Genomic DNA, 57,671 nt, shown 5'->3' with positions numbered 1-57,671 from the left:
GGCTTGGTCATCTTGTCGACGGCGGTGAAGGCATCCGAACGCTGGCGCACAGCGTGAATGAGCGCGAACACCGTCGCGCCGAAGGCGCCGATCCACAGGATCAGCAGAATCAGCGAGGTCATCCCATTCACCATGTTCACACCCCCATCATACGAACAGCGGCCCCGCACACACCTGGTGTAGGGGGCCGCTGTCAGCGGTGATGCGCGAAGGCGAATCAGATCTTCTTCGGCGCGGCCTTCTTGGCCGGAGCGGCCTTCTTGGCGGCCGGAGCCTTCTTCGGAGCCGGAGCCGGAGCCGCGGCGGGCTTGGCCGGAGCGGGCTCGGTGGTGACGGCGACGACCTCGGCATCGACGACGGCCTCGACCTTGTCGGCCACGGCCTCGGCCTCGGCCTTGGTGCGGCCCAGCAGGTCGTTGACCTTGGTCAGGGCGTCCTCGGCGCGAGCGGAGGCATCCTTGTAGAGGGTCTCGACGCGACCGATCTGCTCGTCGACGGCCTGGTTGGCACGCAGCCGGTCGACGGTCTCCTCGCCGCGAACGGCGAGATCGGCGTAGATGTCGAGCGCCTGGCGGTAGTACTGCTCGGCCAGCTTGCGCAGCTCTTCTGGGGTGAACTTCTCGCGCAGCTCGGCGAGATCCTCCGGCAGCTCCGACGGCAGGCCGGAGATGCGGTCGCGCAGGGTGTCGAACTGGGCCTGCACGTCGGCGGGCACGTTCGCGATGCGCTCGCGGGCCTCTTCGACGCGGGCCTTGGCATCGGTGGCGACAACGCGGCCACGAACGTCGGCGACAACGTCGTTCACGGCGGCGTAGATGGCGTCACCGGCGCCGACGGTGGCGAACAGCGGCTTGGTGACAGTGGCGGTCTTTTCGGTCATCAGTCTTCATTCTCCTGGTGTGGCGGAGTGTCAGTTGTCGTGAACGAAACGTCACTGTCTCGTTCGTTCCCCCCTGAGCCGGTTTCTTCCCCGTTTTCCCGGCGAAACGACTCATAGATTTCCAGCAACACCTGCTTCTGCCGCTCGGACACCGAAGTGTCGGCCAGCAGGGCGTCACGGACCGGGCTGTGCGGGCGCTGTTCCAGAAATCCTGCCCGCACATACAACACCTCCGAGGAAACTCGCAGCGCCTTGGCGATCTGCCCGAGTACTTCGGCGGAGGGATTACGTAATCCGCGTTCGATTTGGCTCAGGTACGGATTACTTACCCCCGCCAGAGCGGCGAGCTGACGCAGGGACACCTGCGCACCTTCGCGCTGTGCCCTGATGAAACCTCCGATATCTTGAGCCGCGTGCGCTACACGACTCTCGGGTTGGTCTGTCATCGCTCACCTTCTGGCGTTGTAAGGCCAATAGTAGAACAGGGTGCTAGCTATTGCAAGCACTACAGTTAGCACCCGGTCGGCTGACACGTACGCAGCTCCGGCTACCAGGTCGTTCAGTGGAACAGCAGCTGCGAGACGGTGTAGATCGCCAGGCCGGCGAGTGAGCCGACCACCGTGCCGTTGATTCTGATGAATTGCAGATCCCGACCGACCTGCAATTCGATCTTCCTACTCGCCTCGTCGGCGTCCCAGCGCGCGACCGTATCGGTCACCAGTGTCGTGATCTCCGCGGAGTAGTTGCCCACCAGATAGCGAGCACCGCGATCGATCCACCCGTCCACTTTGCCACGCATCTCCGGGTCGTCACGGAGGCGCTCGCCGAGCTGTTGCACATTTTCGGCCACCTTGCGCCGAAGTGTGGAATCAGGATCTTCGGCCGACTCCAAGATCAACCGCTTCGCCGCTCGCCAAGTAGCCTCGGCCATTCCGGTGATCTGCTCGCGGCCCATGATCTCGGCCTTGACCTTCTCCGCCTTGGCGATCATCGCGTCGTCGTGTTGCAGGTCCTCGGCGAAATCCTGGAGAAAGCGATCGGCGGCCTTGCGCAATTCATGATCGGGATCGGAGCGCACCTTCCAGGTGAATTCGACGAGTTCCCGATAAATTCGCTCCGACAACAATGTGTTGACAAATTTCGGCGCCCACTGCGGCGCATCGCGCACCACGATCCGATCGATCGTGTCCTGTGAGCCCAGCGCCCACTGGTGCGCGCGCTCGGCCAGCAGATCGATCAGCGGCCGCTGCCGGTTGTCGGCGATCATCTCCGAGAGCACCCGACCCAGCGGCGGCCCCCACAGCGGTTCGGCGATCCGCTTGACGATGGTGTTGTCGATGATCTGCTCGACATCCTCGTCGCGCAGGGTGTTGACCACCGCGGTCAGGATCGTCGCGCTCTCCTTCGCCACCCTGACCGCGTGCGCCGGATCGGCCATCCACCGCCCGACGCGCAGCGAGATCTGCGCCGAGTCCAGGCGGGCGGAGACCACATCGGGAGCGAGGAAGTTGGTGCCGACGAAGGCGCCGAGGCTCTCGCCGAGCTGGTCTTTCTTCTTGCGGATGATCGCGGTGTGCGGGATCGGCAGACCCAGTGGGTGTTTGAACAGCGCGGTGACAGCGAACCAGTCGGCCAGTGCGCCGACCATGCCCGCCTCCGAGGCCGCGCGGACATAGCCCACCCACTCGCCACCGCCGCCACGCGATTCGAGCCAGCGGCACAACAGGTAGATCACGCTGGCCACGACCAGGAAACTGGTCGCCAGCGCCTTCATCTTGAACAGGTCACGTTTTTTGCCCGCCTCGTCGGTCATCACCGCGAAGCCGGCGGGCTGTGCGGCGGGCTCGGTGCGCGGCGTGAGAACCGCCGTGTTGCCGGGAGATTTCTCCATAGCCCCCATTCTGCTGTGCGCGCGGCGAGTGCGCCGCCGCCAACCCCGCGTGGCGGCTCCCACGACACGGCGAACCGCCTGGTTTTCGTACGCGCGCGTAAGCACCGGAGTGTGGTAAATGCCCCAACGTGGCCCAAAGGAGCGCCACCCCACACCGGCGCGCCTAAGCTGTTGACTAAAGACGCCAACATCGATCACGAGGGGGCTGTTCTGTCCACCGAAGACCTTGTCGAGATCGGCGAGCAGTCGAGCCGAGCCAGTGTGCGCGGCGGCGGCCAAGCCGACGGCCGCAAACGTCGGTGGCGGCAGCACAAGATCGACCGCCGCGAGGAGCTGGTCGACGGCACCCTCAACGCCATTCGCGCGCGGGGCAGCCAGGCGGGCATGGACGAGATCGCCACCGAGATCGGCGTGTCCAAGACCGTGCTGTACCGCTACTTCGCGGACAAGAACGACCTGGTCCACGCCACCATGCAGCGCTTCATCGAAACCACCCTGCTGCCCCGGGTGTACGGCGCGATCAGCCTCGACGCCGACGAGTACCAGCTGGTGCGCGCCGCGATGACCGAATACGTCGGCACCGTCGACGACGACCCCGAGGTCTACCGGTTCATCATGAGCAATGCCGCGGGCGACAAGTCCTCGCTGGCGGAGTTCGAGCGGCTGTTCGCCGAGGTGGTCACCACCGTGCTCGTCGATCGGGCGGGCGCCAAGGGCATCCGCACCGAGGGCGCGATGCTGTGGTCGTACGTGCTGGTCGGCGGCATCCAGTTGGCCACCCACTGGTGGACCACCACCGACAAGGCCATGCCTCGCCAGGACGTGATCGACTACCTCACGATGATGGCCTGGAGCGCGATCGAGGGCATGGCCCGCGCGGGCGGCTCACCCGAGATCTTCACCGCGCAGCCGCATCCGCTCCCCGAGATGCCGCCGCAGACACCCTGACCAGGCTTTCCCTCCCTTCGAGGGAGCCGGGCTCGACAACGCCGCGCGGTTGGCTACGCTGAACCGAGCGGGGCGCTGTGGCTTGCGTCACCGCGGGTGGTCGTGTGACGCTGCGCGTCGACACCGCCGCGCACGTCGGCACCAACGGAGGTACCTCGATGGCGAAGAACGTGCCGACTTCCCGGCTTGCCCGCGGGACGAAGCTGGGGGCGGTCGCGGCGGGTTCGGTCATCCGCTCGAAGAAGACCAGGCTCTCGATGCGCGGCCGCTCGGAGGCGGTGCGCGCACGGATGGCCGAGGAGTCGATGATCCGCACCACCGAACAGGTGGTCATGGTGCTCGGCACCATGAAGGGCGTGGCCATGAAACTCGGCCAGATGATGTCGGTGCTGGATCTGGATCTGGTGCCCGAGAACCATCGCGAGCGGTTCCAGCAGCGCCTCGCCGTGCTGCGCAACGCGGCGCCGACCGTCTCGTTCGAGTCCATGCGCGCGGTGATCGAGCAGGATTTCGGTGCTCCGCTGGCGGAGATCTTCGCCGAATTCGATCCGGAGCCGATCGCCGCCGCCTCGATCGGCCAGGTGTATCGGGCCACCCTGCACGACGGCCGCGCCGTCGCGGTGAAGGTCCAGTACCCCGGGGTCGACGCCGCCGTGCGCGCGGACCTGAAGAACCTCACCATGTTCCGCCGGGTGCTGGCCTCGGCGATGCCGTGGATCACCCCCGCGGTGCTCGACGAGCTGAAACTGAACATGGAGAGCGAACTCGACTACCAGGCCGAGGCCGCCACCCAGGCCGAGATCGCGCACCTGTACCGCGACCACCCGTTCATCGTGGTGCCCTCCTCGGTGCCCGAGCTGTCGACCACCCGTGTGCTGGTCAGCGAGTTCATCGACGGCGACGGGTTCGACGAGATCCGGAAAATGCCGGCAGCGCAACGCGATCGGGTCGGCGAGATCATCTACCGCTTCTATGTCGGCTCGCTGTTCAGCTTCAACGAGTTCTGTGGCGACCCGCATCCGGGCAATGTGCTGCTCGCCCGTGACGGCCGGGTCGCGTTCCTCGACTTCGGGCTGTTCAACCGGATGGATCCCAAGCTGGTCGGCTTCGAAATCCAGTGCCTGCGCGCGGCCGCCGAGGATCGCGCCGAAGACCTGCGGCAGTTGATGATCGACCGCGGCGTGATCGATTCGCCCGAGGAGATCGGCGCCGAGGAATGCCTCGAATACGTGCTCGCCGCCTCGGAATGGTGTCTGGTCGACGAGGAGCTCACCATCACCCCTGAACTGGCCAGCGGCGCGTTCCTGCTCGCCGTCGATCCGAGGGCCAGCGAGTTCACCGGCATGAAGCAGCAGAACCTGCCGCCGGAGCACCTGTTCTCCCGCCGCGCCGACTTCCTCACCTTCGGCATGCTCGGCCAGCTCGACAGCACCAACAACTGGCATCTGATCGCCAGGGAATGGCTCTACGGCGATCCGCCGATCACCGAACTCGGCCTGGCCCACCGCGATTGGCTCACTACCCACCCACCGAAGCCGGTGAAGAAGACCCGCGCCCGCAAGGCGAGCGCGCCAGCCACCAAGCCCTGATCACCTTTTCGAAAGGCGCGCAATGCCGCAGCACCGCGAGTTCGACCTGATCCTGTTCGGCGCAACGGGTTTCGTCGGCAAACTCACCGCCGAATACCTGCTCACCGCCGCCCCGGCCGACGCCAAGATCGCCCTGGCGGGTCGCTCGGCGGACAAGCTCGCCGCCACCCGCGACGAGCTCGGCCCGGCCGCCGCGACGTGGGAACTCGTCGTCGCCGATTCCAGCGATCCGGCCTCGCTGGCGGCGATGGCCGAGCGCACCAAGGTCGTGGTCACCACTGTCGGCCCGTACCTGCGCTACGGCCTGCCGCTGCTCGGCGCGTGCGCCGCGGCGGGCACCCACTACGCCGACCTCACCGGCGAGCCGCTGTTCATCCACGACGCCATCGAGAAGTTCGAACAGACCGCGGTCGACTCGGGGGCGAAGATCGTGAATTCCTGTGGTTACGACTCGATTCCGTCGGACCTGAGCGTGTACGAGATCTACCGCGCCACCATCGCCGACGACACCGGTGAGCTGGAGGACACCACCCTGGTCGCCTATCTCAAGGGCGGTGCGAGCGGGGGCACCATCGACTCCGGACGCGCGATGATGGAAGACATCGCGGCCGATTCCTCGCGCGGCAAGATCCTGGCCCACCCGTATTCGCTGAGCCCGGACCGCAGCATGGAACCCGATGTGGGTCGCCAGTCCGATCAGGCGCTGGCCCGCGCCGACAGCATCGACGCGAGCCTCGACGGCTGGGTTACCACGTTCGTGATGGCCTCGCACAACACCAAGGTCGTGCGCCGCACAAACGGCTTGCTCGGCTGGGCCTACGGCAAGCAGTTCCGCTACCGCGAGGTGATGAACGCTGGTACCTCGGCCGCCGCGCCGCTGGTCGCCGCCGGAATCGCGGGCGGCATCGTGGCCGGAATGGCTTCGGGCGCAGTCCTCTCACGCGTCTCGCTCGGTCGCAAGCTCCTCGACCGGATCCTGCCCAAGCCCGGCACCGGCCCCAACGAAAAGGTCCGCCGCAGTGGCTGGTTCACCATGAAGACCTTCGCTCGCACCAGCTCGGGCGCCAAGTACCAGGCCACCTTCTCCGGCACCGGCGATCCCGGCTACCAGGCCACCGCCGTGCTGCTCGGCCAGAGCGGCCTGAGCCTGGCCTTCGACACCCTGCCCGAGCGCGCGGGCGTGCTCACCCCGGCCTCCGCGATGGGCGAGGCGCTCACCGCGCGACTGCGCGAGGCGGGCATGACCATCGAGGTCGCACGACAGTGAATCTCGCTCGCAGGACGATGAACGCCCCGGCGCTGGCGGCGGTGTACGAGCACGCGTGGCGACCCACGCTGTTCTACCTCGCCAGCGGCCGGACCACCGGCACCGACCGCCGCGACGCGGTCGACCGGCTGCGCCTGAGCGGTCCCATGAAGGTGCTCGACCTTGCCTGCGGCCCAGGCAATTTCACGCGATACCTGAGCGAATATCTCACCCGCGACGGTTTCGTCACCGGTCTCGACTACTCCGCCCCGATGCTGGCCAAGGCCGCCGTCGACAACGCGAGCCCCCGCGTCGGCTACGTCCGCGGCGACGCGCGCACGCTGCCGTTCGCCGACGGAACCTTCGACGCCGTCTGCTGTTTCGGCGCCCTGTACCTGATCCCCGACCCGCTGGTCGCTACCCGCGAGATGATCCGCGTCCTCGCCCCCGGCGGCCGCATCGCGATCAGCACCAGCTACGCCGAGGACAACCTCTTCGGGTCGGCGAGCAGTCTGGCCGCGAGCCTGAGCGGCCTTCGCCTGTTCGACCGAGACATCTTCCCGAAGCTGTTCGCCAGGGCGGGCCTGACCGAAATCGACCAGCGCGTCCACCGTTTCATGCAGTACGTGGACGCCACCAAGCCGTTGTCAGACCAGGCTTAGCCAGTAGTCCTGGAACTTCAGGAACACCAGCAGCAGCACCACCGCGTAGAACACCACCACCAGGGTCCAGCGCCATTCGGCGAGGATCCCCATCGCCCCACGCGAGCGACCCCACAGCTCCTGCGTGGTCACCGCGAACAACACCGGCACGGCCACCCACACCACCATGCAGTACGGGCACAGCGCGTTGATCCGGTACAGGCTCTGGAAGATCAGCCAGCACAGTCCGGCGATGCCGAGGACGGTCCCGATCCACAGCCCGCCCCAGATCCAGCGCGGGAATCCGATACCGACCACCGACAGCACCGCGAGGGTCACCACCACCGAGAACCCGACGACGCCGATCAGCGGGTTGGGGAAACCGAAGACCGCGGCCTGGTCGGTCTTCATGATCGACCCGCACGACAGCACCGAGTTGATGCTGCACGAGGTGACGTAGTTCGGGTCGACGAACAGCTTGAACCGTTCGACGGTGAGCGTGAACGACGCCAGCCAGCCCGCCAGCCCGGCGATCAGCAGCAGCCAGGCCGAGCGGGCGGGGGCGGTGATCACTTCGCCGCGTCAGCGATCACGGGGGCCAGGCCGTTCTCGGTGAAGATCGCGTCGGACTGGTTCAGCTGGCCGTTGATGTACACCGACGGCGTCGACTTCACGCCGCTCTGCAGCGTGGTCTGGGTGACCTGCTGGATGTAGTCGTTGTACGGCTTGTCATCGATGCAGGTCGCCACGGCCGGATCGGTGTACCCGGCATCGGTGGCGATCTGGATGAGCTCGTCGTTGCTCAGGCCCGCGCCGCCCTCGGCGGGCTGCTTCTCGAACATGGTCTGCAACCAGGACTGGTACTTGGTGGTATCGGACTTCGCCACGCAGAACGACGCGTTGGCCGCCCGCGAGGAGTACTGGTCGGTCGAGGCCTTGTCGAGGAAGGAGATGATCTGGTACTCCACGGACGCGGTGCCGTCGGCGGCGGCCTTGGCGAGTGTCTCCCCGTTGGCCGCCTCGAACTGCTTGCAAGCCGGGCACTGCAGGTCGGCGACCACGCGCACCTTGACCTTGGCATCGGGATTGCCGATCACGACCGTGCCGGTCTCGGTGACCGCCCCGCCCGTCGCGGGCAACTGCGCCGCCGAAGTAGTCGACGATTCCTTGTCGGAATCGGACTTGTTCACGGCAATTCCGATGCCGATGGCCGCGACCAGCGCCACCAGAACCGCGGCGACGCCGACCTGGATCGCGATCTTGCGCTTCTTGTCGGCCGCCTCGGCCGCCGCCAGCGGATTCCTGCCGGAGGGACTCTTGCCCGTGCTCACCGTCGTCACACGCCTTTCGCTCGTTGGCTCCCCACCGGGAACATCATGCGGGCCGAACCTGAGAGTTTCCGCAAAGCTTGTTTTCAGGACTCGTCGAGTCGGCGCAACTGCTCGGCGATATCGAAGTCGGCGGGCGGCCAATCGAGTTCCAACTGCGACAGTGCGGCGATCAGCAACTCGGTGACCGCCAGGCGCGCGTACCACTTGTTGTCGGAGGGCAGTACATACCAGGGCGCGTAATCGGTGTTGGTGCGATCGAGAACAGCCTGGTAGGCCTTCTGGTATTCGGGCCAGTGGGCGCGTTCGGTGATGTCGGAGGGGTTGAATTTCCAGTACTTGTCCGGGCGCTCGAGCCGTTCGCGCAGCCGACGCTTCTGTTCGTCGAGGGAGACGAACATGGCGACCTTCACGATGGTGGTGCCCGCGTCGACGACGTCTTTCTCGAAGGCGTTGATCTGGTCGTAGCGCTGCTCCCACTCCGCCTGCGGCACGAGCTCGTGTACCCGCACCACCAGTACGTCCTCGTACTGGGAGCGGTCGAAGACGCCGATCTGACCGTGCGCGGGCAGCCTGTTGCGGATGCGCCACAGGAAGTCGTGCTGGGACTCCTCCTCGGTCGGCACGCCGAAGGACGCGTGATCGACGCCCTGCGGGTCGACCGAACCGATGACGTGGCGCACGATGCCGCCCTTACCCGCGGTATCCATACCCTGCAGAACCAGCAGCACGCTGTGTTGTCCACCGGTGCGACCGTGCGCGAACAGCTTCTCCTGCAAGACCGACAGCACCGTCGCCCGTTCGGCCAGCAGTTCCTTGCCGAGGCGCTTGCCGCCGGTGAAGCCCGGCGTGCTCGCGGTGTCGAGATCAGCGATGCGCTGACCGTCGGCGCGCAGCGCGATCTCAGCCGGTTCGGTCCAGGTTTTCGCCATTTCCCATGCCTACCACTACTGGGTGGGTTTACCGGGCAAGCTCGACGCAATCGTTGCCTGCCAGCACTGCACGCCCGCCGGGTCGGCGATATCGGCGCTGTGCACGTACTCGGGGTCTTCGCCGGCGCCACGCTGGGCGCGGTAGTCGGCGAGCAAACGGAAAGCGACGGCGCCGAGCGGAATGATCGCGGCCAGGTTCACCAGCGCCATCACGCCCATGAACACATCAGCGAGATTCCAGATCAGGCTCACCGAGCCGAGCGCGCCACCGAAGACGGCCACCAGCACCAGGATTCGGAACGCGGTGAGCACCTGTGGACGCGTGGTGATGAATTCGATATTGGCGCGGCCGTAGTAGAAGTTGCCGATCATCGAGCTGAACGCGAGCAAGAACACCACCGCGGTGAGCACGTGCCCGGCCCAATCGCCCAGCGACGCCTGCAGCGCGCTCTGGGTGAGGTCGGCGCTGCGCCGCTCGGACAGGTCGGGGTCGGTGGTGAGAATGATGAAGGCGGTGATCGAGCAGATCAGCAGGGTGTCGAAGTAGACCCCGAGCGATTGGACGAGACCCTGCTTCACCGGATGCGAAACATTCGCTGCCGCAGCCGCGTTGGGCGAGGAACCAAGCCCAGCCTCATTGGAGAACATCCCGCGCCGAATACCCTGCGCGAGCGCGGTACCGATCCCGCCGCCGACCACCTCACGCACCCCGAACGCCCCGCCGACGATATCGGCCAGCACCCGCGGCAGGTCGGTGATGTTGAGTGCCACCACCGCGATGCCGAGCAGCAGGTACACGATCGCCATCACCGGCACCAGCACCTCGGTGATGTGGCTGATCCGGCGCACGCCACCGAAGATCACCAGCCCGAGCAGGGTGATCAGACACAGCCCCACCACCAGGGCGAACCAGTCACCGTCCAGCGCCGACAGCGACGCCCGCGCGGTCGCCACGATGGTGTTGGCCTGCACCGCGTTGAACACGAAGCCGAAGGTCACCGTGATGATCACCGCGAACGCCAACCCCTGCCAACGACGCCGCAGCCCGTATTCCATGTAGTACGCGGGGCCGCCGCGAAAGGTCCCCGGCTCGTTCTCGCGGCGCTTGTAGAGCTGGGCGAGCGTGGATTCCACGAACGCCGACGCGGCGCCGACCGTGGCCATCGCCCACATCCAGAACACCGCCCCCGGCCCGCCGACACTGATCGCGGTCGCGACCCCCGCGATATTGCCGGTCCCCACCCGCGCCGCCGCGGAGATACTGAAAGCTCCGAACGCCGACACCGATTTCTTCCCGTCGGCGGCCGTCGGCCCCTTCTCCGTGACCACCCGGAACATCTCGGGCAGCATCCGCACCTGCACCACGCCGGTGCGCACCGTGAAGTACACCCCGGCCACGACGACCAGCGGAATCAGCAGCCAGTTCCAGAACACATCGTTGACATCGACGATCACCGAGTTCAGGGTGTCCATCCGGCGAACGCTACCGCCGTCGCGCGCCGTGACCGGTCAGGCCGCGCCTCATGTTGCTCAGTGGCTGAGGGCGGAGACTATGAACATGGCGGCCACGCCGAAGAGGGTGCACAACAGGGTCAGTCGGGAGGGGTGGCCCGCGTGGGCTTCGGGGAGGATGTCGGCGGTGGCGAGGTAGAGGAGGAACCCGGCGAAGTAGCCCATGTAGAGGCCGATCCAGTGCTCCGGGACATGGATCACGGTGCCGAGTACGGCGCCTACTACGGGCGCGACGGCGTCGAGGGCCAACAGGGTGAGGGCGCGTTTGCGGGCACTGCCGTAGACGGTGGGAATGGTGAAAGTGTTGAAGCCATCGGCGAAGTCGTGGCAGATCACCGCGATCGCGACGGACATGCCCACCGCCGCGCCCGCCTGGTACCCGAGGCCGATACCGAAACCGTCCAGGGTGCTGTGAAAGATCAGGCCGCCCGCGGCCAGGAGACCGACGGACTCGAAACCGTGCTTGTGCGTACCGAATTCCTGCTCGTGGCCACGATGGATGGCGACCGCCCGCTCGATCACGTGCAGGCTGAGAAAGCCGAGGACCGCGGCGATCAACACATACGGGATACCGCGGAACATGCCGTCGGTCTGTTCGAGCGCCTCGGGAATCAGATCGAACGCGACCACGCCGAACATCACCCCGGCGGCCAAGCCGAGAACCAGGTGCTTGCGGTCGCCGATCCGCATGGCGACGAAACCGCCGAACAGCGTCGACAACATCGACACCAGGGACAACAGGATCGCCATGAGCTGCCTATTCGTCGGCGGATGCGGCTTCGGACTCGGCCTTCTTGCGCTTCTTCTTCGACGGTGGCGCGTCCACCTCTTCGGTGACCTCGTAGCGGCGCACATACGCGCCCGCGAAACCTTGCAGCGTGGCGGTGACAGGAATCGCCAGCAGAGCGCCGGTCGGCCCGAGTAACGCGGCACCCGCGATGACCGCCCCGAAGGCCACCGCCGGGTGCATGTCCAGGGTGGTCGCGGTGATGCGCGGTTGCAGCACGTAGTTCTCGAACTGCTGATAGGCGACGATGAACAGCAGGATCCACAGGGCGGTGATCGGGTCGTGCACCAGCGCGACCAGCACCGGGAGCGCGCCGGCCAAATACGTGCCGACGGTCGGGATGAACTGGGAGACGACGCCGACCCACAGCGCCAAGGCGAACGCCGACGGCACATCGAGCACCCGCAGCGCGACATAGTGCGCGATCGCCGAGCACAGCGCGAGCAGAGCCCGCGAATAGATGTAGCCGCCGGTCTTCTCGACCGCGATGTCCCAGGCCCGCAACACATGCTTCTGCTGTCTCGGCGGCAGCAGCGAACACACCCAGGTACGGAAACGGGGACCGTCGGCGGCGAAGTAGAAGGTGAACAACAGCACCCCGAGCAGCTGGAACAGCGCGCCGATCGCGACAGTGCCGATGCCCCAGACGTTTCCGGCCAGACCCACCAGATACTTCTCGATCGTGGAACTCCACTCCGAGGCGTATTTGGTCAGGTCGTCACCCGAAATATCCTGGTGGAAGGTCGAATTGACCCAGTTCACCAGATCCTGGACGTAGTCGGGGGCATTCGCCACCAGCATGGTCACCTGGTTGACCAGCAGCGCGCCCAGCGTCCACACGAACGCCACGATCACCACCAGCAAGGCCAGGAACACCGCGCCGGTGCCCGCCCCGCGCCGAACACCGCGCGCGGCAAGCCAATTCACCGCGGGTTCGATCGCGAACGCCAAGAAGATCGACACCAGCAGCACGGTCAGCAGGCCCTGCATCTTGCCGAGCACCCAGAACGCCGCGATCAACCCGGCCACCGCGAGCACGATGTACAGCAGCGCCCTCGGCAGCCAGCGCGGTGGTGTTCGCACCGACCAGAAGGCAGGCAGAGTTCTCATGTCGCCGGACCGTGCGGCAGGTTCAGCGGATTCGTCCTGGGCAACCACAGATGTCACGGTACCCAGGACGAGCGCCCACCAGCCCGTCGGCGCGCATACCGCCGACTCGGACAGCTATACCGTGGCGGTGTCGATCACGAACCGGTACTGGACATCGCTGGCGACCACGCGGTCGTAGGCGGAGTCGATCTCGTCGGCGGAGATCAGTTCGATCTCCGCGCCGATCCCGTGCGAGGCGCAGAAGTTCAGCATCTCCTGGGTCTGGGCCACGCCACCGATCATCGAACCGGCCAGTGACCGGCGGAAACCGGCGAGGTTGCGCCCGGTGACGCTCATCGGGTTCTCCGGCAGGCCGAGAATCACCAGGGTGCCGTCGAGGGCGAGCAGGCGCAGGTAGCTGTCTATGGGCAGGTCTGCCGAGACGGTGTTGATGATCAGGTCGAACTGGCCGCGCAGCTGACGGAAGGTTTCCTTGTCGCTGGTGGCGTAGTAGTGGTGGGCCCCCATGCGCAGGCCGTCGTCGCGCTTGCGCAGCGACTGGCTCAGCACCGTCACCTCCGCGCCCAGCGCCGCCGCGATCTTCACCCCGACGTGCCCGAGCCCGCCCATCCCGATGATCGCGACCTTCTTGCCCGGTCCCGCGTTCCAGTGCTTCAGCGGTGAGAACAGCGTGATGCCCGCGCACAGCAGCGGCGCGGCGACGTCCAGGCCGATGCCTTCGGGGATCGCGACGACGAAGCTCTCGTCCACCACGATCTGGGTGGAGTAGCCGCCCATCGTGTACCCGCCCGGCTGCGCGGTTTCGGGGACGCGCGAGTTGTAGGTCCACGTAGGACCGTTGGAGCAGTACTGCTCCTCGCCCGCCAGACACGGCACACACTTCCCGCACGAGTTCACCAGGCAGCCGACGCCGACCCGGTCACCGACCTGGTACTTGCGCACCGACGAGCCGACCGCGGCGACGATGCCCGCGATCTCGTGACCTGGCACGCACGGGTACTGCGCGCCGCCCCATTCGTCGCGCGCGGTGTGGATATCGGAATGGCAGATACCGGCGTACTTGATATCGATCAGCACATCATCGGGACCGACCTCACGACGTTCGATCGTGACCTTTTCGAAGGCCCCGTCAGGAGAGGGCTTGGCGTAGGCGGCAGCGGTGCTCATGGCTACATGCCTACAGCCGCATGCGTGCTTTGCCAAGTAGGCCGCGCTCCGACCGCGTCCGTATCGAGACCGGCGTGCGCCGAAAACCGGTCACAATGGATTGGTCGGCTCGCGAGAGAGGACATGTGCTGTGAAGCGTGTCGGACGACTGCTGGTGACGATGCTGGTCGCGCTGCTCGGTGTGTGCGCCTTTCTCGGGTATCGCGGGGAGTTCGCCCTGGTCGAGCCGGAGTTCGTGGCGCAGGCGCAGGCGCCCGTGCTGGTGCCGCTCGACCCCGCGCTGGTCGCGGGGCAGCTGGAATCGGTGCTGGTCAATATCGACGTCGACGCGGCCGGTTTCGGCATCGGGGCGGCCGGATCGGGGATCGTGCTCACCTCCGACGGACAGATTCTGACCAGTCATCATGTGATCAAGGGCGCCGAGGCGCTGAGCGTCACCGATATCGCCAACGGACTCGTCTACGAGGCGACCGTGCTCGGCTACGACTCCGGCGCCGACATCGCGCTGCTGTCGTTGGCCGGGGCTACCGGTTTACCGACCGCCCGGCTGGGCACCTCCGCCGACCTGCGGATCAGCCAGGATGTGCTGGCCATCGGTGACGCGGGTGGCGACGGCGGCGAGCCGACCTCGGTCGCCGGTCCGATCACCGATCTGGACGCGACGATCGTCGCCATGAACTCCGCCGACCTGACCCGCAAGGCGCTGAAGGGGATGGTCGAGGTCGCCGCGCCGGTGATGGGCGGGCAGTCCGGCGGCGCGCTGGCCGACGCGTCAGGGGCGGTGGTCGGGGTGATCACGGCGGCCTCCGGCGAGAACGCCAGGGCCGAGGGCAGACCGGCCAACGGCTACGCCGTCCCGATCGACACCGCCATGCGCATCGTGGCCCAGATCCGTTCGGGAACCCCGACCGACACCGTCCACATCGGCCCCACCGCAACCCTCGGCGTACAGGTCATCGATGCCAGACCCGCCGGCGCCCAGGTGAGCTGGGCCTTCTACGGCCAGCCCGCCCGCGAGGCCGGTATCACCATCGGCGACGTGATCACCGCGGTCGACGGCGTCTCGATCACCACCGCCAAGGCCCTCAGCGCCGCCATCAACCTCCGCAAGCCCGCCGACCCGATCCGCCTCGACGTCACCTCGCCCAACGGCACCACCCGCACCGTCGAAGCAGTACTCGCCCACGGAACCCCCAACTGACCCCCACACCGACCACGCTGGACAAGCGGGACTCCGGCCGTGTCACTCGAGGGTTTGGAGGAGTTCGACGAGGGTCAGGCGGAGCTTTTCCATGTGGGTTCGGCGGTAGAGGGCGGTGTCGTATTCGAGTTGGAGGGTGAGGCGGCCTGCGATGGTGAAAGTGGTGAGTTTCGGGGGCATGGCCGGGCCCATGGCGTAGACGTCGTCGCGGACGAAGGCGATGTCGTCGGGGATCGAATGGGGTTGCAGACGGCCGATATTGGAGATGGCGAGGGTGGGGGGTGCCGATAGGAGGGCGGCGGTGAGTTCGTCGTTCACGAGTTGGGCGGCGAGGGGGAAGTGGGCGGGTTCGCGGCGGTCCAGGCCGGCGCGCAGGCCGGTCTCGATCGCGTGAGCCAGTTCGAGTTGGGTGGTTTCGCGGGACGCGTGGACCAACACGCCCGCGCCCGAGGCGAAGTTCACGACCGTCTCGGCGGGTACCGGCGGGTCGAATTCCGCGCGAACGTCGGCCGCGTACCCACAGAACATCGGCAAGAGGCCTGATTCGGGAATGCGGGTTCGGAAGGCGGTCAGCGCCGTACCGGCGAGCACGCTGGTCACCGAAAGGCCATGGGCGCGTGCCACTGTCACGAGTTCGGCGGTCTCCTCGGCGCTGAGTTCGATGCGCTGCATCGCGAATCGGCCGAGTGGATCGGTGTCGGAACCGTCGCGGGGCAGTGTTCGCGGCGCATCCTCGGGACCCATCGACGCCGCGCCTGCCCTGACTTCATCCAGCCACGCTTCGGCCACTTCGACCGAAACCACTTCGGCCAGCCGGGTATCCATGGCCTCGGGCAGCGCCTGATCCGAATTCGCCTCCGGCACAGCGATACCTGCCGCGTGCGCCGCGTAGTGCCGCCACATCTGCCCGAGCAACGCGAATCCCGATCTGCCATCGGAGATTCCGTGATGGACGACCAACACGATCTGCTGACGTAGACCCGCCCGCAGCAGGTACGCGCGAAACAGCCCGTCACTCCAGTCCCTCGGCCCGTTGACCAGCGCCAGATACTCGGCTTCACCACCCTCGACGATGTCGAGCCGAGGCCGGAACCCGTCGTCGCGGACGAAATGACCCACGCCGTCGTCGGTCACCACCCGGCTGCGCAGCAGCGGATGCGCCGCGGCGAGTTCGTCGAGCACTGTCCGCAGGGTCGCGGGGTCGAGCACGCCGTGCACTGTGGTGCCGAGAAACAGTGGCATCCCGCCGGTCGGCACGCTGCCGATGGTCGTGCCGGTGCCGAAGAAGCTGGATTCGAACGGGGAGATACGTCGTCGAGAGGGCATAGTCGAAACATACATCCGTTTCATACACTTGTCACTGACGTTTGTTTGAAACGGATGTCACGAACAGACGTATGCGCCGCTTGCTATCGTGCGCGGGTGGGAACGCGCGAAGATCTTCTGGAAGCCGCCAAGCAGTGCCTGGCCGAACGCGGCTATGCCCGCACCACCGTGCGCGATATCGTCGCCGCCTCCGGCACCAACCTGGCGGCCATCAACTACCACTTCGGCACCCGCGACAAGCTGCTCCAACAGGCGATGCTGGAATCGAGCGCGAGCGCGGTGACGCAGATCCTCGACGCGCTGCCCGCGAGCGATCCGGCCGATCCCACCGCCCGCCTCGAAGCGTTCTGGCACAGCCTGATCACCTCGTTCGTCGAGAACGCGCCGCTGTGGCACGCCAACGCCGAATGCCTCAACCAGGCACTGCACTCGCCCGAACTGCGCACCGAACTCGCCCACGCGCAGGGGCGGGCCCGGAGCGGTCTGACCGAAGCCTTCGGCAACGGCGACAGCAATGTCGGCGCGATCCTGCAGACGATGATCGGCGGCCTGCTCCTGCAGTGGCTGATCGACCCGGACAACGCCCCCACCGCGGCCGAGCTCACCGCGGGCGCCCGCGCCATGACCCGCGCCTGACCAGCGCGACCACCGAACCGGCGCCCTGCGATCTCACCCGCTCCGGGCGATGTGCGCCGCCCGAGTCTCGGCGGATGCTGGTGTCGCGCGGTCCGATCATGATCGCGCGACGTGGACGCCAGGACGAGGAGCGCACATGCCGGATCAGAACCTGCCCGAATTGACCGCACAGGCCTACCTGTATGGATTCCCCCTGGTCTTCAACCTCGATTCGATCGAGCGATTGCTCCACGAGGGCATCGGCGATATCCCCGCGACGCCGTTCAACGGCTTCTCCCATGCCCGCACCCTCGCAGGCACCTCAGCGACCTTCGTCTCGGTCAACAACGACACCGTGTACTCGATCGCCCTGATCGCCCTCTCAGTCGGTCCATTGACCTTCCATGTGCCGGACGCCGGCGATCGGTACTACGTCATGCAGTTCATCGACGCCTGGACCGACAACTTCGCCTACGTCGGCACGCGGGCCACTGGAAACCGCGCGGGCGACTACCTCCTGGTCCCGCCGGGATGGACCGGTACCGCCCCCGACGACACTACGGTCATCCATTTCCCCACCGTTGTCGGCGTGATCGCCGGTCGCTGGGCCTGCGCAGGCGAGGCCGACCTCCCCGCCGTGCACGCCCTGCAAGACGCGCTGACCTTGACGACCGCCGACGGAGCCGCACAGCCGACGGGACTTCCGTCGCCGGATCCGACGGTCGCCCCGGACTTGATGTTCCTGGAGAAAGTCCGCGTCTGGTCGCAGGCATTTCCGCCCGCGAAACGCGATCTCGCGCTCCAGGAATCGTTCGCGCCGATCGGCCTGACGACAGCGGGCGCCTCGCCCTACCTGTCCCTCGACCCGGATCGAGCATCCGCGCTGCGCGCCGGATTGGGTGAGGGCCAGGAAGAACTGGGCAACGCGACGAAGAGCGGGGCAGGCGCCGGGCAGAACGGCTGGCAGTTGACGCTGCACCTGTTCGACTACAACATCGACTTCTTCGAGGTCGGCACGCTCGACGACGAGAACTTCAAGATCACCGACCCGAACCAGCGCATCATCGCTCGCGCCGTAGCCGCCAAGGCCGGACTCTGGGGCAACCACGCCTACGAGGCCGCCTACGCGATGATCTACACCGACAGCACCGGCCAGCAGTTGACCGGCGCGAACACCTACACCCTTCGCCTCCACCCCACCCCGCCGGTCGACGCCTTCTGGTCGATCACCATGTACTCGACCCCGGACTTCTACCTGTGCGCCAACCCGATCGACCGCTACTCGATCGGCGACCGCACCCCCGGCCTCGTCTACGACGACAACGGCGCGCTCACGCTCACCATCAGCCACGCCGAGCCCGTCGACCCCAAAGCCCGCGCCAACTGGCTCCCCGCCCCCGAAGGCGACTTCCGCCCCTGCCTGCGCATGTACGAGCCCCAGCAGTCAGTCCTGGACCAGTCCTACGTCCTCCCCCCGATCACGAGAACCTGATCCGAATCACGCTGCACCCGTGCGAGTACCGCTCCCAGACAAAAGGGGCGCACCGGATTCCGGTGCGCCCCTTGTCTTGTTCGCTTACTCCTCGGTCGCGGCAGCCGCCTGCGCGGCCAGCGCTCGTCGGCGGACCCGGCGAGCCGCGGCCACCATGTTCCGCAACGACGGCTCCAGCTGCCAGTAATGGCGGGTCTTGAGGCCGCCGTCGGGGTTGGCCCACAACCGTTGCGGGGTCACGGCATTCGCGGCCTGGGTGAGCAGCTCGTCGAACTCGTCGATATCGGGGATGCGGGCCGAGCGGCTCTCGTACACACCGGGGCCGACGCCGTGGGTGAGGCCGTGGCCGGAGGAGAGGTCCTCGGTGAGCGCCTCGATGACCCATTCGATCGAGCGGGTCGCCACGATCGCGGTGACGTCGGCATCGAGCTGATCGATCGCGTCGACCACCTCGGTGCGGCCGGAATAGCCGATGTGGGTGTGGATCTGGGTGTCGGACCGCACACCGGAGGTAGCCAGCTTGAACGCGCCGACCGCCCAGCGCAGGTACTCCTCGCGGCCGTGCGGGCGGGCGGGGAGCAGCTCGCGGATGGCGGGTTCGTCGACCTGGATGATCGCGATCCCGGCCTTCTCCAGGTCCACCACTTCGTCCCGGATGGCAAGTGCCACCTGGTCGGCCGTCTCGTAGAGCGGCTGATCCTGGCGGACGAACGAGCGCGCCAGCATCGTGACCGGCCCGGTGACCATGCCCTTGACCGGCTTGTCGGTCAGCGACTGCGCGTAGGTGGTCCACTCCACCGACATCGGCGCGGGCCGCGCCACATCGCCGTAGACGATCGGCGGGCGCACACACCGCGAGCCGTACACCTGCACCCAGCCGAAACGGGTGGTCGCGAAGCCGTCGAGCTGCTCGGCGAAGAACTGGATCATGTCGTTGCGCTCGTGCTCGCCGTGTACGAACACGTCGAGGCCGATGTCTTCCTGGAGCCGGATCGTCGCCTCGATCTCGGCCTCGACCAGCTTGCGGTAATCGTCGTCGGACAGCCGTCCCGAGGACACCTCGTGGCGGGCCTGGCGCAGTTTGCCGCTCTGCGGGAACGAGCCGAGCGTGGTGGCGGGCACCAGCGGCAGGTTCAACCGCTCCTGCTGCGCGACCGCGCGCTCGTCGTAGGGCGCGCGTTCGCGCATCTGGGGCGTCACGGCGTACACCCGCTGGCGCACCGCGTGCTTCTGCTTGAAGTGCACCTCGGTGGGCCGCTTGCGCCAGTTCTCCGACGGGCCCTCGGTGAGCGCCTTGGCGAGCGAGACGACCTCGCCCACCTTCTGTTTCGCGAAGGCGAGCCGGTCGGCGACGTTGCCCTCGATGTCGTACTCGGCGAGCACGTCGTAGGGCACGTGCAGCAGCGTGGTGCCGGTCGACACCACCAGATCCGGGCACACCTCGGCGATCGAGTTCAGGTAGTTCAGCGTGACCACCCGGTCGGCGCGCCACACGTTCTGGCCGCTGATGACACCGGCGTAGATCCGCTTGCGCTTGATGCCGGGGATCGCCGCCAGCTCCTCCGGCTGCATCCGGTAGGTGGCCAGGTCGAGGCCGATCGCCTCGACGTTGCTCGCGGCCAGGATCCGCAGCGCCTCACCGAAGTCGCCGTATTGCCCGGTGACCAGGATGCGCGGACGCAGCGGCGCCTTCGCCAGCTGGTTGTAGGCCTTCTCGAACGCGGCCAGCTCGGCGGGCGTGCGCTCACCGGTGAAGCAGGGCTCGTCGAGCTGCACGCAGGTCGACCCGCGCTTGGCGAGGATCTCGAACAGCTCTTCGTAGAACGGCAGCAGCTGATCGAGCAGGCTCAATGTGTCGAACTCGGTCTCGCCCGGCACATGCCCGGCCTTCGACAACAGCAGCAACGACACCGGGCCGAGCACCACCGGACGCAGCTCGATCCCGCGGGTGGCCGCCCGGTCCCACTCGTCGAGCAGGGCCTCGGGATGCAGTGAGAACGTGGTGTCGGCGTCGAGTTCGGGCTGACGGTAGTGGTAGTTGGTGCCGAAGAATCGCACCAGCTCGAGCGGCGGGGTGTCCGGGTTGCCGCGCGCCATCAGGAAGTAGAAGTCCAGCGGGTCGAGACCCTCCTGGAATTCCTTGAACCGCGAGGGCACCGCACCGAACAGCAGCGCGTTGTCGAGGATGTGGTCGTAGAAGGAGAAGGTGTTGCCCGGCACCTGCGAGAGCCCGGTCGCGGCCAGCTCGTTGAACTGACGCTCCTGGATATCGCGTCCTACCGTGAGCAGTTCCTCGCGTTCGAGCGATCCGCGCCAATACGACTCGAGCGCGCGCTTGAGCTCTCGGTGCGGACCGATCCTCGGGTATCCGAGAACGCTCGACCCGAATCCATCGGTGACGTTGACCATGACCGCCGATACTCCCTTTCGATCACACGCTGCGCTCGAGACATAGCACCGGGCACGCGAGCGCGTCCGGCTACAGCAGCTTAAGCCGCAAGAACGCCTCCGCGCCGCTCCCCCCGCAAACCCCGAGCACCTGAGCGCCATTTGTAAGTCTCTCTAGGGGCCCGCCCTGATCTGGACTGACCGAAGGGTGCGACGAAGGAGTACCCGTAGGGAGGGAAGATCAGGGGCCCGAAGGGCCCCGCTCGAGCGCGCCAGCGCTCCGATAAACACAGCCACCAAACGACCCCGAGCGGGTAAACCTGATGCGTCCCTACCGAACAGCCCGAATCCGGGCTGTTCGGACGAGTCCCCTATTTGCCGTACTGGTAGAACCCGGCTCCGGTCTTCTTACCGAGCAGCCCGGCTTCGACCATGCGCATCAGCAGCGGCGGCGCCGAGTAGAGCGGCTCCTTGAACTCGGAGTACATCGAGTCCGCGATGGACTTCACGGTGTCGAGGCCGACGAGGTCGGTCAGCGCCAGCGGGCCCATCGGGTGGGCACAGCCGAGCACCATCGCCTTGTCGACGTCGTCCTTGGTGGCGAAGCCCGACTCGACCATCCGGATGGCCGAGAGCAGGTACGGCACCAGCAGCGCGTTGACGACGAAACCGGAGCGGTCGGCCGAGCGCACGATCTGCTTGCCCAGGATCTCGGCGGCGAACTGCTCGGCGCGCTTGGCGACCGGCTCGCTGGTCTTGAGCGTGGTGACCAGCTCGACCAGCGGCAGCACCGGCACCGGGTTGAAGAAGTGCAGGCCGACCACGCGCTCGGGGTTGGCGGTGGCGACGGCGATCTTCATGATCGGGATCGAGGAGGTGTTGGAGGCGAGCACGGCGTTCGGGTCGGTGACGACCTTGTCCAGCTCGGCGAAGATGGCCGTCTTGACCTCTTCGTTCTCGACAACGGCCTCGACCACCAGCTGACGGTCGGCGAAGTCGCTGAGATCGGAGGTGAAGCGCAGCCGCCATGCGGCCTGCTCCCGCTCACGCTCGGTGATCTTGCCGCTGCTCACGCCACGGTCCAGCGAACGCAGGATCCGTGCGCGGCCCGCGGCGGCGAGTTCACGCGTGGTCTCGTAGACGAGGACGTCGACGTGCGCGCGTGCGCACACCTCCGCGATGCCCGCGCCCATCTGTCCGGCGCCGATGATGCCAACGCGCTGAATCTTCTCGCTGCTGCTCACGTCCCGCTCCTGCTGTGTGTCTGGCTGTGGGGTGGCTGGGGAGGTCATAGCGACCAAAGTATAGGGATGCCCTCCCTCACCGAGGGCTGATCGGCGAGGGAGGGCGTACACCCCTACCGGAGTAGAGGAAAGACGTTGCCGGTCAAAGCAACTCCGAGGGAGATCAGTGGAACTGACCCTCTTCGGTGGAGCCCTTCAGGGCGGCGGTCGACGTGTTGGGGTCGACGGTGGTGGCGATGGTGTCGAAGTAGCCGGCACCGACCTCACGCTGGTGCTTGATGGCGGTGAAGCCACGCTCGGCAGCAGCCTTGAACTCGCGCTCCTGCAGGTCGACGAACGCGGTCATGCCCTCGCGAGCGTAGCCGTACGCCAGGTCGAACATGCCGTAGTTGAGCGAGTGGAAGCCCGCCAGGGTGATGAACTGGAACTTGAAGCCCATCGCGCCGAGCTCACGCTGGAACTTCGCGATGGTCGCGTCGTCCAGGTGCTGCTTCCAGTTGAACGAAGGCGAGCAGTTGTAGGCCAGCAGCTGGTCCGGGAACTCGCTGCGAACCGACTCGGCGAACTTGCGCGCGACCTCGAGATCCGGGATACCGGTCTCCATCCAGATGAGGTCGGCGTAGGGGGCGTAGGCCTTGGCACGCGCGATGCAGGGCTCGATGCCGTTCTTCACACCGAAGAAGCCCTCGGCGGTACGGGTGCCGTCCAGGAACTCACGGTCGCGCTCGTCCACATCGGAGGTGATGAGGGTGGCGGCCTCGGCGTCGGTGCGGGCGATGATCACCGAAGGCACGTCGGCGACGTCAGCGGCCAGACGCGCGGAGGTCAGGGTGCGGATGTGCTGCTGGGTGGGGATCAGCACCTTGCCACCGAGATGGCCGCACTTCTTCTCCGAAGCCAGCTGGTCTTCCCAGTGCACACCGGCGGCGCCGGCCACGATCATGGCCTTCTGCAGCTCGTAGGCGTTCAGGGCGCCACCGAAGCCGGCCTCGGCGTCGGCCACGATCGGGGCCAGCCAGTTCTTGACCGACTCGTCGCCCTCGACCTTGGAGATCTCGTCGGCGCGCGACAGGGCGTTGTTGATGCGACGCACGACCGCGGGAACCGAGTTCGCCGGGTACAGCGACTGGTCCGGGTAGGTGTGGCCGGACAGGTTGGCGTCACCGGCGACCTGCCAACCGGACAGGTAGATGGCCTTCAGGCCGGCGCGAACCTGCTGCACGGCCTGGTTGCCGGTGAGGGCGCCCAGCGAGTTGATGTAGTCCTCGTTGTTCACGAGGTCCCACAGGATCTCCGAACCGCGACGGGCGAGGGTGTGCTCCTCGACGACGTTGCCCTGCAGCTTGGAAACCTGCTCGGCGGAGTAGGTGCGGGTCAGGCCCTTCCAACGCGGGTTGGTGTCCCAATCCTGCTGGATTTCCGCTGCGGTCTTCGGGGTGCCGGGGAGAGACATCTCTTGACTCCACTTCCTCGTGTGGTCGGTGCTCCACGCAGTCGGCGTGCGAATCAACCGGCGGCTGAAGGCTTTCGGTTGCACATCTCGTACTGCTGGAGCAATTTGCAGGCTTGCTAGGACTTACTAGCGCCCAAGGGGTGTACTTCCAAACAATGGCACACCCGGAAATAGCCGTCTACCTGTTGGTTGTGTGAATCTCAGCTAGTTTTGACGACGCGTTTGCTAACTTTGCGAAATTAGCGGGTTGATTGCAAGCATCGGACCTACCGACGGGTAGTGCTGACCAGGAGTTTTAGCATAACGCTTGTACTGTTAGCGATCATCGGGTGGGCGCCCTCCGACACTCCCGAGCCTTCCAGCGTGTGAGTCGTTTCACACACCACGCCGGACACGAATGATGTGCGTGTCGTCACTCGATTGGGTCACGACGCGAGGATTCCCCCATCGCCCCCAGAAGTGGGTGCACCGCACAGCGTGCGAGACACTCATCCACCGAGACAGGTTGCTCGGAAGACGAAAGAGTGGGTCCATGAGGATTTCGAGGATCGCGGCGACATCGCTGACCGTATTGGCGGCGGCATTGAGCCTGGTACCGGTGGCGAGCGCGCAACCGACCGAGGCGGCGGGCACCGTCGTCGGCGTCGAGTCGCTGTCCGCCGCGGCGACCCTGCCCGGTTCCGCCCGAGCCGAGCGACTGCTCTACCGATCGACCACCGCGGGCGACCAGCCGACCACCACCAGCGCGGCCGTGTACTTCCCCGCGGGCGAGGCCCCGCAGGGCGGCTGGCCGGTGATCGCGTGGGCACACGGCACCGTCGGACTCGGCGACGACTGCGCCTACAGCGTGGGCGGGCCCGCCGCGGTCGAGCGCGACTGGGCCTACCTCGGCACCTGGTTGAACCAGGGCTACGCGATCGTCTCCGCCGACTACGCGGGCCTCGGCGGCCCCGGCGAACATCCCTACCTCAACGGCATCGCCGAAGCGCACAATGTGGTCGACGCGGTGAAGGCCGCGACCGAGCAGTACTCGTCCCTGTCGAACAGGTGGGCCGTGGTCGGCCAGTCCCAGGGCGCGGGCGCCGCGGTGTTCACCGCCCGCTACGCCACCGAATTCGGCGGTCCGGACCTGGACTACCGCGGTGCGGTGGGCACCGGCGTCCCCGCCTACATCGAGGACGTCATCCAACTACTCGGCCCCGGCGTGCCGCCCGTCGCCCTGAGCTCGCACCTCACCGCCTACGTCCTGTACATCCTCAGCGGCCTGCGCACCACCTACCCCGACCTGAACATCGACGGCCTGCTCACCGACACCGGACGCACCTGGCTCGCCCGCGCCCAAACCGCCTGCATCGGCCCCCTCGGCGACGAACTCGCCGCCGCGAAGCCCTCGATCGGCAGCATGTTCGCCCGCCCCATGTCCTCGATCCCCGACGTCCACGACCTGCTCGCCCACTACATGGGCCTGCCCGAATCCGGCTACGACCGCCCGCTCTTCCTCGGCCAGGGCCTCCAGGACACCGACGTTGTCACCCCCGAAACCCTGCGCTACGCCGCGGTCCTGCAAGCCAACCACCAGCCGCTCACCTTCCGCACCTACCCCACCGACCACGACGGCACCGTCAACGCCTCCCTGGTCGACTCGGTGCCCTTCGTCAGCGCGTTGTTCGCCTGACCCGAGTACGAGTACGGCCCCGCGCTACTCCAAGTAGCGTGGGGCCGTTATGTTTTCGTACGTACAGTCGCAGGCGTGAGAATTATTCGATCCGCCGCCCTTGCCGCGTTCGTGCTGCTGCTCGCACCGGCCTTCGCGCACGCCGACCCGCCGCCGATCTTCACCCAGGAAGAGCAGTGCGAGACCACGCGCACCCTGGTCGACAACGTCCGCGCCGCGAAACCCGATGCGACGCCGGAAGAGATCGCGAACGCGTTCGTCGAGTACATGGATTCCCTTGGCGCCTACAACCGCGTCCCGCAGGCCAAGGAATCCGATCGCCAGATCACGCTGAGCAACATCGAACGCTGCGGTTTGGCGTAGGCGCCGACGTCGACCCCCGCGCGCAGCGGGGTCGACGTCGCGCGATCAGTCGCCGAGGAGCCGAACCCCCGCCGGGTGGACTTTGCGCCAGTGTTCGGCGATGTCGATGCGGCGGGTTGTCCACACCCGTTCGTGCGATATGACGTGGTCGAGGAACCGCTCGAGGGCGGCGGTGCGGGCGGGGCGGCCCGCGATGCGGCAGTGCAGGCCGATCGACAACATCTTCGGGGCGCCTTCAGCCCCTTCGCGGTAGAGCACGTCGAAGGCGTCGCGCAGGTGGGCGTAGAACTCGTCGCCGTTGGCGAAGCCGGCCGGGGAAGAGAAGCGCATGTCGTTGGTGTCGAGGGTGTACGGCACCACGAGATGGTTCTGCCCGCGCACCTCGGTCCAGTAGGGGAGGTCGTCGGCGTAGGAATCGGAGTCGTAGACGAAACCGCCCTGTTCGACGACCAATTCGCGGGTGTTCGGGGAGTCGCGGCCGGTGTACCAGCCGAGGGGGGCCGCACCGGTGAGGCCGGTGAGGACGCGGACCGCTTCGGCCATGTCGGCGCGTTCGCTCTCGCGATCGATCAGCTGATAGGACTTCCATCGCAGTCCGTGGCAGGCGATCTCGTGGCCGAGTTCGGAAAAGGCCGCTACCGCTTCGGGATTGCGCTGCATCGCCTGCGCCACGGCGAAGACTGTGAGCGGTAGGCCGCGCCGTTCGAAGGCGCGCAGCACCCGCCACAACCCGGCGCGCGAGCCGTATTCGTAGAGCGATTCCATGCTCATGTGCCGGTTCGGAAAAGCATCGGCGGGCGTCATCTCGGAGAGAAAGGTCTCCGAATGCGGTGAACCGTCGAGGACGTTGTTCTCCCCGCCCTCTTCGTAATTCAGCACGAACTGCACCGCGATCACCGCACCGTCGGGCCACTGTGGGTCGGGCGGATTCGGTCCGTATCCGACGAAATTGCGAAGCTCGCTCATGCGCTGAGCTCTCCGTAGAGGCGCAGCCGGGCCAGGCCGCCGTCGGGATAGATGTCGAGTCGTACCTCCACTACCGAGGCCGCCGCGAGGGCGAGAGCGAAGCGATGCCGGGTGTCGGGGAGCAGGTCGGTGCGCGGCAGGAGTTCGACTTCTGTTCCGTCGCTGGTCAATCCGGTGAGCGACGCCGAGCCGGGGCTGTTTCCCAGGAAGCAGGAGGTGTCGATCTCGGCGAGACGGATCGCGCCGGGGCCCGCCAATTTGATGCGCACCCAGTCGTTTCCGTCGTCGCGGCGACGCGCGGTCTCCCAGCCGTCGCCCATCTCCCTGGCCAGGCCGGGGTAGAGCATCTGGTTCGGCGAACTGTAGAAGCGGTTCGAGCAGTCGAGCACGAGGGCGCCGTTTTCCAGCGCGGCGAGGTCGAGCGGGCCGAGGCCGAGGAGCGCGGTATCGGGGCGACCTTCGCCGTGCACGCGAAGGCGGGCCACGCCGCCATCGGGATGCATGGTGAGTTTCACATGGGTCCACCGGTTCTCGTCCTCGACGGCGAACGGATTGCGGCTGTCGCCACCGACCTTCACGCGGTCGAGCAGGGTCACCCAGTCGGTGCGGGCGGCGATCTCCTCGGCGGGCGGATAGCCCTCGATCGCCAGCGCCGACAGCGAAACCTCGGGCGGAAAATTGCCCTTGAACCAGGCGGTGTCCACCACCACGCCGCGGATCACGCCGGGCACGCCGAGCCGCACGACGGCCGAATCGTCACCGGGTCTGCCGCGATGCCTGCGGGTCTCCCAGCCGTCGTAGACCTGACCTTTGTGCCCGAATGTCGCCGGCTGGTATTCCGACGGACCCGGGCTGACGAGGTTCTCCTTCTCCGCGAAGAATTCGTCGTTCGCCCAGATCACCGAACCGCCAAGGGTGCGGACGGCCAGATCCGGGAGCAGGGTGAAATCGTCGCTGCCGTCGACTCGGCTCACGGGTGCCTCCTCATGTCGGGTTCGATATTACTGGTATACCGCTATTTGTGGTGGGTGGCTCACGTCGTACGCACGCGCCGAGCGGCGAGGTCGAGCAGAACATCGCCGGTCAGGTCCGGGGCCTTCGCGAGTAGTTCGGCCTCGGTGAACGCCCCGGCCCGCAGGCCACGCAGCACGGTGCTCGCCAGGGCTTCGGCGGTAGCGGGCTCGTCCAGCACGCCCCCGCCGCGCCGGTCCAGATAGGCGATCAGGCGCGGCATCGCCACCTCGGACGCGCTACGGAAGAAGTCGTAGGTGGCGAGCCAGCGGGTGATCAGGTGACCGGGGTGCATGTCCCAGCCCTGGTAGTAGCCGCGACGCAGCGCCCGGTCGACCAGGCGGTGATGGTTGGCCATGGCGCCCTCGGGATCGACGTCGGGGACGATCTGGGTGGAGCCGTCGCAGATCCACACCCCCGTCTGCGCGGCGGCGACCTGCATCACCGACTTGGCGTGATCGGCGGCGGGATGGTCGAGGGCCTGATCGGTGGCCGCGATGCCGCAGGCGGCGGTGTAGTCGTAGGTACCGAAATGCAGTGCGCTACAGCGTCCGTCGGCCAGCTGGATCATCTTCACGATAGGCGCGGTGCCGTCGGGGGCGATGATCGCCTGTGGGCTCTCGATCTGGAGTTCGAACCGCAGCGACCGTTCGGGCAGGCCGTGGCCTCGCTCGAGCCCGGTACACAGGTCGACGATCGCCGACACCTGTTCCGCGGCGCGGATCTTCGGCACCGTGAACACGAAGCCGGGCAGCGCGCCACCCGCCCCGTCGAGGACGAGTTCGAGGGTCCGCAATGCGCGCCGACGTTCGTTCGCGGCCAACCCCTTCGTCCGAACACCGAAGGAGACCGGGGCGCCGGGCTTTTCGGCCCACGCCGCCAACGCCTCCCCCGCGACCTTCGCCGCCGCGTCCTCTTCCTCGTCGGTCCGGAACCCGTAACCGTCCTCGAAGTCGATGCGCATGTCCTGCACCGGCCGGTCCGCGAGTCGGCGGCGCACGGCAGGAAGCGAGCCGGTGGCGTCGAGGCCGACGAGGAAGTCGGCGTGGCGATGCAGCAACTCCGAGGCGGTAGCACCCCACTCGGCGGGGGTCTGCGCGGTGGCGCGGTCGGCGGGAACGTAGGCGGTGTGCACGGGCTGGACCCGGTCACCGGCCCCGGGGTAGCGCACGCGCAGTTCCGCGTCGACGGAGTCGAGAACGGAGTCGATGCGGGCTCGAATATGTTCGGGCAGGCGAGTATTCACCCGGCGGTTCCTTCCTTGATGGCCCGCCACACCCGGTCGGCGGTCATCGGTAATCGGTCCGGGCGGACACCGATGGCGTCGCGGATCGCGTTCGCCAGGGCCGGGGCCACCGGGTTGTAGGGGGACTCACTCATCGATTTGGCGCCCAGCGGGCCCAACTCGTCACTCGTTTCGGCGAAATAGACCTCCGTGCGGGGCAGATCGGCGAACTGTGGAACGTGATAGTGGCGCAGCGTCCTGGTGGTCACCACACCGTATTCCGACCGCATGTCCTCGTAGAGCGCGGTACCGAGTGCTTGCGCGACCCCGCCTTCCACCTGTCCGCGCAGCTGCACCGGGTTGAGCACGGTGCCCGCGTCGGCGACCTGGATCGATTGCAGAATCCGTACCGCGCCGGTCGAGGGCTGAACCGCCACCCGGAACGCGTGCACATTGAAACTCACCGAGCGCGGGGTGCCCGCGTGGGTGCCGTGGGCGATCAGCTCGCCGTCGGCGAGCAGTTGGGCCGCGGTGATCAGCTCGTCGCCGCAGCGCACGCCGCCCGCTTCGAGCAGGCAGTCGCGTTCGGGGTGGCCGCTCACCTTCGCCGCCCTCGCCAGCATCATCGCGTGCAGTTCGAGCGCCGCCGCGTAGGAGGCTTTGCCCGCGACCATGGTGCCGGTGGAGCCGAACGCGCCGGTGTCGTGGCCGACCACGTCGGTGTCGGACTGGCGGATGACGATCCGCTCGGCGGTGGTGGCCAGTGCCGTCGCCGCGAGCTGGGCATGGACTGTCGTGGTTCCATTGCCGAATTCCGCCGTGCCGACGCCTATTTCGTAGCGACCATCGGCCAGCAGGCGCGCCGTGGCATCGGCGTGGTGTCCGCGCGGAGGTACGGTCGCGATCATGGCCACGGCCATCCCCTCACCCACCTGCCAGTGCGGGCCGGGCGCCGCGACACCGTTGCCGCGACGCAATGCCTGCTGAGCGGTGTCGAGACATTGGTCGAGGCCGTAACTGCCGAAAGTCAGGTCGGACTCGTCGATTTCGGCGGCGGTGAATTGATCGCCCGGAATCACCACATTGCGCCGGCGGAATTCGAACGGGTCGATGCCGAGTTCGCGAGCCAGTTCGTCGATCGCCGATTCGACGCCGAAGATCACCTGGCCGAGCCCGTACCCGCGGAACGCGCCGGAGGGAACGTTGTTGGTGTACACCGCTTGCGCGTCGACCCGCTTGTTCGGACAGCGGTAGACGGCCACCGATTCACCGACCGAATGGAACATCACGCCCGCGCTGTGATTGCCGTAGGCGCCCGCGTCGGCGAGGACGTCCACCGAGAGCGCGGTCAGGACCCCCGCCGCGTCGGCTGCCGCGGTGACCGCGACGCGCATCGGGTGACGGCACGTGGCCGAGGTGAATTCGTCGGTGCGGGTGAACTCGTATTGCACGGGATGCCCGGTGCGCAGCACAGCCAGCGCGATGAGATCCTCGGCCAGCATCTCCTGCTTCGCCCCGAATCCGCCGCCCACGCGAGTCGCGAACACCCGCACGCGATCTCGATCCAGCCCGAACAGGTGGCACAGTTCGTCGCGGACCAGGAACGGCACCTGGGTGCTCGAGCGGACGACGAGCCCGCCCGCGTCGTCGAGCCAGCCGATTCCACCATGGGTCTCCAGGTGCACATGCTGCACGCGAGGTGAATTCCACACGCCGCTCACCACTTCGGCGGCCTGCTCGATGCCTGCATCGAAATCACCCACACCACCGTGGATCTCGGCGATCAGATTGCGCTGCGCGTCGGCGATCCGTGCCGAGTCCGGCTTGTCGGCATGCAGCAGCGGTGCGCCGTCGGCCAACGCTGCCTCGGGCTCGAAGACCGCGGGCAGCACCTCGTACTCCACGCGCAGTGCTCGCACCCCCGCACGTGCGGCGTCCAGGGTCTCCCCCACCACCGCGGCCACCCGCTGCCCCGCGAACCGGACCGTGCTGTCGAGCACGAAGGTGTCGTCCGGATCGTCCTCGCGCAGTTCGTGACGAGCCGTGGAGAACGCGGTCCGCGGTCCATCCACATGCGTCAACACCGTGTGCACACCCGGCACCGCCCGCGCCGCGGCGGCGTCGATGGAGACGATCCGCGCATGCGCGTGCGGACTGGCCAGCACAGCCAGATGCCACGGAGCCACCGGCGGCATCTGCTCACCCGCCCCCGGCACCACATCCATAGTGAACGCCTCCCCACCCCGCACGATCCGTGCCCCCGCGGGCGCCCCCACCCCGTCCCCGATCTGCCCCGGCCGATACTTCCGCCGCATCACCCCGCCGACCCGCGCCTCCACTACCGACACGGCGGACACCCCGACCTGCGGCCCTTCTTCGGCCGAGACCGCGGTGACCTCGCCGGCCAGATGGCCGCCCACATAAGACCCGACACCAGGCCCCGCTGCATCGCTGCTCGCCGTGGTGGCCGCAGACACGGACGAACTACTGTCGAATCGGTCAGCGGTCGACTCACGACCGCCCTCCCCTGTGCACAACGTGCCGGATTCTCCCGAACGGCGCTGCGCCGAGTCGGCCTCGGTAGTTGTGCACAGTGATGCACAGGGTGCGGCCAACGCGTCGGCGATGGCGCGATAACCCGTGCAGCGGCACAGGTTTCCCTTCAACAGCTCGGCACGTTCGGCGTCGGTGATTGCCTGAGCAGCAGAGTTGTCCACAGGTGTGTCGGGCCGAACGGCGGCCAGACCCGACGCTGTCACCACCATTCCAGCAGTGCAGAAACCACATTGGAACCCGGCGTTCGCCACGAAGCTGCGCTGCACGGAGTTCGGCCCGTCCGTATCGCCGAGTCCCGCGGCGGTCGTCACCGCGCGGTCGGCGGCGCGGTGTGCCGGGATCAGGCAGGAGTGGACGGGTTCGCCGTCGAGCAGCACCGAGCAGGCGCCACAGTCGCCGGAGTCGCAGCCTTTCTTGACCGCCAGCTCACCGTGTTCGCGCAGCACCGTGCGCAGACACTGGCCTGGCCGCGCGCTCACTTCGACCGCACGGCCGTCGATCTCGAGCCTCATGAACCACCTCCGTGTTCCGTACGACGCAGCCATCTGACCTCACGACGCCTCCCCCAGTTCGGCGGCGACCTCGGTGGCCAGCAGCCCGGTCACGTGCTCGCGCCAGTCCGGCGCACCGTGCGGGTCGTCGAACCACACGTCGTCGTCCAGTTCGGCCAGCGCTTCGGTCAGATCGGATCGCGTAGGGACGGAATCGAAGTCGAGGACGATCGGTCGCACGGTCGCCGCGGTGACGGTGATCGCGCAGCGGTCGTCGGCCTCGCGTCTACCCATCACCACCGATCCGGAACGCCCGAGCGGAGCCAGGGCGATCTTGCGAAAGCTGGTGCGCGCCAACAGACTCGAAGTAGGCACCAGAAAGGAGCGCACGATGGCGCCCGTGGCCAGCAGATTCTCGCCCGGCCCGGTGACGAAGTCGCGCAAGCTGATTCGACGCTCGCCGCCGCCGCGCGGCCAGATCACCGCCGTGGCGTCCAAGGCGACGAGCGCGCCGAGTACCGCACCGGCGGGCAGCGACAGGCACACATTCCCGCCGACTGTCGCGGTGCGCCAGATCTTGTGTGAGGCCAGCAGCGCCCGGCAGGACTGCGCGAAAAGCGCCGTCCCCGGCCACTCCGGCCGCAGCGTCGAGGTGCCGAGTTCGCGGCCGGGCCCGGCGCCGGCGAACTCCGCCAGCGTGCAGGTCGCGGCGATCTCCAGATCTTGCGCGCGGGCCGTGAGCGGAGCCCAGCCGAGGGTGGTGATGTCGACCAGCCGGTCGAGATGATCGTGCGGCTCGGAGAACAGGAAGGTGCCGCCCGCCAGCACCGCGCTACCCGCTCCGACCTGTGCCAGATCGGCGCGCTCGCGGGCGAGAACAACCTCGGAAACAGTATCCAGATCCACGTTCACCTCGCTTGCCTCACCGGCCACAGTAGGGGCCGCGAGTTGCCACGATGTTGCACGAAACCCGCGCCAGATTGCGCCGCGGTTAACCCGGTGTTCGCCATCCAGTGTGCGCCGATCCGAGCAAAACCGCAGTTCAGCACGCCGTCGCCGACGAGTACCGCCCACAACCGAGACCTTGCGCCTGTCACGCACCGGCCAGCAGCGTGGCTTGCGCCTGGGCCACCTCGGCGCCGACCGACATCTCGTCCACGGTCAGCACCACATCGTCGCGAACAACCTCGCGCCCGTTCACCACCAAGGCGGCCAACGGCGGCGCCGACCCGAGCACCAGCGCGACAACAGGGTCCTCGATGCCCGCGTGAGCGGGGGTATCCAGCCGCCACAGCGCCAGATCCGCCAGCTTGCCGGGTTCGATGGACCCGATCTCCTCGGCGCGCCCGAGCACGCGCGCGCCGCCCATGGTCGCCAGTTCCAGCGCGGTCCGCACCGTCATCGCCCGTGGCCCGCCGACCGCCCGCGCGTACAGCAGTGCGTTGCGCGGCTCCTCGATCATCGAACTCGACTCGTTGCTGGCCGCACCGTCGACCCCGAGACCCACGGGCACACCGGCCGCCACCAGGTCGGCGGTCCGCGCGATCCCGGCGCCCAGCCGACCGTTCGACGTCGGGCAGTGCGCGATCCCGGTCCCGGTCCTGGCCATCGCCGCGATCGCCGGGTCGTCGAGATGCACGGCGTGGGCGTACCAGACGTCCTCGCCGAGCCAGCCGAGCCGCTCCATGTACTCGGCGGGCGTGCACCCGAACTTCTCCAGGCAGAACTGCTGCTCGTCGAGGGTTTCGGCGAGGTGCGTGTGCAGCCGGACGCCCGCGGACCGCGCCAGCGCCGCGGACTCGCGCATGAGATCGGCGGTCACCGAGAACGGCGAGCAGGGGGCCAGCGCGATCCGCACCATCGCGTCGAAGGACGGGTCGTGCCACTCCTCGACGGCCGCGGCACTCGCGGCGAGGATGTCGTCGATCGACTCCACCACCGAGTCCGGCGGCAGCCCGCCGTTGCTCTGTCCGAGATCCATCGACCCGCGCGCCGGGTGGAACCGCAGCCCCACCTCGGCGGCCGCCCCGATCTCCGCGGCGAGCAGATCGCCGCCGCCACGCGGGAACACGTAATGGTGATCCGACGACGTCGTGCAGCCACTGCGCGCCAGCGAGACCAGCGCGCCGGTGGCCGCGGTCCGCACCGATTTCTCGTCGATCCGCGCCCACACCGGATACAGCGTGGTCAGCCACTCGAACAGCGTGTTGTCTGCGGCCAGCCCGCGGGTGATCCACTGGTAGAGGTGGTGATGGGTGTTGACCAGACCGGGCGTGAGTACACAGCCGCGCCCGTCGATCCGCGCGACCTCGGGACCGAATTCCGGCGGCATACCCTCGCCGACGGCATCGATCCTGTTGCCACGCACGGTGACCCAGCCGTGGCGGTACTCGGTGCCCGCCGCGTCGACGGTCACCACCGCGCAGCCGTGGATCAGCAGATCGGGCGCGCTCACGGCTGCCACGCGATCCCCGCGTCGGGCGCGTCCGCGCGCGCCAGGGTGGCGTGGATCGAGCCGTACGGCCGGTCGGCCGCCCAGAAGACCTCGCCCTTGTTCTCGATCTCGAACTGCGCCAGGTCGTAGTCGAAGTGGTGCTTGTTCGGCGCCGACAACCGGATCTCGGCGAGCATCGGAAAACGTTCCAGCGCGGCCGTTCCCATCGCGTACAGCGTCTGCTGCAATGCCTTGGAATACGTGGTCGCGAACAGCTCGAGCAGCGTGGCGCGAATCCCGGCGTACACCTCGTCCCAGTCGACTCCGCCGATTTCGGCGAACCGCCACTGGACCACCAGCGAACTGGCCAGCACCCGATCATGGGTCGGCGCGAGGGTCGTGTACTCGTCGGTGAGGAAGTCGGCGAACTCCGAGCCGGTCGACTTGAGCAGCACCAGGTCCTTGATCCCGCCGATCACCCAGGTCTGTTGCTCGGCGCCCGTGCCCGCCACCGTCACCGCGGCCGTGCGCACCTCGGGCCCCTGCCGCACCCACGTGTGATCGTGTTCGGCGCCATCGATCGAGACCCGTTGCCAGCCATAGGAGTCCACGTCGATCCGCGCACTCGACACCGGCTCCACCGCATCGACGAAATGCTTCGCCAGCGCGATCGCGTAGTCCTCGATCGTGTCGAGGCCGGGCTTCTTCGCGTAGATGAAAGCGGTGTGCTTCTGGGTGTCGGTGGGCAGAACGTGACGCTGGTCACCGTCGGTGTATGCCGCCTCGAAATCGCCCCGCAGAGCGGTGGAGACGTTCACGTCGCGAATCTCGTGCCGCGCGTTCTCTTTGTAGAAACGCACAACCCGATTCTCGGCCTTGCCATATCGATGATCGGTCAACACGATCGGACCATTCAGTGCCATCTCAGCTCCCTCGGTAGGTGGAATAGGCGAACGGCGACAGCAGCAGCGGCACATGCAGGTGCGGCTGATCACCCACCGTGAACGCGACGCAGACTTCCGGATAGAAAGTCTCGCTACCCTGCGCCGCGAAATAGCTGCCGGTGTCGAAGAAGAGGCGGTAGTCGCCCGGATTCAGCCCGGCCGCAAGCTCTTTCACCCGACCGTCGGCATCGGTGAGCGCTTCGGTGAGCCGCTGGTCCTCGCGCAGGAGCCACACGGCGACACCCGCCGCCGGCGCCCCGCGCACAGCATCGAGGACGTGGGTGCTCAGGCTCGTCATGACACCACCAGTCCCGCCAGTCGCAGCCGGTTGATCTTCGACAGTTCTATTCGCATGACCTGCCTTTCCGTCGACGGATCGTTGTCCAAGCGCGCCCGCAACACCGCGAGCAACTCCTCGCCGCTGCGGCCAGCGGCGCAGACCAGATAGATGTGGCCGAACTTCGCCTCGTAGGCGCGATTGCCCTCGGCCAGCGCCGAGCGCACGTCCTGGCCGGTCACGCCGGACTGTTCGCGCGCCGACGCCGCCGAGGTCGGGCGGTCGCCGATGCGCGGGTGACCAGCCAGCGCATCGTCGATGTCGGCGTCATCGAGCGAGGCCGACGCCGCGTCGGCGGCCGCCGTCAGCGATTCCGTGGTCGCGTAGGGACGGGCAGCCGCGACAGCCCGTGCCCAGCGCGGCGCAGAGCAACAGGCAAGCAATGCCTCTTCGGCAGTCTCCGCAGGTAGATCGTTGAAACCCGCGAGGCTCAACCCTTGGCTCGTCATCGATCCAGCATCGCGCGATCCCCGCCGCGTCGCCACCGATGTGCAGTCCATCACGTCGGCGTGTCGTCGTCGCCGCGCTCCCCTGCCGTAATCGAGCGGCAACATTGCGTCATTACCTTCGCTCACATGCCCCCAGTCGCCCCTTCCGCGAACCCGTCGTGCACGGGCATCGTCCTCGCGGCGGGTGCGGGCACGCGATACGGCAAACCCAAGGCACTCGCCGAGAACGGCGCCTGGTTGCGCTCGGCGATCACCGCCCTGCGCGACGGTGGTTGCGATCCGGTGATCGTCGCGCTCGGCGCGACCGGACCCGATCCGGGCGCCCTCGGACTGCCCGTCGACACCGAGTGGCGGTGGGTAGCCGACTGGGCCACCGGACTCTCCGCGACGGTGCGCGCGGGCTTGCGCGCCGCCCTCGAAAAGGACACTCGTTATGTGGCGTTCTTGCCCGTCGATACCCCCGATATCGGGGCCGATGTGGTCGCCAGAGTGCTCGCCGCGGCGCGTTCGAGCCAGAGCGGACTTGCCCGTGCTGTGTTCAACAACACACCTGGTCACCCCGTTGTGATCGAGAACAAGCACTGGGAAGCCATTTCGGAGGTAACGGCAGGCGATGTCGGAGCCGGTTCCTATTTGGGCGGTCGACAGGATATGGTGTGCGTCACGTGCGACGACTTGGCGACAGGGACCGATCGCGATTTCCCGGAAGTCGGCGCACGGTGATCGGAGTTGTGAGATATGCGCGATATCGTCGATGACCTTCTGCGAGTGTGGCATTCGGGCCGTACGGGTGGCCTCGCCACCGTGGTCCGTACTATCGGCACCAATTCCCTGCCCATCGGATCTTCGATGCTCGTCACCCCCAACGGTGGCGTCTTCGGATCCATTGCCTCCGGCCGGCTGGAAGAGACCGTGTATGACGCGGCTCTGGAAGCGGGTCGCACCGGCGTCCGGCAACTGCGTCGCTACAGCATGCTCACCGGGATGGAATCGAGCGCCGACGACGGCACGCTCGTCGATATTTTCGTAGAACCGTTCTCCTGCCGCGATTTTCCCGAATTCCCCTCCATTGCCGCCGATATCCAAGCCCATCGCCGGGTCACCGTGTTCACCGTGGTCTGGAATCAGGATCCCGATGTCATCGGTCAGCATCTGGTCACCGACCGCAAGCACGCGACCGAACTCGTCGCGCTGCCCGAGTCGGATCTGTTCGTCGCCTCGTACTGCCCGCCGCCGCGCCTGATCATCTTCGGCGCCAACGCCTATGCGGCCACCCTCGTCGCACAGGCGCGGATGATCGGCTACCGGGTGAGCATCTGCGACTCGCGCCCCGAGTTCGCCGACCCGGCCTCGTTCCCCGGCGCCGAAGTGGTCGTCGACTGGCCGCACCGCTACCTCAACACCCTCTCGGCCGCGGGCGAGGTCGACAGCAGCACCGCGATCGTCGTGCTGGCCAACGAGCCGCGCTTCGAGATCCCGCTGCTCACCGTCGCCTTACGACTACCCGAGCTCGGATACCTGGCCGCCCTCGGCACCCCGGCCGACCAGGCCCGCCGCCTCGACGACCTGCGGGCCGGCGGCTTCGACGAGCCGACCCTGTCCCGCGTGCACGTGCCCGCGGGCCTGGAGACCGGCCCGCGTACCCCCGCCGAGACCGCCGTCTTCATCACCGCCGACTTCCTCGCCTCCCGTGCGGGTCTGCGCCTCGCGGCCCAGCGCGACTACGTCTCGACCGCCGCTGTGGGCATGGCGATTTGATGTGCGCCGGCGCCGCGACCCGCGGCGCCGGCCGACCGTCTACTTCAAACCAGGGTTCTCGGCGTAGATCTCACGAATAACCGACAGGTCGAACAGCTGGTCGGCCTTGATATCGATCTTCGCGGTGCGAAGGGCGGCGATGTTCTGCTCGATCAGCGCGTCCGACATCGTCAGCAGTCCGTCGGTCCTGGTCGACGCGGAGACGACCAGGTCGTTCTGCGCGGTGGCCTCCGCGGTCTGCTCGGCCAGGTCGAGCTTCAGGTCCTTGCCGTAGACCTCCACAGCGAGGCGCGCGGACTCGGCGGGACTGGCGACGGCGTCCTTCCAGCCCTTGATCTGGGCGGTCAGGAAGGCTTTGAGCTTGTCGCGCTCGTTGTCGATGGTGTGCTGGCTGACGGTCATCGTCTCGGCGACCAGCGGTAGACCGAAGTCGGCGAACAGGAAGTGGTCGTTGGCGAAGCCCTTGGCGGCCAAGGTGATCGGCTCGTTGGTCACGTAGCTCACCCAGCCGTCGACCTCACCGTTGGCCAGCGGCGTCGGATCGAACTGCGCGGGCACCACGGTCACCTCGCCCGGACTGATGCCGTTGGCGGCCAGCAGGGCACTGAAGATGAGCTGGTTGGTGTCCTGCACGCCGATCTTGCGGCCCTTCATCTCCGCGGGCGTCTTTATCGGTTTGCCCGCCGAGCTGACAATCGCGAACGGGTTCTTCTGGTAGGTCGCACCGACGATCTTGGCGGGCAGTCCTTCGAGCACGGCGGGCGCGGTGGTCTGCGGCGCGGAAAGGCCGAGCCAGATCTTGCCGGTATCGAGGCCCGCTTCCACCGAAGTCGACGCCGCGCCACCCGCGACGAGATCTACCGCACCGAATCCCGCATCTTTGAAATAGCCCTTCGAATCGGCGAAATACTCACCCGCGAATTCGATGTTCTTGATCCACGACAACTGGATAGCGACCTTGCCGAATTTCGAGCCGTCGTCGGTCGAACCGTTCGAGGATGTGCTCGAACCGCCGCCACACGCGGCGAGCAATCCGACGCCGCCGAGCGCGGCGCCGGTCAATGCGGAAAAGCGGAGAAAGGAACGACGGTCGACACTGTTCATACGCAGAATGTAGATTCGCCGCGTTTCGTTCTCTTTGCCGTCACGTTCCACCCACTATTCCTACTTTCCAGCGTTCGGACCGAAGCGCGCGAGCACCACGTTCTCGAGCACTCCGACAATCGCGTACAGCAGCACCGACACCACCGTGACGACCACGATGGACGCCCACAACCGGTTGTACTGGAACATCGGGATGGCCCGCACCAGGCTCGCGCCCAATCCTGTTCCACTACCGAGCCATTCGCCCAGCAGGGCGCCGATGAGCGCACCGGGCACCGAGATCCTGGCGGCGGCGAACACCGACGGCAGCGCGGCGGGCACCGCGACCATCCGCAGCCGGGTCCAGCGCGTGCCGCCGTAGGCCGTCACCAATTCCATTGCCTGCCTCGGTGCTTCGCGGAGGCCGGTCATGATCATCACCAGGGCGGGGAAGAACACGACGATCGCCGTCAGCACCGTCACCCCCGCCGTGCCACGGCCGAAGATCAGCACGACGATCGGACACAGGGCGACCAGCGGCACCGAACGCAACAGCATCGCGACCGGCATGAACGTCTGCCGCACAGCCGAATACAGCACGAACAGCGCGGCAACGCCGAGCGCGCCTGCCATTCCGACGAGAAAGCCCGATGCCGCGTCGCGCAGGGTGATCGCGAGGTCGTCGAGAATCGCCTGCCGTGCCGTCGCCGCACCCGCCGAGGTCACCAGATAGGCCCAGACATCCGCCGGTGTCTTGCCCACCCGCGGACCGATCTGCGGGAACAGGCGAAGAAACAGCGTCCAGATGATGAGCAGCAGGATCAGCGAGCTCGCCAGCGGCAGCAGGAAGCGGCCGATCCTGCCCAAGACGGTGGTGGTCATCGCGTCGACTCCTCGGCGGTCGCCGTCCACGGCGTGATCAGTCGGGCCGCACCCGCCACCAGCAGGTAGCCGAGCCCGGCCAGTGCGGCGGCGGCGATCGCCATGCCCCAGGTGCGTGGCACGTTGTAGGCGGTCTGCGCCGCGGTGAGCGCGACTCCGATGCCGCTGTCGACGCCGCCCAGGTACTCGCCGATGATCGCGCCGAGCACAGCCGACGGCGCGGCGATCTTCAAGGCGGCGAACGTATTCGGCAGCGCCGCGATGGATTGGACGCGATACAACTGCTGCCAGCGGCCACCGCCGTAGGCGCGCACCAGATCCAGGCTCGCCGGATCCGCCGAGCGCAATCCGGTCACCGCGCCGACCATGGTGGTGAAGAAGCAGTACATCGCGGCCAGGAACACCGTGGGTGTGCGTCCACCGAAGACCACCAGGATGATCGGGCCGAGCGCCACCAGCGGCGTGCAGTAGCTCAGGATGGCCAATTGGGTGGCGAGGGGTTCGATCCGCGGTACCACCATGATCAGCGCCGCGATCCCGATCGCCAGCAGATTCCCCCACAGGAAGCCCTGCACCGCCCCGATCGCGGTGACCTGGAAGTTGGGCCCGTAGAGCCCCCACCCGTCCGACCACATGGTGGAAAGGACTCGCCACGGCGTGGGAATCGTCCCGCCCGCGGTGCCCGCGGCGGCCAGCGCCCACCACAGCGCGATCAGCGCCACCACGCCCAGCGCACCGGCCGCGCGGCCCGTGCCCGCGCTCACGCGACCCCACCCCGCCCGAACAGCAACTCGGACAGGTAGTCACAGAGCTTGTGGAATTCCGGGGTCCGCATCATCTCGGGTGTGCGCGGTCGCGGCAGGTCGATCTCGACCAGTTCCAGCACCCGGCCGGGTCGCGGACTCATCACCGCCACCACATCGGAGAGGAACACCGCCTCGCCGATGCCGTGGGTGACCATCAGCGTGGTCGCGGGCTTCTCGGTCCAGATTCGCAGCAGTTCCAGGTTCAATCGCTGCCTGGTCATGTCGTCGAGCGCGCCGAACGGTTCGTCGAGCAGCAGCACCGACGGCTGCACGACCAGTGCCCGCGCGATCGAAACCCGTTGGCGCATACCGCCGGACAGCTGCGCGGGCTTGGCCTTCTCGAACCCGTCGAGGCCGACCAGCGCGATCAGCTCGGCGATCCGGTCCGGTGCGGCGGGCAGCCCGGCCACCTGCAACGGCAGCCCGATATTGGATTCCACGCTGCGCCACGGCAGCAACGCCGAATCCTGAAACGCGATACCCAGCTGATGACCGCCGCGCAATTGTTCCGGGGACAGGCCGTTGATCCGGGCGGTACCCGCGCTCGGTTCGTCGAGGCCGGCCAGAATCCGCAACACCGTCGATTTGCCGCAGCCCGACGGCCCGAGCAATGCCAGGAATGCACCGTGCGAAGTCCGCAAATCGACCGAGTCCAGCGCGTCGACCGTGTTGCGGCCTACCTTGAAGGTCTTGCTCAACCCACTGATCTCGATCCCGGCGGTCGCGCTGCCGGGGATTTCCTTACCCATGCTCGTCACCATAAGAGCGGCTGGTTGCGGCGGCATTTCCGAATCGGAGCCCAGATTGCGCCCCCGTAAACCGTGCTCGAGGTCACCATAAAAGTGAACCGGTAACGATTCGCTCATGTGAGAGGACATAGAGTGTCGGAGGATCTGACAGCCCTGCGAGCGTCGAGCGCATATGCTCTCGGCGACCGGGGGAAGCACTGCGATGACGTGCCCGACAGGGCCCGTGGACTGGAACCGACTGTTCGATGAAGCTCTCTGCACTACGTACCGTGGCCGCGCTGCGCACCACCGCCGTGGCTCTGACCGCCGCATTGTCGGTGGCCGTTGTCGCCGGTGGCGCCGCGACCGCCGAGCCCGAGAAGCCCTCAGCCGTGTCGTCCATCGTCAAAGACGGACGCGTGTGGCACCTGAAGGTGTATTCGGCGGCGATGAAGAAGGACATCACGATCGACGTGCAGCGTCCCGTCGACGAGTCGAAGCCCGCCCCCAACTTCTACATGCTCAACGGCCTCGACGGCGGCGAGGGCACCGCCAGCTGGGCCGCGCAGACCCAGGCGCTCGGCTTCCTGTCCGACAAGCAGGTCAATGTCATCCAGCCGATCGGTGGTCGCGGCAGCTACTACACCGACTGGAAGCAAGACGACCCCAAGCTGGGCCTGAACAAGTGGAGCACCTTCTTCACCCAGGAGCTCCCGCCGCTGCTCGACGGCGCCCTCAACTCGACCGGCCTGAACTCGCTGGCCGGGCTGTCCACCTCCGGCACCTCGGTGCTGCAGCTGGCCGAGGCCAACCCGGGTCTGTTCAAGTCCGTCGCCGCCTACAGTGGCTGCGCGCAGATCGCCGACCCGATGGGCAAGCAGGCCGTCAAGTTCTCCGTGGAGACCTGGGCAGGCGGCAAGACCGCGAACATGTACGGTCCGGACAACGATCCGGCGTGGGTCGACAACGACCCGGTCGTCAACGCCGAGAAGCTGCGCGGCACCAACCTCTACATCTCCAGCGGTAGCGGCATGCCGACCAACGCCGACGTGGCCTACTACCTCAACGGTTCGCCCGGCCCGATGGGCGTGATCAACCTCGGTCTCGGAATCGGCATCGAAGCGGCGACCAACGCTTGCAGCCAGAACCTGAAGACCAAGCTGGACTCGCTGGGTATCCCGGCGACCTACCAGTTCACCCCGATGGGCACCCACTACTGGCCGTACTGGGAGCAGGCGCTGCACGAGTCGTGGCCGCTGCTCGCTCAGGGCATGGGCATCTGATTTTCCACTGAAAAGCGGGAGACATCCGGATTCGGATGCCTCCCGCTTTCGCGTTGTCGCCGACTACGCGGTGGGCGCGACCGCGGTGCGCACCGTGAGCCCGGAGCGGATGAAATAGGCGATCTCCTCGCAGATCTCGTCGACCGAGATCGCGTCGCCGGGAACGGTGGCGTGCACCATCTCCTGGGCGAGCGAATTCACCGCGCCGATTACCGCGAGCCCGAACAGGTGCAGGCTGCGCGATTCCGCCTCGCCGCGCTCGGCGGCCCGTTGCGCTTCGCGCGTGAGCAGGGCCGAAATCGACCGCCGCTGCGCGCGCCGCCATTCCTCCACCACCGGACTCACCCCGACGACCTCGACATAGAACACCCGCGCCGCCCGGCGATCACGGCAGGTCACCGCGAGGAACGCGCGGAAACTCTCCACCACGCGCACCACCAGCGGCTGTTCACTGGTGCTTTCCAAGGCTTCGTCGAGACGGCGCAGCGCGGCCGCGTTCAACCGGTCGACGAGTGCGATCAACAATGCCTCGCGGCTACCGATGTCTTCGTAGAAACTGCGGGTCGACACATTCGCGGTCGCACACAGTCGCTCGATCGAGGTCGACGAATATCCCTGGGTGCCGAATAGTTCCAGCGCCGCGTCGGTCAACCTGTTGCGGCGTAGCGCTACTCGCTGCTGGCGCGACAATCCACCGTAACTACGACCACTATCGGTTACATCCGCACGCCGAACCACGGATGCATGCTAGCGCGCGATCGCCCGGTAGCCAGTCGATTCGCCATTGTCGCCACCAGCGAATTCCGCTGGCGCGACGGAATTGTCGAACGGGTGATCAATTCTGTTCGATAGTGGGTTCGCCGTCGTCGAGCGGCTCGTCCAACGGCCAGCCACCGGCGGCCAGATGCGATGCCACCCGCGAGACATCGTCGGGCGCGGGCTGCTGCTTCGCGAAATCGGCGATGGCAGCGGCGATATCGGCCTCGCTGATCTTTTCGCCCTCGCGGCTGGCCTCGACCAGCCGCTCTCCGATCACCACCACCTCGTAGTCGGTGAGGTGGCGGTGCAGCACCGCGAACAACGCGACGTAGTCCGACTGCGGAATGCCCTGCGGGTACCCGGCACGCAACCAACCGAGCACCCGAGAGAGCAGGTTGCCGCGGACCGAGGGGCTCGGCGAGGCGGGGTTCGGATCGGTCATGGCTTCCTCACTCATGATTGGCCGAACAGGTGGATGCCGAACTGGTGGGCGATGAATGCCTTGGCGGTGAACAGGATTCCGGTGATCACCACGACGACGATGAGGACCAGGCAGGTCAGCGCACCGGCCAGCGCCGGATAGTTGCGCCGAACTCGCCCCTCGGCGTCGACGGTCTCGGCATTGGCCCACCACCGCACGGCGTAAGCGAAAACGGCGGGTACGCCCGCGCCGAAGATCAGCGCGGCGAGCACCACTTCCCACAGTGAACTCAGATTGGTGATCACGGTGTGCACGATCGCTCCCCTCTACCCGGCATGGTTCTGGTCGATCGGCGACGGTGCCGAGGCGGGTGGCTGATGGCCGTCGGGCCATTCGTTCACATTGTGGGTGCCGACCGGGTCCTGCCGCGACCGGAGATAGATTCCCAGCGCCCCGGCGATCAGGAGGCCGAACACCACGAGGACACCGGGAAGCCCACCGATGAGGTGGGCGATCACCCAGCAGATCGCGCCGACGATGCCCGCCATCGGCAGGGTGAGCAGCCAGGCGACGGCCATCCGGCCCATCACACGCCAGCGCACCTCCGCGCCCTTACCGATGCCGGTACCGAGGATCGCGCCGGTCGCGGTCTGCGTGGTCGACAGCGGCAGGCCGAAGTGCGCCGAGGTGAGGATGATCGCCGCCGAGGTCGACTCGGCGGCCAGACCCTGCGGCGACTCGATCTCGACCAGGCCCTTACCGAGGGTCCTGATGATCCGCCAGCCGCCGAGATAGGTACCGAGGGCGATCGCGACCGCGCAGGAAGCCATCACCCACAGCGGCATGTGGTCGTCCTTGCCCAGCGAGCCGTAGGCGACCAGCGCGAGGAAGATGATGCCCATCGTCTTCTGCGCGTCGTTGGTGCCGTGCGCCAGCGAGACCAGTGAGGCCGAGCCGATCTGTCCCCAGCGGAATCCCTCGTCGGTCTTCGCCCGGTCGACGCCGTGGGTGATCCGGTACACCAGGAAGATGCCGATGGCCGCCACCATGGCCGCGATCACCGGCGCGAGCAGCGCGGGCAGCACGATCTTGATCAGCACGCCGTCCGATCCCGATGCCCAGATCACGCCGTTCCAGCCCAGCGCGGCGATCGTCGAGCCGATCAGCCCGCCGAACAGCGCGTGCGAGGAACTCGACGGCAGGCCGAGCAGCCAGGTCAACAGATTCCACAGGATGCCGCCGACCAGGCCGGCGAAGACGATGACCAGCAGGTCGTGTCCACTCACATCGTCCAATTTCACAATGCCCTTGGCCACAGTCGCCGCCACCGATACCGACAGGAACGCACCGATCAGATTCAGCACACCGGAGAGGGCTACCGCCGTCTTCGGCTTCAGAGCGCCGGTGGCGATCGACGTCGCCATGGCATTGGCCGTGTCGTGGAATCCGTTGGTGAAGTCGAATGCGAGAGCTGTGGCGATGACGATCAACAGGATCATTAATTCGGCGCTCACCCGAACAGTGTGTCGTATGCTGCCGCCGGATTGCCAAACTGTTGCGGGTCGGTCTCCTGAACAGCGCTGACCTCAGTTGAGTGCGCGCACCGAGTCGATAACATCGGCCTGGGCGGGTTCCTTGTCCGGCCGGTAACGGACCACTCTGGCGAAGCGCAGCGCCACCCCGCCGGGATATCGGGTACTGGTCTGGACGCCGTCGAGCGCGATCTCGACGACGAGTTCGGGGCGCAGGTACACGGTCTGACCGTCGCGGTGGGTTTCGTGACGTGGGAATTCCTCGGTCTGCCAGCGCAGCAGTTCGTCGGTGAGGCCCTTGAAGGTCTTGCCGACCATCACCGGCTCGCCGGTCTCCGGATCGCGAGCGGCCAGATGCAGATTGGACAGGAACCCGGTGCGGCGGCCGTAGCCCCATTCGGCGCCGATCACCAGTAGGTCGAGAGTGTGCGCGGGTTTGATCTTCTGCCAGGCCTTGCCGCGTCGGCCCGCGGCGTACGGGGCATCGAGCGCCTTGACCATCACGCCCTCGTTGCCCACGGCGAGTGCGTCGTCATAGCAGTCGGCGGCGGCCTCCGGCGTCGGCGCGATGAGCGCGGGGATGCTGTGGTCGCCCGCGACCTGCTCGAGCGCGATGCGGCGCACACGCAGTGGCTCGTCGATGAGGTCCACGCCGTCGAGGTGCAGGCAGTCGAAGAAATAGGGGTGCAGCCGGCGTGGATCGCCGATGGTGGCGAACCTGCTCATCGTCTCCTGGAACGGGCGTGGGCGACCCGAGTCGGTGAGGGCGAGGGTTTCGCCGTCGAGGACCACGGTGGCGCAGTCGAGGGTTCTGACCAGGTCGACGAGTTCGGGGACGCCGGTGGTGATGTCGCGCAGGGTTCTGGTGAACACCCAGACCTGGTCGCCGTCGCGGTGCACTTGGATGCGGGCGCCGTCGAGCTTGTGTTCGACACTGATGTCGGAGCCCAGTTCGGCGAGGGCCTCGTCCAGTGAGCCGCCGGGCGAGGCGAGCATCGGCGCCACGGGTCGGCCTACCTCGAGACGGAATGCCGACAGTGCTGGTTCGCCCCCGGCGAGCGCGGCGATCGCGGTGGTGGGGAGTTGGCCGGAGAGCATGTGGGCGCGGCGCACCACGTCGACCGGGATACCGGTGGACTGGGCGAGCGCCTCGACGACGATCGCGGTGAGCGCGCCCTGGCGCAGTTCACCGGTGAGCAGGCGGATCAGGAAGGACTGCTCTTCCTCGGTCGCCGCGGTGAACAGCGCGGTGAGCAATGCGCGACGCCGGTTGGTAGAGCCCTTGCCGTTCAGCTCGGTGAGCTGGGAGAAGATGTCGTCCACCGCGCCGACGGTGAGGCTCGCCTCGCTGCTCGGCGGCGTATCGAGCCCGGTCACCGTGCGCCAACCGGCCCCGATCCGGCCCTGCACCAGCTCACCGGACAACCACGCCACCACGGTGCCGATCTCGGCGGGCCCGGCGGCACCGAAGAGCTCGGCCAGCGCGGCGGTTTTCGCCTTGCGCGACCGAGTCGCTCGCACGGCAGCGGAGGCTGTGACGACATCGCTGAACAGCACCTCACGACAGTATCGCGAGGGTGTGACACAGAGCTCGATGCCGTTGTTAAGAATCCTTTGGCAAGCCTGCGAAAGGCCCTTAAACTGGACATATGGCCAAGACCTATGTCGGAGCGCGGCTGCGCCAGCTGCGTACCGAACGTGGGCTGAGCCAGGTGGCGCTCGCGCAGAAACTGGAGATCTCGGCCAGCTATCTGAACCAGATCGAACACGACGTGCGACCGCTCACCGTGCCGGTGCTGACGCGCATCAACGAGGTCTTCGGCGTCGACCCCACCTTCTTCTCCGCCCAGGACGACACCCGCCTGATCGCCGAGTTGTCCGAAGTCGTGATGGACGCCGAGCTCGGCATCGAGGCCGACACCCAGCAGATCGCCGACATGGTCTCCGCGCATCCGTCGATGGCGCGCGCCCTGGTGGCCATGCACAACCGCTACCGCAACACCAGCGCGCAGCTGGCCGCCGCCACCGAGGACCGGTTCGCCGACGGCTCCGGCAGCGCCGCGATCAGCAAGCCGCACGAGGAAGTGCGCGACTACTTCTACCAGCGCCAGAACTACATTCACGAATTGGACACCGCCGCAGAGGATCTCACCGCGCGCATCCGATTCCACGGTGGCGAGGTGAGCACCGAGATCGTGCGCCTGCTGCGCGCGCACGGCGTGCGGATCAGCGAGCGCATCGACCTCGGCGAGGGCGTCCTGCACCATTTCGACCCCGAGACCAAACAGCTCGAGATCTCCCCGCACCTGTCCGGCGGCCAGCGCACCTTCAAGCTCGCCGCCGAACTGGCCTATCTCGAGTGCGGGCCACTGCTCGAAAAGCTGGTCGACGAAGGCAATTTCGCCTCCGACGCCTCACACAAACTCGCGATGCTCGGACTGGCGAACTACTTCGCGGCCGCGATGGTCCTGCCTTACACGCACTTTCACGAAGTGGCCGAGAATTTCCGCTACGACATCGAGCGCCTGTCAGCCTTCTTCTCGCAGAGTTTCGAAACCATCTGCCACCGCCTCTCGACCCTGCAACGACCGACCCTGCGCGGAGTCCCCTTCTCCTTCGTGCGCGTCGACCGCGCGGGCAATATGTCGAAACGCCAGTCCGCCACCGGTTTCCACTTCTCCGCCAGCGGCGGCACCTGCCCGCTGTGGAACGTCTACGAGACCTTCGCCTATCCCGGCAAGATCATGACCCAGATCGCCCAGATGCCCGACGGCCGCAAATACCTCTGGATCGCCCGCACCGTGGAACGCCGCGCCACCCGTTACGGCCAACCCGGCAAGACCTTCGCCATCGGCCTCGGCTGCGAACTGCGCCACGCGGGTCGCGTCGTCTACGCCGACGGCATCGACCTGGGCGAAGCCAACGCCACCCCCATCGGCGCGGGCTGCCGAGTCTGCGTGCGCTCCAACTGCCCCCAGCGCGCCTTCCCCCCACTGGGCAAGGCCCTCGATATCAGCGAACACCGCAGCTCGGTCTCGCCGTACCTCATCAAATAGCGCCGCTCGCCCTCAGAATGCCTCTTCCGGGACGGCCATGATGTCGTTGTCGATGGTGGCGAGGATGTTCCTGGTGGCGGTGAGCTCGGGAAGCACATTCTTGGCGAAGAAGCTCGCCGCGGCGACTTTGCCCTGATAGAAGGGGCGGTCCCGCGGGGTGGCGTCGGAGGCCAGGGCGGCGGCCGCGATGTCGGCCTGGACCAGCAGGCGCCAGGCGATGAGGAGGTCGCCGACCGACATCAGGAAGCGGACCGAGCCGAGGCCGACCTTGTAGAGCTCGGTGGGCTCGGTCCGGCCCGCCATGGCGTAGCCGGTGAGAGTGGCGGCCATGGCGCCGATGTCGGCCTGGGCGGTGCGCAGCAGGGCGCGCTCGACGGCGAAGCGGCCGGTGTCGTTCTCGAGGTAGGCGCTGATCTGGGCATTCACATGGGCCAAGGCCACGCCACGATCGCGAATGATCTTGCGGAAGAAGAAGTCCTGAGCCTGGATCGCCGTGGTGCCCTCGTAGAGCGAGTCGATCTTGGCGTCGCGGATGTACTGCTCGATCGGATAGTCCTGCAAATAGCCGGAGCCGCCGAACGTTTGCAGCGACTCCGTGAGCAACTGATACGCGCGCTCGGATCCGACGCCCTTGACGATCGGCAGCAGCAGATCGTCCACGCGGTGCGCGGTCTCGGGATCGGCACCCGACACCAGCTGCGCCACCTCCGCGTTCTGATGCGCGGCGGTATACAGATAGACCGCTCGCAGCCCCTCCGCGTAAGCCTTCTGCATGGCCAGCGACCGGCGGACATCGGGGTGATGGGTAATGGTGACGCGCGGCGCCGCCTTATCGGCGATCTGCGTCAGATCCGCACCCTGCACCCTCGTCTTGGCGTACTCGAGCGCGTTCAGATACCCGGTCGACAACGTCCCGGACGACTTCACCCCCACCGTCATCCGAGCGTTCTCGATCACCTTGAACATCTGGGCGATGCCGTTGTGCACATCGCCGACCAGCCAGCCCTTGGCGGGCACCGCGGTGCCGCCGAAGGTCAGTTCGCAGGTCGGTGAGGACTTGATCCCCATCTTGTGCTCGACCCCGGTCAGATACACACCGTTGCGGGCGCCCGGTTCGAGCGTCACGGGATCGAAAAGGAACTTCGGCACGTAGAACAGCGAGAGCCCCTTGGTGCCGGGGCCCGCGCCCTCTGGCCGGGCGAGCACCAGATGGAACATGTTCTCCGCCGTATCACCCACGTCACCGCCGGAGATGAACCGCTTCACCCCCTCGATGTGCCATGACCCGTCGGGCTGCGGCACAGCCTTGGTCCGACCGGCGCCGACATCGGACCCGGCATCCGGCTCGGTGAGCACCATGGTCGCCTGCCACCCACGCTCGAACCCGCCCCGAGCCCAGCGCTGCTGTTCGTCGTTGCCGAGTTCGTAGAGCACCGAGCCCATCAGCGGGCCCATGTTGAAGAAGCTGGCCGCCGGGTTGGCACAGATGATGAGCTCGTTGACCGCCCACATCACCACGTTCGGGGCGGCGGTGCCGTCCATACCGGCAGGCATGCCGAGGCGGTGCCATCCCGCCTCGTGCACCACGTCCACCGTCTTGCGCAGGGGTTCGGGCACGGTGATGTCGTGGGTATCGGGGCGGAAGACCACCGGGTGCCGGTCGGCGTCGGCGAACGAGTCCGCGATCGGCCCCTCGGCCAGGTTCTTCACCTCGACGAGGAGCTGACGCACGGTATCGGAGTCCAGGTCGCCGTAGGCCCCGGTGTCAAGAAGCTTGTCGAGGTTCAGCACCTCGAACAGGTTGAACTCGATGTCACGCACGTTCGCCTTGTAGTGCCCCATGGGGCCCTCCTCGACTGACCGCACACGGCCGATTGCCGTGTGACTCGGCTGCTCGACGTCGTACAAATCGAGCGTGCCGCACTTCCGCGCCCTTACGCAACCGTAGGTACGCCGATCCTTCGGCAACCCCTCCGGCGAACAATTCACACGGACGAAACAGACGAAACGGGCACGTGACCGGGAGTCATTCGGGGGCAACAAGTTCCATCTACTGTCTCGAATCACGAATACAGCAGCTGTATACAACTCGGTGTACATCCAGTCGCCGGGGAGCAGCGGTGGTGTTCGTTGTGGCGCGTGTGGCGCCGCCGTTACACCTGATGAGGAGAACCGCCCCATGTCTGAATCCCGTTTGGTCAAGGCGCTTGCCGTGCCTGCCGCGGTGGCCGTCGCCGGCCTGCTGCTCACCGGCTGTGGTGCTCGCGACGACGCGTCGACCGGCTCGACCGCCGCCTCCTGCGTCGACACCAGCAAGGACACCATCAAGGTGGGCTCGCTGCACTCGCTGTCGGGCACCATGGCCATTTCCGAAGTGACCGTGGCCAATTCGACCAAGCTGGCGATCGACCAGATCAACGCGGCGGGCGGTGTGCTCGGCAAGAAGATCGAGATCGTCCTCGAAGACGGCGCCTCCGACCCCAAGACCTTCGCCGAGAAGGCCGAGAAGCTGATCAGCTCCGACTGTGTCGCTTCGGTATTCGGCGGTTGGACCTCATCGAGCCGCAAGGCCATGAAGCCCAAGTTCGAGAGCCTGAACTCGCTGCTCTACTACCCCGTGCAGTACGAGGGTCTGGAAGATTCCAAGAACATCTTCTACACCGGCGCCACCACCAATCAGCAGATCATCCCCGCGCTGGACTACCTGAAGCAGAAGGGCATCAAGTCCCTCTACCTGGTCGGCTCCGACTACGTCTTCCCGCAGACCGCCAACCGCGAGATCAAGGCCTACGCCGCGGCCAACGGCATCGAGATCAAGGGCGAGGACTACACCCCGCTGGGCTCCACCGACTTCTCCACCATCGTCAACAAGGTGCGCGCCGCCAAGGCGGGCGCGGTGTTCAACACCCTCAACGGCGACTCCAACGTCGCCTTCTTCCGCGAGTACACCAACGCGGGCCTGAAAGCCGCTGAGATGCCGGTGGTCTCGGTGTCGATCGCCGAGGAGGAGGTCGCCGGTATCGGCGCGCAGAACATCGCGGGCCAGCTGACGGCCTGGAACTACTACCAGACCGTCGACTCCCCGGCGAACAAGAAGTTCGTCGCCGACTACAAGGCCGCCTTCGGCGCCGACAAGCCCACCTCGGACCCGATGGAAGCCGCCTACGCCTCGGTCTACCTGTGGAAGAACACCGTCGAGAAGGCGAAGTCGTTCGCGGTGGCCGACATTCAGGCCGCGGCCGACGGCGTGAGCTTCGACGCCCCGGAGGGCACCGTCACCATCGACGGCTCCAACCACCACATCACCAAGACCGCCCGCATCGGTGAGATCCGCCCCGACGGCCTGATCTACACCGTCTGGGATTCCGGCAAGGCCATCACCCCCGATCCGTACCTGAAGTCCTACGAGTGGGCCAAGGGCCTCAAGTAAGTAGCCCGAAAGATGTGGGACGCGCTCAGTACAGGGGCGCGTCCCACATCGCCCCATCGCTCGTCTTTTCAAGGAGTCCACTGCAATGGACGTGCTGATCAGTCAGCTCTTCACAGGGTTGAGTCTGGGATCCATTCTTCTGCTCGCCGCGCTCGGTCTGTCACTGACCTTCGGTCAGATGGGCGTCATCAATATGGCGCACGGCGAATTCATCATGGCCGGTTGCTACACCACTTATGTTGTGCAGCAGGTCTTCTCGTCGGCCGGAGTTTCGCTGGTCGTGTCCCTGCTGGTGGGCTTCCTCATCGGCGGCCTGCTCGGCGCCGCCCTGGAGATGGGGCTCATCCGCTACATGTACGACCGCCCGCTCGACACGCTGCTCGTCACCTTCGGTGTCGGACTCGTGCTGCAGCAGGCCGCGCGTGACATCTTCGGCGCGCCCGCCAAGAACGTGCTGGTGCCCGAATGGCTCAGTGGCGGCATCACTATCGCGGGCGCGGTCGTGCCGAAGACCCGCATCTTCATCCTCGTGCTGGCGATCGTCGCGGTGACCACCCTGGCCGCGGTGCTCAAGACCACGCCCATGGGCCGACGGATCCGCGCCGTCGTGCAGAACCGCGGACTCGCCGAAACCAGTGGAATCTCGAGCAGATTCACCGATATCAGCACGTTCTTCATCGGCTCCGGGCTGGCCGGAGTCGCCGGTGTGGCGCTCACGCTGATCGGTTCCACCAGCCCCACCATCGGCCAGAGCTATCTGATCGACGCGTTCCTGGTGGTCGTGATCGGTGGCCTCGGCCAGATCAAGGGCACGGTGATCGCGGCGTTCGCGCTCGGCCTGCTCAACTCGTTCATCGAATACTCCACCACCGCGTCCATCGCGAAGGTGATCGTGTTCGTGCTGATCGTCATCTTCCTGCAGGTCCGCCCGCAGGGCCTGTTCACCGTGCGGACGAGGAGCCTGGCATGACCGCACTCACCGAACGTCTCCGCGAATATCCGCGGCTCACCCCGCTACTCGGTTTCGGCGTTGCCGCGATCCTGCTATTCGCTGTCGCGCCGGCGGTTCTGAGCGACTTCCGCTTGAACCTGCTCGCCAAGTTCCTCTGCTTCGCCATCGTGGCGGCGGGCATCGGATTGGCTTGGGGCCGTGGCGGAATGCTCACCCTCGGCCAGGGCGTGTTCTTCGGCGTCGGCGCCTACATCATGGCCATGCACATGCAGCTCGCCGACGCCGCCCGCCTCGGCAACGACGTCCCGGAGTTCATGGAGATCTCCGGCATCAGCGAACTGCCGGGATTCTGGCAGCCGTTCAGTTCCGCGCCGGTGGCGATTCTCGGCATCCTGGTGCTGCCCGCGCTCGTCGCCGCGGTACTCGGGTACGGCGTGTTCAAGCGCCGGGTGCGCGGCGCCTACTTCGCCATCCTGAGCCAGGCGCTGGCCGCGGCGCTGGCGATCCTGCTCACCGGCCAGCAGGCCATCGGCGGCTTCACCGGTCTGTCGGACTTCCGCTCCTTCTTCGGGTTCCGGCTGTCGGACCCGGCCAACCGGCAGATGCTGTTCTTCATCGCGTCGGGCACGCTGCTGGTGGTGGTCGCGCTGATCCGCCAGCTCAATCGCAGCCGCTACGGCGAACTGCTGGTGGCGGTGCGCGACGCCGAGGAGCGGGTGCGCTTTCTCGGCTACGACCCGGCCAATATCAAGATCGTCGCCTATGTGGTGGCGGCGTTCCTGGCCGGTATCGCCGGTGCGCTGTTCACTCCGATCGTCGGCATCATCTCCCCCGCCGACATCGGCGTCATCCCGTCGATCGCCTTCCTCATCGGCGTCGCCATCGGCGGCCGCACCACGCTGCTCGGGCCGATTCTCGGCGCGATCGGCGTCGCCTGGGCGCAGACCTCGCTGTCGGAGCAGTTCCCGTCGGGCTGGACCTACATGCAGGGCATCCTGTTCATCGTGGTCGTCGGCTTCATCCCCGCCGGGCTGGCCGGACTGTGGCCGATGTTCAAGGGCTGGCTCGACAGTCGCAAGAAGTTGCCGCCCGCACCGGAAGAACCCGCCCCGGTCGTGATCGAGGAAGAGGTGCACGCGCGATGACACTCGAACCCAAAGCCGGCGGCAACGCGGGCATGGACAGCGACTACCTCGAAATCCGCGGCCTCTCGGTGAGTTTCGACGGATTCAAGGCAGTCACCGAGGTCGATCTCACGGTGCTGCAGGGCGACCTGCGGTTCCTGATCGGCCCGAACGGCGCGGGCAAGACCACGCTGATCGACGCCATCACCGGCCTCGTTCCGGCCACCGGTTCGGCGCAGAAGTCGGGCACCGAACTGCTCGGCAAGAAGGTGCACCAGATCGCGCGCCTCGGCATCGGGCGCACCTTCCAGACGGCCAGCGTCTTCGAACAGCTGACCGTGTTGCAGAACCTGGATATCGCGGCGGGCGCGGGGCGTTCGGCCTGGTCGCTGCTGCGCACCCGCAAGTCGGTCCTGCCCAGCATCGAAGAAGCCTTGGAGACAACGGGTCTCACCGCACTGCGCGACAAGCCCGCCGGGGTACTCGCGCACGGGCAGAAGCAGTGGCTCGAGATCGGCATGCTGCTGGTGCAGAACGCGTCGGTGCTGCTGCTCGACGAGCCCGTCGCGGGCATGAGCGCCGAAGAGCGCGAGGAGACCGGAAACCTGTTGCGCCGCATCGGCAGTGATCGTGTGGTGATCGTCGTCGAGCACGACATGGACTTCATGCGGTCCTTCGCCACCTCGGTCACCGTGCTCGCGGGCGGCAAGGTACTCAGCGAGGGCAGCGTCGAACAGGTGCAGGCCGATCCGAAGGTGCAAGAGGTCTATCTCGGCACCGCGACTCTGGTTACGACAGACAAGGAGTCGGCCGATGCTTGAGCTACACGACATCCGTTCCGGATACGGGCGCACCGAGGTCATCCACGGCGTCAGCATGACCGTGCCCGACGACAGCGTGGTCGCCATCATGGGCCACAACGGCGCGGGCAAGACCACCCTGCTGCGCGCCGCGGTGGGACTGCTGCCCACCAAGTCGGGGACCATCACCTTCAACGGCGAGAAGATCACCAAACTCTCACCCTCGCAACGGGTCAAGCGCGGCATCGGCTATGTGCCGCAGGGCCAGCAGAGCTTCGGGCAGCTGACCACCGCCGAGAACCTGCAGGTGGTCGCGGACGGGCGCAAACGGGGCAAGGCGCTGATCGACGAATCGCTCGACCTGTTCCCCGCGCTGAAGGACCTGCTCACCCGCAAGGCGGGCCTGCTCTCGGGCGGTCAGCGGCAGCAACTGGCCATCGCGCGGGCCCTGATCACCGAGCCGAAGCTGCTCATCCTCGATGAACCGACCGAGGGCATCCAGCCGTCGGTGGTCGCCGAAATCGAGCGCACCATCATCGAATTGACGCAGCGCGGTGGTTTGAGCGTGCTGCTGGTGGAGCAGCACATCGGCTTCGCACTACAGGCCGCGCAGCAGTACTACGTGCTGCATTCGGGACATCTCGGCTCGACCGGGGCGGGCGGGGCAGGCGCGGAATCCGCGGTCCGCGCGGCGATGGCGATCTGATCGCAGCGGCGCGCATGGCCGGGAGGGGATCGGGCGAGGACTTGCGTCCCGCCGGAGGGAGACGGCGGGTTCCGCTGGCCGCGCGCGTCTACGACGAGCTGCGCCACGACCTCGCCACCGGGGAACTGGCACCGACCGAACGGCTGCGCGCCGAGCGGCTGGCCGAGCGCTACGGCGTCTCGCGCACCCCGGTGCGCGAGGCGCTGGCCCGGCTCCAGGCCGACGGACTCGTGCAGCGTCATCCCGATGGGCTCTACCTGTACCGGCCCCGTCTCAACGAACTCGACGAACTCTACGAGCTACGAATTGTGCTGGAATCCAGAGGTTTTCAGCGCATCGCCGCCGGTGGTTCCGTCCAGGTACACGTCCCGACCGAGCACGACCTACTCACCGTGCGCGCCGAGTTGGCCCGCTGGCTCGAATACCGCGACACCCCACCGGAACCCGGACCCGATCTGGTCGCCGCCGACGAGCAGTTCCACACCGAACTGCTGAGGGCGGCGGGCAACACCGCGCTCGCCGAGGCGCTGGCAGCCGTGTACCTGCGGGTTCGCCCGGTGCGCACCATGGATGTGCCGACCGCCGAACGGGTCGCGGCCATGACGGCCGACCACATCACCATCGCCGAACAGGTGCTGGCCGGCGACGACGAACAGGCCCTGCACACCCTCACCGCCCACATCGATTCCTCCCGCGCCCACGTTCGGGTGCGCGCGGAACAGGCGATCGCCTTCACCAAACTCGGTCGCGCCGTGCGGGATTGATCAACAGTCCTGCTGGAACGGCCAGCACTCGGTCTTGCGCGGAGTCGCCGTCGAGGGCGCACGGGTCGTCGAGGTCTGCGACGTGTCCGACATCGGGCGCGAATCGGGCGAATCCTGGAACAACGCCACCCCGACCACCACGAAGACGACGAATATGCCGAGCACCGCGGCGGCGAACATTCCGATGCCGACGAGCTTTCCCCGGCGCGACGGATCGGCGGGCGGGGCGGGCGGGGTCGGCGCGCTGAACTTGCGCACCTGCGGTACCACCGGGGTCGGCGCGGGCCGATTGCCGGTGAACCCCTCCTCGGCCAGCTCGGCGCGTGAGGGCACCTCGGCCACCCCGAGCGTCGCGCAGGTGTTGACCACCCGATCGATCGTCCATTCGCGTGGCCCCGCCGAGAACCCTTCGAGGTATACCCGCAGCTCGTGCGCGTCGACGCTGTTCGCGACCAGCACATCGAGACCCGGCCGCAGCGCAGTGCGCGCGGGCCGGACGACCACGCCGCGATACGGCACGAGCACCACCGCGCCGGACACATGCCTGCTGTCCTGCAACGCCCGTTCCAGCGCGACCCGCACCGCGTGCACTCCGTGCTCGACCCGGTCGGTGAGACCGTTCGACGGCTCGGCTTCTAAATCCAGCGGACTGTCGCTGATCCGCCACGAGCCGTCGGCGGTCACGGTGAGCAGGCCGCTCTGCCGCCGCCGGAAGCCCTTGACCTCGACCACCGTGATCCCGCGCGGCGTCACGATCACCGCGCCGAGCCGCCGGTCACCCACCCGGCAATCGACCAGCGCGAGCCCCGTACTCGGATATGAGCGCAGGCAATCCACGAGCTCGCGCTCGGCGCCGGTGAGCTCGGCACCCGGTCTGATCCGAACCAGCATGTTCGATGTTCCCCTACCAGTGCTGCGACTTCACACCGCCGCTGCCCGCTGCGGTACCCACCGATCATGACGCGCAACTGTTCCGAAAACCACTGGAAACCAAAGAAAACCGGCAGAAACGCAGGATGGACCCTCGAGGCGGCCCACCGCAGCTATACCGGCGAGTACGCTCCGATCCTGGCCGACGATGTTCGAGAAGACAGGTGGATCACCGATGGATTCAGCGCCACTACCACGCGTTTCGCCCGGCAGGTTCGGTGAACTCGGGCCGATCAACTGGGTTGTCTGGCAGGTACTTTCCCGTGCGTCGGGTACCGATGACGCGCATCTGTTCAGCACCCTCGGTCGCACCGGCGGACTCTTTCGCGGCTGGCTGCATTTCTCCGGCAAGCTGATGCCGGGTGGCAGGTTGCCGCGCGCCGAGGCCGAACTGGTGATCCTGCGCGTCGCGCAGCTGCGCGCGTGCGACTACGAGGCCGATCATCATCGCCGGTT

Annotated in this window: 55 protein-coding genes (2 of these 55 cut by a window edge); 20 read left to right on the top strand and 35 right to left on the bottom strand. The window is 67.0% G+C overall.

Annotated elements, in window-relative coordinates; translation table 11 throughout:
• The 4 genes from NS1_RS18705 to NS1_RS18690 all read right to left on the bottom strand — a co-directional run.
• Positions 1-134, bottom strand: partial view of a DUF2516 family protein gene (locus NS1_RS18705; RefSeq protein WP_056814570.1) — the 5' end (the start) only. It extends 157 nt beyond the left edge of the window; only the first 134 of its 291 coding nucleotides appear in the window; its start codon is at positions 132-134; its stop codon lies beyond the left edge, outside the window.
• Positions 135-217: 83 nt separating this feature from the next.
• Complete coding sequence (locus tag NS1_RS18700) at positions 218-880, bottom strand: hypothetical protein (protein WP_062986352.1); 663 nt, start codon at positions 878-880, stop codon at positions 218-220.
• Entirely contained in the window at positions 880-1,326 is a 447-nt protein-coding gene (locus NS1_RS18695; protein WP_056814574.1) for a helix-turn-helix domain-containing protein, read from the bottom strand. Before NS1_RS18695 ends, NS1_RS18700 begins: the two co-directional genes overlap by 1 nt.
• 113 nt (positions 1,327-1,439) lie before the next feature.
• Entirely contained in the window at positions 1,440-2,693 is a 1,254-nt protein-coding gene (locus tag NS1_RS18690) for a DUF445 domain-containing protein (protein ID WP_056816234.1), read from the bottom strand.
• Positions 2,694-3,032: 339 nt separating this feature from the next.
• On the opposite strand from NS1_RS18690, the gene NS1_RS18685 reads away from it, so the two are divergent.
• The 4 genes from NS1_RS18685 (at position 3,033) to NS1_RS18670 (ending at position 7,216) form a co-directional block, all read left to right on the top strand.
• Entirely contained in the window at positions 3,033-3,719 is a 687-nt protein-coding gene (locus NS1_RS18685) for a TetR/AcrR family transcriptional regulator (protein ID WP_062986447.1), read from the top strand.
• A 158-nt stretch (positions 3,720-3,877) separates the two neighbouring features.
• Entirely contained in the window at positions 3,878-5,308 is a 1,431-nt protein-coding gene (locus NS1_RS18680) for an ABC1 kinase family protein (protein ID WP_062986445.1), read from the top strand.
• A gap of 22 nt (positions 5,309-5,330) precedes the next feature.
• Positions 5,331-6,575, top strand: a complete 1,245-nt coding sequence (locus NS1_RS18675; protein ID WP_062986349.1) for a saccharopine dehydrogenase family protein — start codon at positions 5,331-5,333, stop codon at positions 6,573-6,575.
• Positions 6,572-7,216, top strand: a complete 645-nt coding sequence (locus NS1_RS18670; RefSeq protein ID WP_062986340.1) for a class I SAM-dependent methyltransferase — start codon at positions 6,572-6,574, stop codon at positions 7,214-7,216. The genes NS1_RS18675 and NS1_RS18670 overlap by 4 nt, the downstream gene beginning before the upstream one ends.
• On the opposite strand, the gene NS1_RS18665 is transcribed toward NS1_RS18670, so the two are convergent.
• From NS1_RS18665 to NS1_RS18635, 7 genes are all read right to left on the bottom strand, one after another.
• Positions 7,202-7,765, bottom strand: a complete 564-nt coding sequence (locus tag NS1_RS18665; protein ID WP_370585371.1) for a vitamin K epoxide reductase family protein — start codon at positions 7,763-7,765, stop codon at positions 7,202-7,204. The genes NS1_RS18670 and NS1_RS18665 overlap by 15 nt on opposite strands.
• Entirely contained in the window at positions 7,765-8,526 is a 762-nt protein-coding gene (locus NS1_RS18660; protein ID WP_255284591.1) for a DsbA family protein, read from the bottom strand. Before NS1_RS18660 ends, NS1_RS18665 begins: the two co-directional genes overlap by 1 nt.
• Positions 8,527-8,609: 83 nt before the next feature.
• Positions 8,610-9,455 (bottom strand): PPK2 family polyphosphate kinase, encoded by an 846-nt coding sequence (locus tag NS1_RS18655; protein WP_062986334.1) that lies wholly within the window; start codon positions 9,453-9,455, stop codon positions 8,610-8,612.
• A 15-nt stretch (positions 9,456-9,470) separates the two neighbouring features.
• Complete coding sequence (locus tag NS1_RS18650) at positions 9,471-10,928, bottom strand: alanine/glycine:cation symporter family protein (protein WP_062986333.1); 1,458 nt, start codon at positions 10,926-10,928, stop codon at positions 9,471-9,473.
• Positions 10,929-10,985: 57 nt separating this feature from the next.
• Positions 10,986-11,717, bottom strand: a complete 732-nt coding sequence (locus tag NS1_RS18645) for a ZIP family metal transporter (protein ID WP_062986331.1) — start codon at positions 11,715-11,717, stop codon at positions 10,986-10,988.
• 7 nt (positions 11,718-11,724) lie between these two features.
• Positions 11,725-12,864, bottom strand: coding sequence for an AI-2E family transporter (locus tag NS1_RS18640; RefSeq protein ID WP_062986329.1), 1,140 nt, complete (start codon positions 12,862-12,864; stop codon positions 11,725-11,727).
• 114 nt (positions 12,865-12,978) lie between these two features.
• On the bottom strand, positions 12,979-14,031 hold the full coding sequence (locus tag NS1_RS18635; RefSeq protein ID WP_062986327.1) for an NAD(P)-dependent alcohol dehydrogenase: 1,053 nt from the start codon (positions 14,029-14,031) through the stop codon (positions 12,979-12,981).
• Positions 14,032-14,161: 130 nt separating this feature from the next.
• On the opposite strand from NS1_RS18635, the gene NS1_RS18630 reads away from it, so the two are divergent.
• Positions 14,162-15,232 carry a S1C family serine protease gene (locus NS1_RS18630; protein WP_255284590.1) on the top strand — a complete coding sequence of 357 codons (1,071 nt, stop codon included), beginning with the start codon at positions 14,162-14,164 and terminating at the stop codon, positions 15,230-15,232.
• 42 nt (positions 15,233-15,274) lie between these two features.
• Here the strand turns inward: NS1_RS18630 and NS1_RS18625 are convergent, their stop codons facing one another.
• Complete coding sequence (locus tag NS1_RS18625) at positions 15,275-16,558, bottom strand: phthiocerol/phthiodiolone dimycocerosyl transferase family protein (protein WP_062986325.1); 1,284 nt, start codon at positions 16,556-16,558, stop codon at positions 15,275-15,277.
• A 96-nt stretch (positions 16,559-16,654) separates the two neighbouring features.
• Here NS1_RS18625 and NS1_RS18620 point away from each other — a divergent pair, with 96 nt between their 5' ends.
• Both NS1_RS18620 and NS1_RS18615 read left to right on the top strand, forming a co-directional pair.
• Positions 16,655-17,194, top strand: coding sequence for a TetR/AcrR family transcriptional regulator (locus NS1_RS18620; protein ID WP_062986323.1), 540 nt, complete (start codon positions 16,655-16,657; stop codon positions 17,192-17,194).
• A 136-nt stretch (positions 17,195-17,330) separates the two neighbouring features.
• Entirely contained in the window at positions 17,331-18,665 is a 1,335-nt protein-coding gene (locus tag NS1_RS18615; protein WP_062986320.1) for a DUF1254 domain-containing protein, read from the top strand.
• An 84-nt stretch (positions 18,666-18,749) separates the two neighbouring features.
• Here NS1_RS18615 and metE read toward each other — a convergent pair whose 3' ends face one another.
• The 3 genes from metE to aceA form a co-directional block, all read right to left on the bottom strand.
• Positions 18,750-21,074: a 5-methyltetrahydropteroyltriglutamate--homocysteine S-methyltransferase gene (gene metE / locus NS1_RS18610; RefSeq protein ID WP_062986319.1), complete on the bottom strand. Its 2,325-nt coding sequence runs from the start codon at positions 21,072-21,074 to the stop codon at positions 18,750-18,752.
• Between the two features lie 350 nt (positions 21,075-21,424).
• The gene (locus NS1_RS18605; RefSeq protein WP_255284589.1) at positions 21,425-22,297 is read right to left on the bottom strand and encodes a 3-hydroxybutyryl-CoA dehydrogenase; all 873 of its coding nucleotides are present in this window, start codon (positions 22,295-22,297) and stop codon (positions 21,425-21,427) included.
• A gap of 163 nt (positions 22,298-22,460) precedes the next feature.
• The gene (gene aceA, locus NS1_RS18600; RefSeq protein ID WP_062986317.1) at positions 22,461-23,750 is read right to left on the bottom strand and encodes an isocitrate lyase; all 1,290 of its coding nucleotides are present in this window, start codon (positions 23,748-23,750) and stop codon (positions 22,461-22,463) included.
• Between the two features lie 532 nt (positions 23,751-24,282).
• Here aceA and NS1_RS18595 point away from each other — a divergent pair.
• Positions 24,283-25,425: a lipase family protein gene (locus tag NS1_RS18595; protein ID WP_062986315.1), complete on the top strand. Its 1,143-nt coding sequence runs from the start codon at positions 24,283-24,285 to the stop codon at positions 25,423-25,425.
• 75 nt (positions 25,426-25,500) lie between these two features.
• A complete protein-coding gene (locus NS1_RS18590) occupies positions 25,501-25,788 on the top strand; it encodes a hypothetical protein (RefSeq protein WP_131816571.1) in 288 nt (95 codons plus the stop codon).
• 45 nt (positions 25,789-25,833) lie between these two features.
• On the opposite strand, the gene puuE is transcribed toward NS1_RS18590, so the two are convergent.
• The 9 genes from puuE to uraD form a co-directional block, all read right to left on the bottom strand.
• Positions 25,834-26,754: an allantoinase PuuE gene (gene puuE / locus NS1_RS18585; protein ID WP_062986311.1), complete on the bottom strand. Its 921-nt coding sequence runs from the start codon at positions 26,752-26,754 to the stop codon at positions 25,834-25,836.
• Positions 26,751-27,728 (bottom strand): allantoicase, encoded by a 978-nt coding sequence (gene alc / locus NS1_RS18580; RefSeq protein WP_062986310.1) that lies wholly within the window; start codon positions 27,726-27,728, stop codon positions 26,751-26,753. The genes puuE and alc overlap by 4 nt, the downstream gene beginning before the upstream one ends.
• A 59-nt stretch (positions 27,729-27,787) precedes the next feature.
• Positions 27,788-29,011 carry a DUF6986 family protein gene (locus tag NS1_RS18575; protein ID WP_084503816.1) on the bottom strand — a complete coding sequence of 408 codons (1,224 nt, stop codon included), beginning with the start codon at positions 29,009-29,011 and terminating at the stop codon, positions 27,788-27,790.
• Positions 29,008-32,058, bottom strand: a complete 3,051-nt coding sequence (locus tag NS1_RS18570; RefSeq protein WP_062986306.1) for a molybdopterin-dependent oxidoreductase — start codon at positions 32,056-32,058, stop codon at positions 29,008-29,010. Before NS1_RS18570 ends, NS1_RS18575 begins: the two co-directional genes overlap by 4 nt.
• Before the next feature lie 39 nt (positions 32,059-32,097).
• Complete coding sequence (locus tag NS1_RS18565; RefSeq protein ID WP_062986443.1) at positions 32,098-32,943, bottom strand: FAD binding domain-containing protein; 846 nt, start codon at positions 32,941-32,943, stop codon at positions 32,098-32,100.
• 187 nt (positions 32,944-33,130) lie between these two features.
• Positions 33,131-34,501 carry an 8-oxoguanine deaminase gene (locus NS1_RS18560; RefSeq protein WP_062986304.1) on the bottom strand — a complete coding sequence of 457 codons (1,371 nt, stop codon included), beginning with the start codon at positions 34,499-34,501 and terminating at the stop codon, positions 33,131-33,133.
• Positions 34,489-35,394 carry a factor-independent urate hydroxylase gene (gene pucL / locus NS1_RS18555; RefSeq protein ID WP_056814643.1) on the bottom strand — a complete coding sequence of 302 codons (906 nt, stop codon included), beginning with the start codon at positions 35,392-35,394 and terminating at the stop codon, positions 34,489-34,491. Before pucL ends, NS1_RS18560 begins: the two co-directional genes overlap by 13 nt.
• A 1-nt stretch (position 35,395) precedes the next feature.
• Positions 35,396-35,713 (bottom strand): hydroxyisourate hydrolase, encoded by a 318-nt coding sequence (uraH, locus tag NS1_RS18550; protein ID WP_062986302.1) that lies wholly within the window; start codon positions 35,711-35,713, stop codon positions 35,396-35,398.
• On the bottom strand, positions 35,710-36,201 hold the full coding sequence (gene uraD, locus NS1_RS18545; RefSeq protein WP_062986299.1) for a 2-oxo-4-hydroxy-4-carboxy-5-ureidoimidazoline decarboxylase: 492 nt from the start codon (positions 36,199-36,201) through the stop codon (positions 35,710-35,712). Before uraD ends, uraH begins: the two co-directional genes overlap by 4 nt.
• 126 nt (positions 36,202-36,327) lie before the next feature.
• Here uraD and NS1_RS18540 point away from each other — a divergent pair, with 126 nt between their 5' ends.
• Together NS1_RS18540 and NS1_RS18535 are read left to right on the top strand one after the other, a co-directional pair.
• On the top strand, positions 36,328-36,924 hold the full coding sequence (locus NS1_RS18540; protein WP_062986297.1) for a nucleotidyltransferase family protein: 597 nt from the start codon (positions 36,328-36,330) through the stop codon (positions 36,922-36,924).
• A gap of 15 nt (positions 36,925-36,939) precedes the next feature.
• Positions 36,940-37,959, top strand: coding sequence for an XdhC family protein (locus NS1_RS18535; RefSeq protein WP_056814656.1), 1,020 nt, complete (start codon positions 36,940-36,942; stop codon positions 37,957-37,959).
• A gap of 39 nt (positions 37,960-37,998) precedes the next feature.
• Here NS1_RS18535 and NS1_RS18530 read toward each other — a convergent pair whose 3' ends face one another.
• From NS1_RS18530 to NS1_RS18515, 4 genes are read right to left on the bottom strand one after another with little or no spacing between them, the layout of a single operon-like run.
• Positions 37,999-39,063, bottom strand: a complete 1,065-nt coding sequence (locus NS1_RS18530) for an ABC transporter substrate-binding protein (protein WP_062986441.1) — start codon at positions 39,061-39,063, stop codon at positions 37,999-38,001.
• 60 nt (positions 39,064-39,123) lie between these two features.
• A complete protein-coding gene (locus NS1_RS18525; protein ID WP_062986439.1) occupies positions 39,124-39,924 on the bottom strand; it encodes an ABC transporter permease in 801 nt (266 codons plus the stop codon).
• Positions 39,921-40,688: an ABC transporter permease gene (locus tag NS1_RS18520; protein ID WP_062986295.1), complete on the bottom strand. Its 768-nt coding sequence runs from the start codon at positions 40,686-40,688 to the stop codon at positions 39,921-39,923. The genes NS1_RS18525 and NS1_RS18520 overlap by 4 nt, the downstream gene beginning before the upstream one ends.
• Positions 40,685-41,479 (bottom strand): ABC transporter ATP-binding protein, encoded by a 795-nt coding sequence (locus NS1_RS18515; RefSeq protein ID WP_255284588.1) that lies wholly within the window; start codon positions 41,477-41,479, stop codon positions 40,685-40,687. Before NS1_RS18515 ends, NS1_RS18520 begins: the two co-directional genes overlap by 4 nt.
• A 245-nt stretch (positions 41,480-41,724) precedes the next feature.
• Here NS1_RS18515 and NS1_RS18510 point away from each other — a divergent pair, with 245 nt between their 5' ends.
• Complete coding sequence (locus NS1_RS18510) at positions 41,725-42,741, top strand: alpha/beta hydrolase (protein WP_062986291.1); 1,017 nt, start codon at positions 41,725-41,727, stop codon at positions 42,739-42,741.
• Between the two features lie 63 nt (positions 42,742-42,804).
• Here NS1_RS18510 and NS1_RS18505 read toward each other — a convergent pair whose 3' ends face one another.
• The 5 genes from NS1_RS18505 to NS1_RS18485 form a co-directional block, all read right to left on the bottom strand.
• On the bottom strand, positions 42,805-43,479 hold the full coding sequence (locus NS1_RS18505) for a TetR/AcrR family transcriptional regulator (protein WP_056814672.1): 675 nt from the start codon (positions 43,477-43,479) through the stop codon (positions 42,805-42,807).
• 97 nt (positions 43,480-43,576) lie between these two features.
• A complete protein-coding gene (locus NS1_RS18500; protein ID WP_056816253.1) occupies positions 43,577-43,942 on the bottom strand; it encodes a DUF3349 domain-containing protein in 366 nt (121 codons plus the stop codon).
• Between the two features lie 11 nt (positions 43,943-43,953).
• The gene (locus NS1_RS18495; protein ID WP_056814674.1) at positions 43,954-44,235 is read right to left on the bottom strand and encodes a hypothetical protein; all 282 of its coding nucleotides are present in this window, start codon (positions 44,233-44,235) and stop codon (positions 43,954-43,956) included.
• A gap of 12 nt (positions 44,236-44,247) precedes the next feature.
• A complete protein-coding gene (locus tag NS1_RS18490; RefSeq protein ID WP_062986289.1) occupies positions 44,248-45,435 on the bottom strand; it encodes an inorganic phosphate transporter in 1,188 nt (395 codons plus the stop codon).
• Positions 45,436-45,507: 72 nt separating this feature from the next.
• Positions 45,508-47,010 (bottom strand): ATP-dependent DNA ligase, encoded by a 1,503-nt coding sequence (locus NS1_RS18485; RefSeq protein ID WP_062986287.1) that lies wholly within the window; start codon positions 47,008-47,010, stop codon positions 45,508-45,510.
• 92 nt (positions 47,011-47,102) lie between these two features.
• On the opposite strand from NS1_RS18485, the gene ramB reads away from it, so the two are divergent.
• Positions 47,103-48,509 carry an acetate metabolism transcriptional regulator RamB gene (gene ramB / locus NS1_RS18480; protein WP_056814684.1) on the top strand — a complete coding sequence of 469 codons (1,407 nt, stop codon included), beginning with the start codon at positions 47,103-47,105 and terminating at the stop codon, positions 48,507-48,509.
• 12 nt (positions 48,510-48,521) lie between these two features.
• Here the strand turns inward: ramB and NS1_RS18475 are convergent, their stop codons facing one another.
• Positions 48,522-50,351, bottom strand: coding sequence for an acyl-CoA dehydrogenase (locus NS1_RS18475; protein WP_062986285.1), 1,830 nt, complete (start codon positions 50,349-50,351; stop codon positions 48,522-48,524).
• Positions 50,352-50,688: 337 nt separating this feature from the next.
• On the opposite strand from NS1_RS18475, the gene urtA reads away from it, so the two are divergent.
• From urtA to NS1_RS18445, 6 genes are all read left to right on the top strand, one after another.
• Positions 50,689-51,939: an urea ABC transporter substrate-binding protein gene (urtA, locus tag NS1_RS18470; protein ID WP_062986283.1), complete on the top strand. Its 1,251-nt coding sequence runs from the start codon at positions 50,689-50,691 to the stop codon at positions 51,937-51,939.
• Positions 51,940-52,024: 85 nt separating this feature from the next.
• Positions 52,025-52,909 (top strand): urea ABC transporter permease subunit UrtB, encoded by an 885-nt coding sequence (urtB, locus tag NS1_RS18465; protein ID WP_056814698.1) that lies wholly within the window; start codon positions 52,025-52,027, stop codon positions 52,907-52,909.
• Entirely contained in the window at positions 52,906-54,036 is a 1,131-nt protein-coding gene (gene urtC, locus NS1_RS18460) for an urea ABC transporter permease subunit UrtC (protein ID WP_062986281.1), read from the top strand. The genes urtB and urtC overlap by 4 nt, the downstream gene beginning before the upstream one ends.
• Positions 54,033-54,836 (top strand): urea ABC transporter ATP-binding protein UrtD, encoded by an 804-nt coding sequence (gene urtD, locus NS1_RS18455; RefSeq protein ID WP_056814703.1) that lies wholly within the window; start codon positions 54,033-54,035, stop codon positions 54,834-54,836. The genes urtC and urtD overlap by 4 nt, the downstream gene beginning before the upstream one ends.
• Positions 54,829-55,521, top strand: a complete 693-nt coding sequence (gene urtE / locus NS1_RS18450) for an urea ABC transporter ATP-binding subunit UrtE (RefSeq protein ID WP_062986279.1) — start codon at positions 54,829-54,831, stop codon at positions 55,519-55,521. The genes urtD and urtE overlap by 8 nt, the downstream gene beginning before the upstream one ends.
• Positions 55,522-55,535: 14 nt before the next feature.
• Positions 55,536-56,285, top strand: coding sequence for a GntR family transcriptional regulator (locus NS1_RS18445; protein WP_062986277.1), 750 nt, complete (start codon positions 55,536-55,538; stop codon positions 56,283-56,285).
• Here NS1_RS18445 and NS1_RS18440 read toward each other — a convergent pair whose 3' ends face one another.
• Positions 56,286-57,176 carry a nuclease-related domain-containing protein gene (locus NS1_RS18440; protein ID WP_062986275.1) on the bottom strand — a complete coding sequence of 297 codons (891 nt, stop codon included), beginning with the start codon at positions 57,174-57,176 and terminating at the stop codon, positions 56,286-56,288. It lies immediately after the preceding gene.
• Between the two features lie 214 nt (positions 57,177-57,390).
• Here NS1_RS18440 and NS1_RS18435 point away from each other — a divergent pair, with 214 nt between their 5' ends.
• Positions 57,391-57,671, top strand: the 5' portion of a protein-coding gene (locus NS1_RS18435; protein ID WP_056814711.1) for a carboxymuconolactone decarboxylase family protein. Its footprint extends 265 nt past the window's final position; the window shows 281 of its 546 coding nt (coding positions 1-281); the start codon lies at positions 57,391-57,393; its stop codon lies beyond the right edge, outside the window.

The organism is Nocardia salmonicida NBRC 13393, from assembly GCF_001613085.1.
Lineage (GTDB): Bacteria > Actinomycetota > Actinomycetes > Mycobacteriales > Mycobacteriaceae > Nocardia > Nocardia salmonicida.
The sequence above is the reverse complement of the archived record's forward strand: the minus strand, read 5'-3'. Positions and strand labels throughout refer to the sequence as shown.

Bases quoted from the DNA above. Each gene is read 5' to 3' on its own strand.
- NS1_RS18700 (WP_062986352.1), bottom strand. From the start codon at position 880: ATGACCGAAAAGACCGCCACTGTCACCAAGCCGCTGTTCGCCACCGTC.
- NS1_RS18695 (WP_056814574.1), bottom strand. From the start codon at position 1,326: ATGACAGACCAACCCGAGAGTCGTGTAGCGCACGCGGCTCAAGATATC.
- NS1_RS18690 (WP_056816234.1), bottom strand. From the start codon at position 2,693: ATGACCGACGAGGCGGGCAAAAAACGTGACCTGTTCAAGATGAAGGCG.
- NS1_RS18680 (WP_062986445.1), top strand. From the start codon at position 3,878: ATGGCGAAGAACGTGCCGACTTCCCGGCTTGCCCGCGGGACGAAGCTG.
- NS1_RS18675 (WP_062986349.1), top strand. From the start codon at position 5,331: ATGCCGCAGCACCGCGAGTTCGACCTGATCCTGTTCGGCGCAACGGGT.
- NS1_RS18655 (WP_062986334.1), bottom strand. From the start codon at position 9,455: ATGGCGAAAACCTGGACCGAACCGGCTGAGATCGCGCTGCGCGCCGAC.
- NS1_RS18650 (WP_062986333.1), bottom strand. From the start codon at position 10,928: ATGGACACCCTGAACTCGGTGATCGTCGATGTCAACGATGTGTTCTGG.
- NS1_RS18645 (WP_062986331.1), bottom strand. From the start codon at position 11,717: ATGGCGATCCTGTTGTCCCTGGTGTCGATGTTGTCGACGCTGTTCGGC.
- NS1_RS18640 (WP_062986329.1), bottom strand. From the start codon at position 12,864: ATGAGAACTCTGCCTGCCTTCTGGTCGGTGCGAACACCACCGCGCTGG.
- NS1_RS18635 (WP_062986327.1), bottom strand. From the start codon at position 14,031: ATGAGCACCGCTGCCGCCTACGCCAAGCCCTCTCCTGACGGGGCCTTC.
- NS1_RS18625 (WP_062986325.1), bottom strand. From the start codon at position 16,558: ATGCCCTCTCGACGACGTATCTCCCCGTTCGAATCCAGCTTCTTCGGC.
- NS1_RS18615 (WP_062986320.1), top strand. From the start codon at position 17,331: ATGCCGGATCAGAACCTGCCCGAATTGACCGCACAGGCCTACCTGTAT.
- metE (WP_062986319.1), bottom strand. From the start codon at position 21,074: ATGGTCAACGTCACCGATGGATTCGGGTCGAGCGTTCTCGGATACCCG.
- aceA (WP_062986317.1), bottom strand. From the start codon at position 23,750: ATGTCTCTCCCCGGCACCCCGAAGACCGCAGCGGAAATCCAGCAGGAT.
- NS1_RS18595 (WP_062986315.1), top strand. From the start codon at position 24,283: ATGAGGATTTCGAGGATCGCGGCGACATCGCTGACCGTATTGGCGGCG.
- puuE (WP_062986311.1), bottom strand. From the start codon at position 26,754: ATGAGCGAGCTTCGCAATTTCGTCGGATACGGACCGAATCCGCCCGAC.
- NS1_RS18570 (WP_062986306.1), bottom strand. From the start codon at position 32,058: ATGAGGCTCGAGATCGACGGCCGTGCGGTCGAAGTGAGCGCGCGGCCA.
- pucL (WP_056814643.1), bottom strand. From the start codon at position 35,394: ATGGCACTGAATGGTCCGATCGTGTTGACCGATCATCGATATGGCAAG.
- uraH (WP_062986302.1), bottom strand. From the start codon at position 35,713: ATGACGAGCCTGAGCACCCACGTCCTCGATGCTGTGCGCGGGGCGCCG.
- uraD (WP_062986299.1), bottom strand. From the start codon at position 36,201: ATGACGAGCCAAGGGTTGAGCCTCGCGGGTTTCAACGATCTACCTGCG.
- NS1_RS18540 (WP_062986297.1), top strand. From the start codon at position 36,328: ATGCCCCCAGTCGCCCCTTCCGCGAACCCGTCGTGCACGGGCATCGTC.
- NS1_RS18535 (WP_056814656.1), top strand. From the start codon at position 36,940: ATGCGCGATATCGTCGATGACCTTCTGCGAGTGTGGCATTCGGGCCGT.
- NS1_RS18530 (WP_062986441.1), bottom strand. From the start codon at position 39,063: ATGAACAGTGTCGACCGTCGTTCCTTTCTCCGCTTTTCCGCATTGACC.
- NS1_RS18525 (WP_062986439.1), bottom strand. From the start codon at position 39,924: ATGACCACCACCGTCTTGGGCAGGATCGGCCGCTTCCTGCTGCCGCTG.
- NS1_RS18515 (WP_255284588.1), bottom strand. From the start codon at position 41,479: ATGGGTAAGGAAATCCCCGGCAGCGCGACCGCCGGGATCGAGATCAGT.
- NS1_RS18510 (WP_062986291.1), top strand. From the start codon at position 41,725: ATGAAGCTCTCTGCACTACGTACCGTGGCCGCGCTGCGCACCACCGCC.
- NS1_RS18500 (WP_056816253.1), bottom strand. From the start codon at position 43,942: ATGACCGATCCGAACCCCGCCTCGCCGAGCCCCTCGGTCCGCGGCAAC.
- ramB (WP_056814684.1), top strand. From the start codon at position 47,103: ATGGCCAAGACCTATGTCGGAGCGCGGCTGCGCCAGCTGCGTACCGAA.
- NS1_RS18475 (WP_062986285.1), bottom strand. From the start codon at position 50,351: ATGGGGCACTACAAGGCGAACGTGCGTGACATCGAGTTCAACCTGTTC.
- urtA (WP_062986283.1), top strand. From the start codon at position 50,689: ATGTCTGAATCCCGTTTGGTCAAGGCGCTTGCCGTGCCTGCCGCGGTG.
- urtB (WP_056814698.1), top strand. From the start codon at position 52,025: ATGGACGTGCTGATCAGTCAGCTCTTCACAGGGTTGAGTCTGGGATCC.
- urtC (WP_062986281.1), top strand. From the start codon at position 52,906: ATGACCGCACTCACCGAACGTCTCCGCGAATATCCGCGGCTCACCCCG.
- urtD (WP_056814703.1), top strand. From the start codon at position 54,033: ATGACACTCGAACCCAAAGCCGGCGGCAACGCGGGCATGGACAGCGAC.
- urtE (WP_062986279.1), top strand. From the start codon at position 54,829: ATGCTTGAGCTACACGACATCCGTTCCGGATACGGGCGCACCGAGGTC.
- NS1_RS18445 (WP_062986277.1), top strand. From the start codon at position 55,536: ATGGCCGGGAGGGGATCGGGCGAGGACTTGCGTCCCGCCGGAGGGAGA.
- NS1_RS18440 (WP_062986275.1), bottom strand. From the start codon at position 57,176: ATGCTGGTTCGGATCAGACCGGGTGCCGAGCTCACCGGCGCCGAGCGC.